Raw genomic sequence first — 57671 nt, forward strand, 5'->3', positions numbered from 1 at the left:
CATGGATGCCGTCACCCAGTCGCCGACGGCGCTGGGGCCGCCCAGATTGGGCGAATTGAAGACACCGGTCAGCAGGGCGCCGACGATACCGCCCACGCCGTGCACACCAAACACATCCAGCGAGTCGTCCGCACCCAGCAGCTTCTTCAGGCCCGACACGCCCCACAGGCAGACGAAGCCGGCGATGAAACCGATGATCAGCGCACCGCCCACACCGACGTTGCCGGCGGCCGGGGTGATGGCGACCAGGCCCGCGACGGCGCCCGAAGCGGCACCCAGCATCGAGGCCTTGCCCTTGAACATGGCTTCACCCAGGCTCCAGGCCAGCACGGCGGCGGCGGTGGCCACCAGCGTGTTGATGAAGGCCAGGGCAGCAAAACCGTTGGCTTCCAGGGCGGAGCCGGCATTGAAACCGAACCAGCCCACCCACAGCAGCGAGGCGCCCACCATCGTCAGCGTCAGGCTGTGCGGGGTGAAGGCTTCCTTGCCGTAGCCGATGCGCTTGCCCACCATGTAGGCACCCACCAGGCCGGCGACAGCGGCATTGATGTGCACGACGGTACCGCCGGCGAAGTCCAGCGCGCCCCACTGCCAGAGCAGGCCGGCCTTGCTGGTCATCTCATCCGCGACGGCGGCCGAGGTGTAGGCATCCGGGCCCATCCAGAACCAGACCATGTGGGCCATCGGCGCGTAGCTGAAGGTGAACCACAGGACCATGAAGGCCAGCACCGCGCTGAACTTGATGCGTTCGGCGAAGGCGCCCACGATCAGGCAGCAGGTAATGCCGGCGAAGGTGGCCTGGAAGGCGGCGAACACGATCTCCGGAATCACCACACCCTTGCTGAAGGTCGCGGCGTTGGCAAAGGTGCCGGCGGCGTTGTCCCAGATGCCCTTCATGAAGAGCCGGTCGAAGCCGCCGATGAACTTGTTGCCCTCGGTGAACGCCAGGCTGTAGCCATACAGGGTCCACAGCACCACGATCAGCGAGAAGGTCACCATGACCTGCATCAGCACCGACAACATGTTTTTGCTGCGCACCAGGCCGCCGTAGAACAGGGCCAGGCCCGGCACCGTCATCAGGATCACCAGCAGGGTGGAGACCATCATCCAGGTGGTGTCACCCTTGTTGGGCACCGGGGCGGGGGCGGCTGCCGCGGAAGCGGCGTCTGCCGGGGCCGAAGCCGCGGGGGCCATCGGGGCTGCGGCCGGCGTGGCCACAGGGGCGGAAGCGTCCGCCGAGGCGGCAGCCACCGGCGCGGAGGCGGCATCCTGCGCCATGGCCGCGGGGGCCAGGCTGGTGAAGGCTGCCGTGGCCAGGGCCAGGCAGGCAAGCAGTTTCTTCATGTCGGACTCTCTCAATGTGGAGGTTCTCTGGACGGCGCTTTCAGCGTCGTCGTGGGACGTGACAGGGTCGTGAGGAAATCGTGGGGAAGACGAGCCGGGACAGATCAGGCCCGGATCACAGCGCGTCCTGACCGGTCTCGCCGGTGCGGATGCGGATGACCTGGTCCAGCGGCGACACAAAAATCTTCCCATCGCCGATCTTGCCGGTGCGGGCGGCGTTTTCAATCGCCTCGATCACCTGCTCGACCACACCTTCGGCGACGGCGGCTTCAATCTTCACCTTGGGCAGGAAATCCACGACATATTCGGCACCGCGATACAGCTCGGTGTGGCCCTTCTGGCGGCCAAAGCCCTTCACTTCAGTCACGGTCAGCCCCTGCACGCCGATGGCACTCAGGGCTTCGCGCACTTCATCCAGCTTGAAGGGCTTGATGACGGCAGTAATCAGTTTCATGACTCTCTCTCCTCGAAATCAGCGCGGCCGGCGGCGGCTCAGAAGACCTTCTTGACCGAGACGACCAGGCCGTTCTTGCCCAGGTCCTTGCCCTTGCCGCCGATGTAGGCGTCGGTGCTGGTGGCCACGAAGGCGGCGCCCCAGGTGAAGCCTTGCCAGTCCTTGTTCACCGTCAGCGAATAGTCCGTATAGGAGAAATCGCCGTTGTTCTTGACCTTCTGGTGACCGATATGCGGCGTCATGGTGAAACCGCTGCCGACGTCGAAGGTGGCGCTCAGGTCGAGGTAGCCGCTCTGCTTGGAGTCGGCAAAGCCGAAGAGATTGGAGACCGAGTGCGAATACTTGAGAGTGGCCGGGCCCACGGTCACGGCGCCATAGAGCTCGTTGGTGTTGGCGCTGGTGGCCAGCTTGTTGCTGGGATAGTTGTAGCGCAGGAAACCGACGTCCACGGTCACGTCCTTGGCGACTTCCGTCTTGTAGCCGAGGTAGGTGTCGATTTCGACGTCGGCGTCGCCGCCGGAGTCCTTGATCCACTTGATGGTGGAGGCCCACGCGCCAATATAGAAGCCGCTGGGATGGGCGTAATCGATGCCGCCTTGCAGAGCGGGCTTCAGGCGGGTCTGCGAAATGCCACGGTAGCGGTAGTCGGACGTGACACTCAGGTTGTAGGAGAGGTCATCGGCCCACACCGGGGCGGCGGTGGCGGCCAGGGTGGCAACTGCGATGACGGCGAGAATGGGCTTCATGCGGGCTCCTGATACTTGTGGGGGACGATCTCCGAATCCACCTCAGGCTTTGCAGCTTTTGTGCCAGCCCCATTCCGGCTCATGACGCCACGAGGCGTTTCAAAACCTGCCCCGAGATGCGTCGGAACGCACCAGGGATGTGCGTTTACGGGCTTGTGGTTAACCCTTGCGGCGCCCCAAGGGGGTGCTGAATGTGTCCAATGTCTTTGTCGATCAGATGTGAAAAAGCCGCCCATGCGAGCGGCTTTTCAGAAGTGAAAACGCCCGCACAAGGCGGGCGTTGATCAAGCCAGGCTTGATTACTTGTTCACGGCGTCCTTCAGGGCCTTGCCCGGCGTGAACTTGGCCACCTTGGCGGCCGGGATCTCCAGCGCTTCGCCAGTGGCGGGGTTCTTGCCGGTGCGCGCCGCACGGTCGCCCACCTTGAAAGTGCCGAAGCCGACCAGCGCGATGGTGTCGCCCTTGGCGAGCGCTTCCGTGATGGTCTCCAGAGTGGCGTCCAGCAGGGACGTGGCCACGACGCGGGTGACACCAGCCTTGGTGGCGATGCCTTCGATCAGTTCGCTTTTGTTCATCAGACTCTCAAAACAGACCCGGATCCGGGTGATCCGGGGGTCGCGATTATCGGGCCTGCGGCCCGGGCGGGGAAAAAGCGACTGTGTAGCACTTTCACCCCCCTATCGGCGCAGCTTCGTCCCCCCAACTGAAACAAAACGTCCCACAAAGCGGCGGCACCACCGCGCAATGTCGCCCGGACACCGGTTTTCCGGCGTTTTCGCCCACCCGGGCCGTTGACTTTGGACGCTGATCGCACGATGGACCGCATTCGACAACTGCTCCAGAAAGCCAGTGTTGAGATGCGCCACGCGGCGTCGGACAAGCTCAACGAACCGTCAGGCTTCGCCCTTCCCCGCGGTCACGATCCCCTGCCCGGCCGCCCAGCCGTTCACATCGTCCCGGCGGATGGCCGCGGCCATCAGGCCCGGAAACTGATCCGGCGTGCACGCGAACGACGGCACCCCGAGCGCCGCCAGCTTGGCCGCCAGCCCGCGGTCATACGACGGCGCGCCTTCATCGCTGAGTGCCAGCAAGGTCACGAACTGCACCCCGCTCTCCACCAACTCCGACGCCCGCTGCAGCAGTTGCTGCTCCACGCCCCCTTCGTAGAGATCAGAGATCAGCACAAAGATGGTGTTTCGCGGTTCCCGGATCTGCGACTGGCAATAGGCCACCGCCCCATTGATGTCGGTGCCGCCGCCCAGCTGCACGCCGAACAGCAGATCCACCGGATCGTCCAGCTGCTCGGTCATGTCCACCACCGCGGTGTCGAACACCACCAGCCGTGTGCTGACCGATGGCAGCGACGCCATCACCGCGCCAAAGATACTGGCATACACCACCGAGTTGGCCATCGAGCCGCTCTGGTCGATGCACAGCACCACCTCCCGCTGCGGGCGACGTGCCTTGCGGCCGTATCCATGCAGGGTCTCCGGAATCACCGTCCGGTGGCTCGGCTGCCAGTGACGCAGATTGGCGCGGATGGTGCGGTGCCAGTCGATTTCCGCCAGCCGCGGCCGCCGGTTACGCTGGCTGCGGTCCAACGCACCACTGACGGCGCTGCGCATCGGCTCTTCCAGCCGCTTCATCAGCTCGTCCACCACCTGACGCACCACCTGCCGAGCGGTGTCCTTGGTGCCCGCCGGAATCACACCCGACAGCGCCAGCAGGCTGGCCACCAGATGCACATTGGGCTGAACCGTCTGCAGCATCTCCGGCTGTAGCAGCATGTCCCGCAGATTCAGCCGCTCCAGCGCGTCCTTCTGCATGACCTGCACCACGCTGCTGGGGAAGTACTTGCGGATGTCCCCCAGCCAGCGCGCCACCCGCGGTGCCGAGCCGCCGCGACCGCCCCGGCGTTCGGTGGTGAGGCCCTGGCCGTGCTCGTCATACAGCGCGCTCAGCACCTGGTCCATCTCCTGCGCCTCGCCACTCAGGGCGCCGCAGCTGTCTTCGGCTTCGCCCCCCAGGACCAGACGCCAGCGGCGCAGGCGCTCGCGGTCGTCGGCTGGAGGGGACGACTGGAAGGTGTCCATCGCGCTCATGGGAGCCTTCTTGTTCAACGGGTCCATCACGTCTGCCGTTTCCGCGGCGGCCATCGCGCCCGATTCATCCGCCGAGTCCATGGCGGCGTTCGAGGGGATCGGGGTCGTCATGCCGTCAGCCCCAGCAACTGGCGCAGCAACGGCAGCGGCTGCGCTGCACGGACCTCATCCCACACCGGTGCCGCCGGCTGGCCGGTGCTGCCGGTCTTGCGACGCGCGCGCGCGCCCAGATCCCTGCGCTCGCCCGCCTCGAAGGCGGCAAAGGTCCGCCGCACCAGTGGCAGCACACGCACGAAATGCTCCTCGCTGAGCCCGGCCAGCCACCGATCCACCAGCGGCCAGACTTCGTCATGGTGCAACAGCACCACTGCATTGCGATTCAAAAAGCCGTCCAGCCAGGCCGCAGCCTTCAAGGGCTCTGCGCCGCTGCTCAGATGCAGCGACAACGCATTTCCGGCCTCCTCTGCAGTGAGCGCGCCATCATCCAGCAGCAGCCGCGTCGCGAGGCCCTGCAGCAGTTCATGCGCGCTGCCCGACCCGGCCAGGTGACGAATCGCCCGCTGCCACTGCTGCGCCGGCGCCTCCTGGCGACCGGGATCCCGCAGCCTCAAGGCGGCATGGGCGGCCAGCAGGTCCTGGCGCAACTGATCCGCGGCGGCATCGTCGATCGAGCGGCCCACCAGCGGCAGCCCGATGGCGGCCCGCACCACCAGCCCGTCAAACACCTGCCCCACCAGCGAGGCATCGGTCTGCCGGACATTGCCGTAGCGGAAGACGTTGGCCAGCGGCGGCAATGCCGCCATCAGCTGGCTCGCATCGCCGGTGTGCGCGGCATGGTCCTGCAGCGCCTTGGACGCCAGCACCACCGCCTGCGGCAGATCCGCCAGCAGCACCTGGTCCACCAGCTCCGCCAGGGAGGCCAGATCCTTGGCCGCTTCACAGCGTTCCGCGACGCGGGCGGTGGCGGCCGCGGCCACCGTCTGTCCGTAGCGGCTGGCCTCGATGAGCCGGACCGCAAACCGCGGCTCCCACTGCAACGTCCAGACCTCATGGAAGGTGCCTCGCGACGAGCGCCCGACGCGCGCCAGCGATCCCCATCCCACCCCGAGCAAGCCGAGCCGGTGCAGCAGGTGACTGCGTGCCAGGTCGTTGGCTTGGCGCAGGTCCAGGTCGAGTGTCTTCTGCGCAGCCTCCGGCTTGAGCCGCAATGACTTCTGCGCCTGCTCCAGATCCCTCTGCAGCGGCACCTTGGGCACACTGGCTGGCACCTGCCCCAACCGGTCGCCGATGATCAGTTCCTCGCGGATGAACTTCAGCACCGTGTCGTCGCCCAGCGTCATCACGGTACGGGTGGCTTCATTCAATTCGTCCAGCCCTGGGGCCGGACGCTGACGCAAGGCCGCGAGGGTGTCGGCCAGCCGCGCCGCCTCGATGAGATGGGCGCTGGAGCAATCCAGGTCCCGCGCGCGCATCAGACGGGCGACACGCGCCAGCCAGCCGACGGCGCGCGACTCTGGCTGCGCCGCGCCGCTGCTGCGCCACAAATGTTCATACCAGCCGGGCGACTGGATGCCGGCACCATAGCCGCTCTGCCAGGCGAGATGACGATACGTCCACGGGACCCAGGTGCTGGAGACCTTGAGCTTGGGCAGGCCCTTGAGCAGGGCCTGATCGGCCTTGGCGGTGACACTGGCCTGCAGGCCGCCCAGGTGCCAGGCGCCGCAGATGACGGCGATACGCTGGAACCCCTCCTTGCTGGCGGCGCGGATGCACTGCCGCATGTGGGCTTCGCGAAGCGCTTCGCGCTGAAGTTGCGCGGCGGGAAGTCGATCAACATCCGGCAGCTCGGCGCGAACGGCGAGCATGGCCTCCTCGATGGCGGCGAACAGCTCTTCGCCGTCGCCGCGTTCCTCGACCATGTGATTCCACCAGCTCTCACCATCGGCATATCCGGCGGCACGGGCGAGCCAGTCGAGCGGGTCGGCGCGCGCGGCCGAAGCATCGCTCCCGGGAGCGACGTCAACGGGCGAAGCGCCCAAGGCGATGTCTCCCTCCGCCGTGGCAACGCCCTGCCCCTCCGGTCCTTCCTGCCCTGTGGGGCCGGGAGGCCCTGCCTGCGGGGCCGCCGAGACGGTCGATGCTTCGCGTTGCTCCGCCTGTTCTTCTTCGCGCTGATCCAGCGCGAGGCTGATCGCGACCGGCAGGTCGATGAACCGCACCGTCGCCCCGGCCGATGCCGACCAGCGCAGCGCCTGCCATTCCGGCGAGAACTCGGCAAACGGGTGGTACACCGCCCGCCCCGCGTCCTCGACCCCGTGGGTGAGCAGCGCCACCGGCGGCTCCATGTCCGGGGCCAGCACGTCTGCCATCAGCCCATCAGCCTCCGGCGGCCCTTCGATCAGCACGCAGTCCGGGCGGAGTGTCTCCAGCGCGCGCAGCAGGCTGCGGGCGCATCCAGGCCCGTGATGCCGCACGCCAAAGTAATGCACCTGGCTCACCGCATTCACACCTGCTCGCGGCAGGCCCGATACAGATCCTTCCAGTCGGCCCGTTCCTTGACCACGGTCTCCAGGTATTCGGTCCACACCACCTGGTCCTGCACCGGATCCTTCACCACCGCCCCCAGCAGACCCGCCGCCATGTCGCGCGGACTCAGCACCCCGTCACCGAAGTGGCCCGCCAGCGCCATGCCGCTGTTGATCACCGAAATCGCCTCGGCCGTTGACAGCGTGCCGCTGGGCGACTTCACCTGCGTCTTGCCGTCTTCCGTCTTGCCGTTGCGCAGCTCCCGGAAGATCTGCACCACCCGCCGCACTTCCTTCAGCGCGGGCGGCTCGGCCGGCAGTTGCAGCGCTTCGCCCATCTCGGTCACCCGCTTCATCACGATGGCGACCTCTTCCGCTTCGGAGGCCGGTACCGGCAGCACCACCGTGTTGAAGCGACGCTTGAGCGCGGCGGACAGCTCATTCACGCCCTTGTCCCGATTGTTGGCCGTCGCGATGACGCTGAAGCCGCGCACCGCCTGCACCTCACTGCCCAGTTCGGGCACCGGCAGGGTCTTCTCGGACAGCACGGTGATCAGGGAGTCCTGCACGTCCGCCGGGATGCGGGTGAGTTCTTCCACGCGGGCGATCTTGCCGGCGCGCATGGCCTTCATCAGCGGACTGGCCACCAGCGCCTGCTCCGAGGGACCATTGGCCAGTAGCTGCGCATAGTTCCATCCGTAGCGGAGCTGCTCCTCCCCGGTGCCTGCCGTGCCTTGAATCAGCAGGGTCGAATCCCCGCTCACTGCAGCGGCCAGGTGTTCCGACACCCATGACTTGGCCGTGCCCGGCACGCCATACAGCAGCAGGGCCCGGTCGGTGGCCAGTGTCGCGACAGCAATCTCCATCAGCCGTTCATTGCCGATGTACTTGGGGCTGATCTCAAAGCCGTTCTCCAGCGTGCCGCCCATCAGGTAGCGCAGCACCGCCCACGGCGACAGACGCCAGTTCTCCAGCCGGGGGCGGCGGTCCTGACGTTGCAGCTCGTCCAGTTCATGCGCGAACTGCTGCTCGGCATGCCGGCGCAGCACAGGGGCTTGGGAAGTCGTCATGGGGTCCTCGAAGTCAACCGGGGCAGATGAAGAAGGGCCTGGCGCAAGGCCGCCACCTGGGCGACGGCGGTCATGGCCTCGGCATGGGAGGCGGTTTCGCCGTCGCGCTGGAACTGCGTGACGGTTGCGAATTCGGCCAGGCAGTCCGGATGGATCACGGCGCAGAACTCCGCCAGCAGCGGCCGGGCGCCGTAGTCGTCCTTGAGCTTGCCGCTCTGGGCGTGGGACAACACCAGACGCGTCATCGCCCGCGAGAGCGGCAAGCCCAGCGTATGGCCTTCCAGGCAGGCGGACAGCAGCACGACCAGCGGCAGCTGCGCCGCCTCGACGTGATGCAGCCAGTGGCGTTCCCGCCGTTCGGCCGGCAGCCAGTGCAGCAGCTGGGCCGACAGCGGGGTGAGCATCGACATCGGCGCCATCTTCGGCCCGGTGGCCAGGGCGCCCTGCTGACGCAGACGGCCCAGCAGGGCTTCGCACCAGTCCGGCTCGCGGGAGACGGACAAGGCGTCGATCCAGCCGCGAGTCAGGGATTCGGTCCAGTCGCCCGCGGCGGCCCAGTCAAGCAGCTCGCTCACGCTCAGGCCGGTGTGGCGTGTCCACCAGCTGACGGGCACCTGACGCACCAGCTGGTACAGCCACCAGCCGCGCTCGCCCAGGCTGTCGTTCTGCGGGCGTGTGGGCGTGATCTGGTCAGCCTCCCAGGCGGGATCGGCAGCACGGGGCGCTTCCAGTTGCCAGCCGCCCGTCGCCTGACCGGGACTGCGGGTCAGCAAGCCCGCGACGCGGGCCTGCGCACGGTCGCTGAACGCCGATCCGTCCACCTGCGCCAGCAGACGCACGGCCAGTTCGCGGACCTCCCGGCTGCGGTCGCTGCGGCAACGCTCCAGCAGGGTTTCGTCCTCGGGGCCGAGGTGGGTCTCCAACACCGCCAGCAGGTCCGCGCGCTCTTTGGCGGGCAGCTCCGGCAAGGCCTGCGCCAGACGATCGCGGGCGGCGTCCGGGGCGCTCTGGCGCTCCTGTCGCAGGAAGGCGCGGCGCTGGTCGAGCGTGCCGTCGGTCCAGTGATGCGGCTGGGGCTCATCGCCGGATGCCCCTGCGGCGAAGCGCCAGTCGTCCCGCCGTGCGGCCAGCCAGCGGCCCCGTTCATCCAGCACGCGCAGGAGCGACGGACGCAGGGCGATGGACCGACGCCCCTGATCGAGCGCCTGCGGCAGCAGAGCCGTCGGCAGGCGATAACCGGCGTCGGCCAGCGTCTGGAACAGATGCTGATGCAACTTCGCGAAGTTTTCGTGCAGGGCCCACCGCATCAGCTCGTGCAGCGCGGCGGGCGCCGGCGGGCGGACGTCGTCAGCGGCAGGCCGTGCGGCGAGGTCGGCCGGCGTCAGGGCGATGGAGGGGCGGGCGCCTGCCAGCGCACAGGGCGCCAGGACGGCAGCGGTCCTGAGCACGCGCAGCGCGGCGTCGTTCAGGCCTTGCGCGGCCTCGGTGGCACAGCGGCCCACATCGCCTGGCCAGGCGGGCAGGTCGCCGCTGTGCTTGTCCGTGCCGACCATCACCGCCGGCAACAAAGGGGTCCAGACACTCATGCAGCGCTCCGGGTCCAGAGGGGGACCGGCGAGTCACCGGACCAGGCAGTGAGGGGGCGGAAGCGCTCGCCATCCCATTCCCCGGCGAGGGTCATCGGATGGCCGCCCGAGGCGGCGAGCAGCAGCCAGCGGTCGTCGGCGCTGAGGACTGCAGGAAGGGCGTAGGGGGGCGTGGGGGCGTTGCTGGCCGTCCGGGGGGCGGGTGCGATCAGCGGCCCGGCTTCGTCGGACAGCAGGACCAGCGCGTCGCTCAGCACCATGGGATGCAGCAGGACAAAAGGGTTGGACGCCACGCGCTCCGAAACACGGTGCCATTCCGAGGCCCAGGGGTCACCCATCGGGGCATCGGAAGACGACGGCCGATGCGGGACCGTCGTGACGACCCTCGCGGCCACGGTCGCCTCAAGTGACACCGCAGATCCCGCCGCGGGCCTCGACGCAGATCCCACCACAGAGCCCGCCGCCAGTTGCGACGACGTCAGGGACATGGGCTTCAGGCTCAGCACATCCGCACTGTCGAGTCGCTCGACGACCAGCGCGCGCAAGGGAGCCGCGCCGGGAAAGTCGGCCAGCGAGGCGGTCACTGCCGTCCCTGGCGCCCACAGGCCGTTGAAGCCACGTCCGCCATGCGCATGCTCCAGCAGCCACACGCGGCGTCCGCTCGTTTCGCCCTGCAGCCAGACGCGCCGCTCCATCAGGCGGCCGTCGCGCTCTTCGGTGATGACGCCGAGCACGATCAGGCGGTCCTGCCAGGGCGTGGCCGTCGCCAGCACCTCCGCCTGATCCACCGGCCAGCCACACACGGTGCGCAGATCCGCCTGGACGGCTTCCGGCAACGAAGTCCGTCGCCCGATGGCCTCGACCGCCAACTGAAGCAACCCGAGGCGGCTGAGCATGCGCTCCGGCCAGTCCGGGCCTTGACGCCAGGTTTCCGCCGCGGCCGTGAGCCGCTGACCGAGTCCGGGCGCCTGCGCATCAACCATGCGGGCCGCCATCGTGTGCCAGCCTTTGATGGCGGCGGCATCCAGGGTGGCAAAGCCGCGGGCCACCTGGTCATTCAGCCACCGCTGCAACTCCTGGGCTGCGGCTTCAATCCGCTGCCAGCGTTGGACCTGGCGCTGCCGGGACGGTGCGCCCGCGTCGGCGGCCGTGTCGGCAGCGCCTTCGGTCCCTTCGGTGCCCGCCGCGCCGTCGGCGGTCTCGCCATCCTCCTGCCGCGCCGCCCGTTCCTCGGCGCGTTTCACAGCCTCGCGGTCCCGTTCTTCCTTCTTCTCCGCCCGCTCATGGCGCGAGGCCAGCCACTCTGCCACCCAGGCAGGCGCTTCGGTGGCGGTGAAGCTGGGGGCCGTCTGCACTCGCATCAGCAGCAGCGCCAGGCCATGCTTGCAGGGGAACTTGCGGCTGGGGCAGGAGCACTTGAAGGCCGGACCACTCAGGTCCACCTGCGTTTGATACGGCTTGGACCCGCTGCCCTGGCACTCCCCCCACACGGCCGCCTCATCGGCACCCAGCAGCGGCCATTTGGCCGGCGAGGTCAGCCCGCGGGCCGCCTTGGCCGATGACTCGTCCGGCGCCAGGGCCAGCACTCCCTCCATGGTCAGCGACATGCTGGCCCGCTCCCGATTGATTTTCGAATGACGGGCAGTCTAGCCAAGTTCGAGCGGGGGCCAATGTGTCCAAAGTCGCGGGGTCGGACGAACCGCTCATGGGGCCCGGCGTGTCGGCTCCCGGCGCGGTCGCGGCAAGGGAATGTGTCCATACGTGACTGCGGGACGTCTTGCCGGGCCTTGGTTAGGCTAGTCTTCATTACGCTTCCTCACACACCCGCTGATACCGGTATCAATGCCGTGGGCGAACATGCTCACCGCCTTCAGGACCCGTGAGCGTCCTGGGCCAACAGCGGAGGATCCATGTACAACATCAAGACCCTGGCGGCCTGCCTGGGGCTGGCGGGCCTGTGCGCCAGCGCAGCCCATGCCGCCCTGCCTGCCACGTTCAGCTATACCGTCAACAACCGGTGGAGTGGCGGCTATTGCGCGACCGTGAAGGTGACCAATCCCAACCCCACCGCCCTCACCTGGAGCGGGACGCTGCCGATCGAGGGCAGCGTCAGCAATGTCTGGAACGCCGAATGGAGCGCGAAAGGCTCGCTGCTGACCCTGCAGGGCATTGGATGGAACCGGACCCTGGCGCCGCTGGGCAAGAATGAATCGGTCGGCTTCTGCGCGACGACCACCGCCGCTGCGCCGGCGCCTGCTCCCGCACCGACGCCCGCCCCGTCCCCTGCACCCAGCCCGGCCCCTTCGCCCGCTCCGGCACCGGCACCGGCCCCCACACCAGCGCCTGCCCCGGCACCAACGCCTGCTGCACCGGCACCTGCGCCAACCCCAGCACCTGCGCCTGCACCGACTCCAGCGCCTGCTCCAGCCCCTGCCCCCGCTGCGGTGGACGCGGGCACTACCCTGACCAACTGGTACACCGGCACGCCCACCGCCCCCGCGGTCACGCCGGGCACCTGGCGCGCCGGCGGTCCCAATCCGGAGCAGGCGGCTTTCAAGCTGGTGAAGGAAAGTGCCCACTTCGCCTTTTACTCAGACGAGACGCTCTCCGAGGCCGACCTGACCCTGGCGGCCAACACGCTCGAGAACACGGTGTGGAAGTCGCTGTTCGGCGCCGGGCTCTACATGCCAGAGCCGTTCTTCAACAAGGCGGACAAGATCAAGCCCGCCATCCACATCCACTCCGGATGGGGGCTGACCGGCGGCGCCTGGGTCGATAGCGCTCGCAACCTGCACATGGGCATGTGGATCGCACCGGCTGCGCTGAAGGACCACTGGGGCCTGACCCATGAATTCACCCACGGCTGGCAGTCCTGGGCTGGCAACAACGGCGGCATGGCCTGCAACACTGCCAACACCTGCGGCTGGATCTTCGAGAGCCACGCCAATTTCACGCCGCACCAGCTGCCCGAGTACAAGAGCGATGTGCACTGCTCCGAGATGCTGCCCAATGCACCGCATCTCTACCTCGGTTCCACCCGTGACCGCTACTGCAACTGGCAGTTCATGGAATACCTGAAGGACCGCTATGGTCCCGAAGCCGTGACCCAGATCTGGACCACTGCCGGGGCGGATCCGTTCACCAACATCCAGAAGGCCCGCGGCTGGAGCGTCTCGCAGCTCAACGACTTCTTCGGTGAATGGGCCCTGCACAACGTGACCTGGGACTACAAGGCCACGCCGGATGCCTTCCGCAACAGCTACGGCAACATCACGCTGACCGACAAGGCCGAGCGCATGCGGCGCCTGATGCCGCTGGAGGCACTGGACAGCAGCTGGGCCACCAACCGTCGATTCGTCTCGCCCTACTACGGCTCGCCGCAGCGCTTCGGCTACAACGTGGTGCGCCTCTATCCGGAAGCGGGCGCGACCACGGTGACGGTGAAGTTCCGCGGCATTGACCAGACTGGCGCCAACGCCGACTTTCGCTGGGGCCTGGTGGCCACCAACTCGCAGTTCACCTCCTCGCGCTACAGCGCCCTGCAAAAGGGTCTGGACGGCGAGCTGACCTTCAAGGTCAGCACCGGTGAGCCGCTGTTCCTGGTGGTGACGGCCACGCCGACGGTGTTCAAGAGCATCACCTGGGATCAAGCCTACGGCTCCATCCCCCGCTACCGCTACATGGTGGAGATGGCCGGCGCCTGGCCGCAGGGCTTCCAGGGTGGCAAGCGCGACCTGTGCCCGACCGGCACGGCCCGCCACAGCAACGGCGGCGGCTGCGCGCCGACCTCCACCCCGACGACCGTCTACGTGGGCCCTTACGCCACCATCCTGCCGGGCGGCCGCGCCACCGGGAACGCCCGCATCGAGGACCAGGCCATCGTGGTCAACGGCGCGGTGTCCGACAACGCGATCGTTGGCGGCCTGAGTGTCATCGGCATGAGCGGCAGCCCGTGGGGCAACAACACCTTCACCGTCAGCGGCTCGGCCCAGGTGCGCACCACCTTCTATCCGCTGGGCTTCTTCGAGGCCAACCAGGGCGCGTCCGGGACGCTGAACCTGCATGGGGATGTGGAATACCGCGGTGTGGGACTGAACCTGGGTAGCGGGTACCGCTCGGGCTTTGTGGACCCCACCTCCAACGTGGGCCTGTCCACCGATGTGAATCCCAAGACGACGCCGGTCTGGCGGCCTTGATCGGCGCCTGAGGCCGAAAGCCTCGGCCCACGGGGTCTGCGCGTCACAGCAGGGGGAGCGGGAGCTCCCCCTTTTTCATGGGCGCAGCAGGGGCGCTGCAGGGGCGCGCATCCTGGCCCATCCGCAGGTGACGCCTCAGGTCGCCAGGCTGGGATCCGGCGTCTGCGTGCAACCGCCGGGTTTCAGCACCCGCTGGGTGGACGCCGGATGTTTGCGCAAACCGCCGGCGGGGCCGCCCGCGGGACGGATCGGCCGCAGCACCAGATTGCCCAGGCAGTTGGGACAGTGGCCCTGCAGCACGCCGTGGGTGCAATCCGGGCAGAAGGTGCATTCGTAGCTGCAGATATAGGCCGGGGCAGTCGGGCCCAGATCGGTATTGCAGCATTCGCAGTTGGGGCGCAGGTCGAGGATGGCCATCGAAAGTCCTGAAAGCGTGCGGGTGCGGGAACGTGCCCGGCAGGTGCAGGGCGATGCAGGGGAAGTCGTGAAGTGTGCCTCACCCGTCCCCCGAAGCCGCGACAGCAGGCATCGCCAGGCTGTGTCCGGTTCGATGCAGGCCGAAACGAAGAAGAAACATGGCGTTAACGGCGTGACGCGCCCGGACCGCCCCGCCGCGCAGATCCCGCGGGGCGATCGGCGCGCCGTCTCCACCGGCAATCGCCCCAGTGACCGCGCCCCGAACACCCGCCGGGCCCTGCCATCCGCATCACCGCAGGTCCTGAAACCGCTTTCCGCCGCTTACGAATCGGCAACACCGGTTGCACCGCTGCGGGGCGCCCGCTCCGAATAATGCGCCTCGCCCGGGGATGCACCCGCCAGCCCTCTGCGCTTGCGCACCTGGCACGCCATGCAATCCACCCGGACCCGGCCTGATCGCGACCGTCGCGCGGCCCCCAGTTACGTCCCTGCCCCAAGGAGTCTCCATGACCGTGTCCACCCTGCGCCCGTCTGGCGCGCCCAGCACCCTGCGGCTGCATCCTCTGTCCCTGTCGCTGGCCCTGGCCGGCCTGCTGGTGGGTTGCGGCGGCGGCAGTACCGGCGATACCAGCGCTGAAGAGGCCCGTCGCGCCGGCGCCGGCGGCTCGGCCGCCACGACGGCCCAGGTCTGCCTGTTCGAACACGTCAATTACAGCGGCGCCAGCCTCTGCCTGACCAGCAGCACCACCTGGATCGGCCGCTCGTGGAACGACCGGGTGTCCTCGCTGAAGGTGCCGGCCGGCTACAAGGTGGAGCTGTTCTCCGACATCAACTACGGCGGCCGCGTGCTGACCGTGACCGGCGACACCAGCAGCCTGGTGCCAGTGCGTTTCAACGACGTCGTCTCGTCGGTGCGCATCACCCCGGTGAAGGTGACCCCGCCGCCCGCACCGGCCCCCTCGCCGTCGCCGGCACCGTCGCCTTCGCCCGCACCTTCTCCGGCACCTGCGCCTGCACCGTCGCCCGCCCCCGCGCCGGCCCCGACCCCGCCGACCAGCAATGCCGTGCTGTCGTCGGTGCAATTCGCCCAGTCGATGCTCTACGGCAGCAGCGACGACCAGCTGGTGCTCGTCTCCGGCAAGCCTGCGCTGCTCAAGGCCAACGTGACCGCGCCGGCCTCGCCCTCCACGATGCCGGTGGTCACTGCAAAGGTCGAAAACACGGTGGACGGCACCAGCCGCGACCTGACGCTCACCGCCCCGCGCCGCGGCATCCCGACCGCCGTGTCGGCCGTGCCGTCGTTCGACGATTCCTACACCGTCACCGTGCCGGCCGAGCTGGTCAAGACCGGCCTGAAGGTCACGGTCACCGTGGCCGGTGTGGGCAGCCAGACCTTCACGCCGCGCATCGGTGGTGGCACGGCCATGCGCTTCATCCCCATCTCGGTGAAGATCGCCGGGACCAGCGGCCAGCTGCCGGTGGACCAGACGGCTCACCTGAAGGCGCTGTTCCCGGTCGCCACCGTGACGGCGCAGTCGCACCCGGCTTACGTGTCCACCCGCGTCACGACCCTGCCGACCACGGACGACCAGTGGAGCGATGCGTTCGGCAAGATCCTGGGCGAGCTGTCGGACCTGCATGCGCTCGAACGTGCCGCCCGCCAAGACTACTACTTCGGCTTCATTCCGAAGCGCACCTGGGGTCTGGCCGGCCTGGGCTACATGCCCGGCAACTCGGCGGTCGGCTTCGACATGCCCAGCGCGCCGGACACCGTGCGCGACGTGGTGGCCCACGAGCTGGGTCACAACTTCTCGCTGCCGCATGCGGCCTGCGGCGGCGCGGGTTCGCCCGATCCGAAGTATCCGTATCCGGACGCCAACCTGGGCAAGCCGGGTCGCTACATCTGGAGCTTCCTGTCCGACACCAACAGCTTCTACGATCCGCGCCCGACCGACCGGCACGACATCATGAGCTACTGCGGTGGCGTGGTCTTCTCCGACTACAACTACCGCCTGATGCAGACCTTCCTGACCCCGGCCGACGGCCCGACGACCAAGGCCGCCTCGGTGACCAATGCGCCGGACCAGGACGTGCTGCTGATCAGCGGCAGCATCCGCGGCAAGCAGATCGAGATCAATCCGGTGAAGACGCTGGTGTCCAAGCCGGAGACGTCGACGGGTCCGTATGTGCTGCGTCTGCAGACGGTGGGCGGTCAGATCATCGACTACCCCTTCACGCCGATGGCGCTGGACCACGAAGGCGAGATGCTGCACTTCCGCGTGCTGGTGCCGAAGGTGGACAACATCGGCAGCATCAGCGTGCTGCGTGATGGCAGCGTCCTGACGCAAGTGGCGGCCCGCGCTGCCAACGTCCGTCAGCGTGCACTGGCCGCGGGCACGACCCGCTCGGTGGTGCAGGTCCAGGAAACGCGCGGCCAGGCCGTGCTGCGCTGGGATGCGGAAGCCACGCCGTTCCTGAGCGTCACCTGGACGGACGGCAGCCGCCGCCTGAACCTGGCCCAGGACCTGAAGGGCGGTCAGGCCACGCTGGACACCAGCGCCCTGCCGGCCGGTGGCCGCTTCGAGCTGATCGTGTCGGACGGCCTGAACGCACAGCGCGTCGAACAGGCTCGCTGAGCGGACCCAGGCGCCTGAGCCCGCTGGGGCGTCAGGCGTCGGGCGTCTGCGCTCACGCGTCTCCGCTCAGGCGGAAAGCAAAGGCCCTTCCGGGCGCCTCCTAGACGGAGGCAGGCCGGGAGGGCCTTTGTCATGGGCGCTTCAGCCGCGCGGTTTCAGCGCGGGGTCAGCGAGGAGTCAGCGCGGGGTCAGCGCGGACGTCCCGAAGATCAGCTGCTGGGCCATCGGGCGCCCGATGAAACGCTCTGGAAAGATCGGCGCAATCGCACTGGCCTGCGCCAGCCGCTGGAGCTGATCGTCGGTGAAGCGAAGATCCAGCGCGCCGAGGTTGTCCAGGGCCTGCGCCGCCGTACGGGCGCCGATGATCGGCGACACGACCGCCGGGTGACGCAGCGTCCATGCGATCGCCACCTGCGAGGCGGACGCCTCCACCTCACGCGCCACCTCCCCCACCACCGCTGCGATGTCCAGCGCGCGCTGGTTCAGATGGCCGGTCGAGGCGATCACGCCCTTGCGGCTGCTGGAGACCTCCGCGCCGTTCTCATCGGAGAGGTCGGCCGCGCTGTACTTGCCGGTCAGGATGCCGCCGCCCAGCGGCGACCAGGGCAGCACCCCCAGCCCCATGGCCTGCGCCATCGGCATCAGCTCATGCTCCACCGTGCGCTCCACCAGGCTGTATTCGATCTGCAGGGCCACCAGTGGCGACCATCCGCGCAGGTCCGCCAGCGTCTGCAGTTCGGCCACTCGCCAGGCCGGCGTGTTGCAGATGCCAAGATAGAGCACCTTGCCGGCGCGCACCAGATCGTCCAGGGCGCGCATCACCTCGTCGGGCCGCGCCGTGAAGTCCCAGGCATGCACGTACAGCAGGTCGATGCGATCGGTGTCCAGCTGACGCAAGCTGGTCTCCACGGACCGGACCAGGTTGAAGCGGTGATTGCCACCCGAGTTGATGTTGGCCGGGTCCCGGGCCATTGTGTACTTCGTGGCGAGGATCAGCCGGTCACGGATCGGCTTGGCAAATCGTCCGAGGATCTGCTCGGAAGCGCCGTTGGTGTAGTTCACCGACGTGTCGATGAAATTGCCGCCCCGCTCGACATAGGCATCAAAGATGCGACGGGCTTCTGCATCGTCGGCGCCCCAGCCCCAGTCGGAGCCGAAGGTCATCGTGCCGAGGGACAGCGGGGACACGCGCAGGCCGGATCTGCCGAGGAGGCGATAGTGGTTCAGGGACATGGTGAGGTCTCCGGAAAGCGCCATGCGGGCGCGAGTGGAAGGGAAGAAGTTCAAAGCCGTAGCGATGTCTGGATCGCCTGACTGAATTCTTCGTTCCGCACCGTCGGGACGGTTGACCCGCTGGCCGGAATCCTTGCACGATCGTCCGCCCTGATGGATGATGCCGGCCATGAGCACGCTGGAAGCTTTCAAGGACGCCATTGGCCGTCACACGCCGTCCGATGGCACGTTTTCCACGGCCCTTGCGGGGGTGCGGCTGATCCGCTGTTCCGCGCCAACGCTGCCGATGCCGGTGATCTACGAGCCGACGATCTGCTTCGTGGCGCAGGGCCGCAAGCGGGCGGTGCTGGGCGACACCGTGCTGCACTATGACCCCGCCAGCTTCCTGGTGGCCACCGTCGGCCTGCCGGTGACCGGCACCGTCATCGAGGCCACCCTGCCCCAGCCCTATCTGAGCGTGCAACTGGACCTGGACCGGCCGGAGCTGGGTGAGCTGGCGCTGCGGCACGGACGTGCTTCGGCTTCCGCGGAAGTGACGCAGGGACTGCGGCTGGGAGAGATGTCCGACCCGCTCCTGACTGCCGTGACCCGGCTCATCCAATTGCTGGATACGCCGGAGGATGTCGAGGCATTGGGACCGCTGGCGATCCGGGAGCTGCTCTACCGGCTGCTGACCGGGCCGATGGGGCCGACCATCCTGGCGATCACGCAGGCCGACAGCCGGCAGAGCCAGATTGCGCGGGCCATCGTCTGGATCCGCGAGCATTACCGGCAGCCGTTCCGCATCGACGATGTGGCGGACATTGCTGGCATGAGCCGCTCGACCTTTCACGACCACTTCAAGGCCGTCACCGCGATGAGCCCGCTGGCGTTCCGCAATCAGCTGCGGATGCAGGAAGCGCGGCGGCTGATGGTCAGCGACGGACTGGATGCAGCCCGCGCCGGCTTCAGCGTGGGGTATGAAAGCCCATCGCAATTCAGCCGCGACTATTCGCGCCTGTTCGGGCGGGCGCCTGCGCAGGATGCGCGGCGACTGCGGGTCAGTGGATTGGGTTGATGGCCCGCGCCCGCGCCGCTATCCGGTGGTGCGAGGGGTCATCTGCTCCGCCAGGAAGTCCAGGAAGCACTGGATGCGCGCGGACAGCGGTGTATTGCGGTAGTACACCGCGTGCACCGGTTGCAGCACTTCCACCGTGTCCTTGGCCAGCACCTGTACCAGGGCGCCGCTGTGGCGGTCCTCCTGCGTCATGAAATCCGCGAGGCAGGCGAGACCCTGACCCGCCAGCGCCAGCTGCCGCACCGTCTCGCCGCTGGAGGCCTTCACTGTGGGGACGATCTCGAAGCTGGTGTCCTGGCCATGCCGCAGGGGCCACTGGTTGAGCGTCTCCGGCTGGGTGAAGCCGATCAGCGAATGCCGCGCCAGATCGGCCACCTTGCGCGGGCGGCCATGCGCCTCCAGATAGCTGGGTGCCGCCAGCACCCGCAGCCGGTAGCAGCCTAGCGGGCGTGCATGCAGCGTTGAATCCCGCAACTGACCGATGCGCAGAGCGACATCGGTGCGCTGCTCGATAAGGTCGATGATGTTGTCGCTGCTGTGCAGCTCCAGCTCGATCTCCGGAAACTGCTCCCGGAATGCGCCCACCATCGGCACCACCACATGGAGCATGAAAGGCGAGGCGGCGTTCACCCGCAGGCGGCCCGCGGGCCGCTGATGGCGAATGGTCATCTGATATTCGGCGGACTCCACGGCGGCGAGAATGTCCCGCGCATGGGTCAGGAACACCGTGCCTTCTTCGGTGAGCTCCAGCCGGCGGGTGGTGCGCCGCATCAGCGTCGTGCCGAGCTTCGTCTCCAGGCGGCCGAGCGCACGGCTGATGCCGGAGACGGTCTGGTCCAGATGCTCCGCGGCGGCGGTGATGGAGCCGCTGTCGATCACCGTGGTGAAGGCCAGCAGTTCTTCAAGGCTGATTTTCATGGCCGACCCATCGCTTGATTCGCCGCTTGATCCATCGCTTGATCCATCGGTTGATCCACCTTTGACTCTGAGTCAAAGGTATTGTGCCTGCTCACGGCTTTTTCGGAATCAATCGGTTCATCACACTCCAGCCTGACATCTTCCCTGGAGTGATTTCATGCCCCTGGCTCTTCTCGCGCTGACGCTCAGCGCCTTTGCCATCGGAACGACCGAGTTCGTGATCGTTGGACTGATTCCCACGGTGGCGGCCGACCTGGGTGTCGGCCTGCCTTCGGCCGGCCTGCTCGTCAGCCTCTATGCGCTGGGTGTGGCCGTGGGCGCGCCGGTGCTGACCGCGCTCACCGGCAAGGTGCCGCGCAAGACCCTGCTGCTGTCGCTGATGGCGCTGTTCACCGTTGGCAACCTGATGGCGTGGCGCTCGCCCGGGTACGAATCGTTGGTGCTGGCGCGGGTGCTGACCGGCCTGGCGCACGGCGTATTCTTCTCGATCGGCTCGACGATTGCCACCAGCCTCGTGCCCAAGGAGAAGGCGGCAAGCGCCATCGCCATCATGTTCACCGGGCTGACGGTGGCGCTGGTGACCGGCGTGCCGATGGGCACCTTCATCGGCCAGCACTTCGGCTGGCGCGCGACTTTTCTGGCTGTCTCGGCATTGGGGGTCGTTGCCATGATCGGCAGCGCCGTATTCGTGCCCAACCGGCTGCGCCATACGCCGCCGGCCTCGCTGGCGCAACAAGCCCGGGTGCTGGCAGAGCCTCGCCTGCTGCTGGTGTATGCAAAGACGGCCATTGGTTATGGCGGCACCTTCATTCCCTTCACCTTTCTGGCGCCGATCCTGCAGGACATCAGCGGCTTTGCGCCGAGTTCGGTGGCCTGGGTGATGCTGGTCTACGGCATCTCGGTCGCGGTGGGCAATCTGTGGGGCGGCAAGCTGGCGGACCGGATGGGACCGATCCGTGCGCTGCAGATCATCTTCGCGCTGCTGGCAGCGGTGCTGATGCTGCTGAACTTCACCGCCCCGCATCCGTGGCTGGCGGTGGGCACGGTGCTGCTGTGGGGCGCGGTCGCCTTCGGCAATGTGCCGGGGCTGCAGGTGTATGTGGTGCAGCAGGCGGAGCGGGTGGCACCGCAGGCGGTGGACGTGGCGTCCGGGCTGAACATCGCCGCCTTCAATCTGGGCATCGCCGGGGCCGCGTGGGCCGGTGGGCTGATCGTGACACATCTGGGCTTGATGCACACACCGTGGATCGGCTCGCTGGTGGTGCTGGTGGCGCTGGCACTGACGACCTGGAGTGGGGCGCTGGATCGGCGCAGTGGCGTGGCGATTCGGCTCAGTGGGCCGCGGCCGGTGGGGCACTGAGCGGGTGAAGGGGAGCGGCGATGGGATTGCCGCGCTCACCGACCGGAAGGCCCCGTCAGCCGGGCCGCCGCCCATGGCATGCGCGGCAGTCTTGCGCGACTACTGAGCCAACGCGAGTACGGCAGGCCGCAGCGCGTCCGACAACGCCCCACGATCCCACCCCGCCAGTTGCTGAAGGGAGGCTTTCCGCCCCAGTTGCCGTGCGGCCAGGAGGCCAACGTAATAGCCGATCCGCGAGGGCCAGTCGCCATGGTGGCCCATGTCGAAAAACGGTTGGGCCGCCGAAGCCTCGGTGCTGTCCCAAACGTCCAGCAGCGCGGCCGCCGCCCGGCGCAAGGTGGCCGGATCCGCGGCGGCCAGTTTTTCATCGTCGAGCAGGAGCTGGACCAGGGATGCACCGGGATTCAACTGCTCGCTTGCATAGGTCGCCAGGCCTTCGACCCAGAGCGACTCATGCACCCGGGAATGGACCTCCAGACTGATACGAGGAGCGCGCTGCGCGTGGTAGCAATGGAAGAACTCATGGGCGAACAGCACCGCGGGGTCCGCTCCGGAACCGTGCCACCGCTGGATGCCATCGGCCCCGAAGAACAGGGGCAAGGGTGCATTGGGGCCTTGCGATTCCAGGTGGGCATCAAAGCTGAACAGCGATGGCAGAAGCCAGATGGGCGATGCATCCACCTTGAAGTCCGGGAGCGCGCGTTGGAAACGGGCGCATTGGGCTGCATACAGCGCGGGAAAGCGGCGATGCAGTTGCCGGACCTCCTCCGCCATCAGGTCGAACTTGGGGAGCCACCGCAGGACCCGTTCCGGCGTGACACTCAGGCCGGCCAGGCGATAAGCGGCCGAATGCGGCTCGAAGAAGTCCGTCATCAGCCTGCGAACGCGCGGGTCCGTGTCCAGGGACACGCTGCCATCGTAGACCTTCCAGAAGGCAGGCATCAGGTCGGTGAAGCCGCCAGCCGCAGGGGCGGGCTGGGGTTCTGCGCCAGCGATGGACAGCGACAGGCTGAGGGGAATTGCCGTCCAGGCCGCAGCCATTCGAAGCCAATGGCGGCGCGGCGGGTCAAACGGTTGCATGGACCATCCAGTCAGGGGCGCGAAGACCCATGGTGTGCTCCCTCGAATGGTTTCATCTGGAGATTGCCATGGACATGTCTCCCAGCTTGGGATCTACCGAGAACGAGACCTGCCCCCATGGAAATCGGGCCACTGCACGGGCCCGGTGCATGGACGTCGGCCACACTCCGGACTTCTTTGCGAAGCGCTTCACCATCCGGCTGGTGAGAATGGAATCGGGAAACTCTTCTTCGGTGAAGAGCATGGCGGCGGACGACGCTTGCCGCTCCTCCTGCACGATCACCAGGGTCGCGGGGAGATCCAGGTAGCGAACCTGCCTGCGCGCGTGACTGGCGGCCATGTGCTCGCCCAAGGTCCAGAGCCGTTGACCATTCAACAGCACGCTTCCTTGGGCAAGATCGATTTCAATTTGCACGGGTGCAGTCCACTCAGCTTTCCGGCAAAGCGCACGCTGGCTGTGCGAGGCCTCAGCCCCGCACGAACCACACCTTGGAGATCCCTCGCTCGGTGACCTCATAAATCGCGGCGACGTCCAGCGGTGCACCGGGGACGCCGGTCACCCATTCGTGGTCGATGACCTTGTTGCCAAACACCATTCGATTCACCAGCTTGGCGTGCAGGTCCGGCAGGTTGAATCGGTTGTCCCTGTAGTGGCCACGGAGCGCCTCTCGGCCCACCAGCGTGGGTTCGGGATTGGAGAGGGTGTAGACCACGACATCGTCGGTGTACTCCGCCACGAAACGATCCAGGTCCCGATCGTTGTAGGCGTCCAGTTGGCGTTGGGCGAATGCTGCGGGATCGAATGACGATGACATGGCCGGTCCACGGAGGTAATGAGGGCAGAGGCGGATGCTAACCGCGTTGGGTCGCGCGCTCGTGGTCCCCCTGTCCACCGTCTGGAATGACGTTGTGACTTCAACTTCAATGGCCTGCCAGAGGGTGACGTCCGTTCAATCCCCGGGTCACCCCTTTCGAGCGCCTCCCTCATCGGGATAGCCCTGGCTCGGCCAAGCTCACAGACTGAGCACCTCGCCCCTCCGGCGCAACGGTGCTCCCCATGTCCTTGTCCGTCACCCATAGTCGCTCCCTCACCGGCCTGACCGCCGCAGCCGTGGACGTTGAAGTCCACCTGGCCAATGGCCTGCCCAGCTTCACCCTCGTCGGACTCGCCGACACCGAGGTGAAGGAATCCCGCGAACGTGTCCGCGCCGCGCTTCACAGCAGCGGTCTCGAGTTCCCTTCCAACAAGCGCATCACGGTCAACCTCTCCCCTGCGGACCTCCCGAAGGAAGGCGCCCGCTTCGATCTTCCGATTGCGCTGGGTCTGCTCGCCGCCAGTGGTCAGGTCGATGCCCAGCGCCTGCCCGGCATGGAATGCGCCGGTGAACTCGCCCTTTCCGGTGAGTTGCGCCCGGTGCGCGGCGCCCTCGCCATGGCGCTGGCATTGCGCGCCAGCGGACTGGCTCGCGAATTGCTGCTCCCTCGCGGCAGCGCCGCCGAAGCCGCATTGATGCAGGGCCTCATCGTGCGCGAAGCCGTGCATTTGCTGGAAATCGTCCAGGCCTTGCAGCCGCACAGCGACACGACACTCACACGTGTGCTCGTCACGCCGCCGCTGCCCTCGATGGAAGCGCGCGATCTGCGCGACGTCAAAGGCCAGGCTGGCCCGAAGCGTGCGCTTGAAGTGGCAGCCGCTGGCGGACTCGGCCTGCTGCTCGTCGGCCCGCCCGGCACCGGCAAGTCCATGCTGGCCCAGCGCCTTCCCGGCCTGCTACCTCCGATGGAAGAAGCCGAAGCCCTTGAGTCTGCGGCCGTCCTCAGCATCAATGGGCAATTCAGGCCGGAGCTCTGGGCGCAGCGGCCTTACCGATCTCCCCATCACAGCGCATCGGCAGCCGCCTTGATCGGAGGAGGCTCGCCGCCCCGCCCTGGCGAGATCACGCTCGCCCATCATGGCGTGCTGTTCCTCGATGAGTTGCCCGAATTCCAGCGCCACGCGCTTGAGGCACTCCGCGAGCCGTTGGAGACCGGCCGCATCCACATCGCCAGGTCGTGCCACCAGGCGGAATTTCCCGCGCAGTTCCAGCTGATCGCTGCAATGAATCCCTGCCCGTGCGGCCACCTCGGTCATCCGACCAAGGAATGCCGCTGTACCGCCGAGCAGATCGACCGCTACCAGGGCCGGATCTCAGGTCCCCTGCTGGACCGCATCGATCTGATGGTGGAGGTGCCGATGCTCGCGCCGCAGGTGCTGGCGGGTGCCGCTGAAGGTGAAGCCAGCCGCGAGGTCGCAGCACGGGTGGCTGCCGCGCGCGCGGTGGCCCTGCTTCGACAAGGCTGCATCAACGCCCAGCTGCCTTCCGGTCAGCTGGACCAGCATCTGCACCTGACGCCGGAAGCGGAAGCGCTCCTGCACAAAGCGGCGGCGAGACTCGCCTGGTCGGGTCGCAGCTATCACCGGGTACTGCGGATGGCCAGAACCGTCGCCGATCTGGCAGGCTCAGCGGAGATCCAGCCGGCGCATGTGTCTGAGGCGATTCAATGGCGGCGGGCATTGCCCGGGCGGGAGTGAGGCTCGCGGACGCCAGCCCTCCGTGCCAGTTAAAACTGACATCGCACCCGTTTCGGAGCGTCCATGCCGGTTTTAACTGACACGCGACTCAGAACAGCGCATTCAGCATCGCTTTCCCAGGCGACGTCGACTGCACTCTCACCGGCGGCATCCGCCTCGGCGCTTCTGTACCTGGCTCACCGGACTCCCACCCCGCCCCGCCGTCTCCCGGTGCTTCCGCCTGCCCGAGATCAAGCGCCATCTCCAGCCCGCGCCCGGTATTGCGCGCCGTCAGCCGCCATCGGTGCGCCAAGGCAATCTCCCGGCAGATGGACAGGCCCAGCCCGGCCCCCTCTTCTCGCCGCTCCGGCCCGCGCCAGAACCGCTCGAACATGCGCTGCAGGTGCTCCTGCGGCACCCCGGGCCCGTCATCCCGCACCGCGAACCGGTCGGCCTGCACCGCCAGCACCACCACGCCGCCCGTCGGACTGTGCTGGATGGCGTTCTCCAGCAGGTTCTTCACCAGGGTGAACAGCGCACCTCGGTCCGCCTGCCAGGGCCGCAGGTCGTCGGCCAGGCGAAGTCCCAACAGCACCCCGCGACGCTCCGCCACACGGCCCATGTAGTCAAAGACCTCCTGCAGCGTGCCACGCGGATCGATCGCTTCCATCCGGTAGTTCTGCGGCTCGCTCACCTCCGCCAGCATGAGCAGTTGCTGCACCTGACGCGCCATGCGGTCCACATCCTCCAGCAGATACCGCCGGCGCTCATCGTCCGGCCCCAGCTCCACCTGAGCGCGTATCAGCGCCAGCGGCGTCTTGAGTTCATGCGCCGCGCTGGACAGAAACTCCTGCTGTGTGCGAAAGCCATGCTGCAAACGATCCAGCGTCTGGTTGAAGGCCTGCACCAGCGGCCGGATCTCACGCGGATGCACCTCCGCCGACAAGCGCTGATCCAGCGTCCGCGGCGTGATGCGACGTGCTTCGGCCGACGCATCGCGAAGCGGCTGCAAGGCCTTGCGCAGCGTCAGATGCACCGTCAGGAAAAATATCAGCATGAACACCACGCAGGTGCCCGCCACACCCTTCATCAAGGCCGGCGTACCAAAGGTGGAACGCATGCGCATCACGATGCGATCACTGATGGCCATCTGCAGCCACCAGCGACCCTGCGACTGCTTCACCGGCATCGTGGCCGCATGCATCGCCACGCCGTCGCGCGTCAGCGTAAAGACCTGACGCTTGATGTCGAACGCGGCACCATCCGCCTTCAGCGGTGTCAGGTCGGCCCGCTCGGAGCTGTAAGCCACCCGCCCCTCGGCATCCACCACCCGCAGGGTCGCTTCTTCAGACAGGCTGCTGAACAACCAGGGCTCAATGTGCTGATCATCAATTCCCACAGGTCGCCCCTGCGCATCAAGGCGCACAAAGGCGGACACCTCGGACGTCCAGTGCTGAACGCCCACGTCCAGCAGATGCCGATTGAACGGCGTGGCCAGCACGGCCAGCACCAGCGCCAGCAGGCCCATGCTCAGCAGCAGGCCGCCGATGAACATCAGCATCAGCCGGGCCCGCAGGCTAGAGGGGCGGATCATCTTCCCGAAGCGCATAACCCTGAGTTCTGATGTTGACGATCTGCAGACGCGACCCGATGCCCAGCAGCTTGCGACGCAGCCGGTGCAGCGCCACATCCAAGGCATTGGGTGTGACGGCTTCGGACAGGCCCCACGCCGCGGCCTCCAGCGTGCCGCGGCGAACGGTCCGGCCCTCCTGTCGCACCAGCGAAAGCAGGATCTGCTGCTCACTCGGCGAGAGGCTGATCGACTCGTCCCCGCACCCCAGTCGTCCTTCCTCCATCTGCAGGTGGATGTCCCCGAAGGCGGGGCGGTCCGGTTGCAGCGCGGCCGGGCGTCGCAGCAGCGCTCGTACGCGGGCCACCAGTTCCTCCATCGGGAAGGGTTTGGTGAGGTAGTCGTCCGCGCCGGAGTCCAGGCCCTCCAGCCGGTCATGCAACGCATCCCGGGCGGTGAGCATGAGGCAGGGCGTGCCGGTCCCCGCCGCTCGCAGACGTCGCACCAGATTCAGCCCATCGCCGTCCGGCAGGCCCCGGTCCACCACCAGCGCCGCATAGTCGATGGCCTGCAGCCCCTGCCATGCCGCTTCGAGCGTCGGGAACACATCCGTCGGAATGCCGGCGGCCTGCAGGCTCTGGCGGACCAACGCCGCCAGGCGGGCATGGTCCTCAACCAGGGCGATGCGGTTCATGCGCTCCGCGTCAGAAGCGGTAGAGGTAACCCACCGCCGCGCGTGGCAGGTTGCTGCGCTCGACGATCGGGCTGTTGGTCGCTTCCTTTGGCAGATGGGTCACACCCAGGTCCAGGAAGATCACGTGCTGACGCTGGATGGCATAGTCCATGCGCAGCCCGGCCTCCAGCGCCACGCCGGCATCGCCCTGATAGGCGGGACGGCCCGGCAGCGCTTCGCTGGCCCGCACGCCGTAGTAGTAGTCCACCCACTTGCGGTCCATCCAGGCCGCGCCCAGTCGGGGCGTGAAGCTCACGGCACCCATCTGGAAGCGCCGGTCCACCTGCAGTTGCAGGCGCTGGCCCTTGCTGTGGCTGGAGAGGTCGGTGGTCCACTCCAGGCCCAGATTGGCCACCGGCGTCTGCCAGCCCAGACCCGCGCCGCCCATGACCCCGCCCTTGCGCTCGGCCATGCCGGCCAGCGCCGGAGAATCGCTGCCCTTGTAGCCTTCGGGCACCCACTTGAGCAGCAGGCCGCCGGTGAGGCGCTGGTGAGGCGCCAGGCTGTAGTTCAGCAACTTGCCCTCGACGGTGGTGCCGGCGAAGCGGACATAGCGGTTTTCGTAGAAGAGCAGCGGGAGGGCGTTGACCTTGCGATCCGCATCCAGATAGGCGCGTTCACGCACGCCAATGCCGACGCCCACCGCCCATTGAGAGCTGCCACCGGCCAGCCCTTCCGAGGCCGACGGCGAAGCCACCTGGGACTGCGCGCAGACGGCAGGAGCGGCGATGGACAGCACACCCGCCGTCACAGCACCCACCAGAGTGCCGAGCGTGGTCCGCATCGGGCTGCGGGCGGCGGCGGCGCCGCGAGTCGGAGAAGAGGTGTCAGGATTCATGGGGTGGAGGGGTTGGGGATGAAAGTGACGGTGAGGGAGACGGGGGAATCATCCAATCGCGGCGAATGTTCGACTGGCGCGACTTACCACCGACTTACCGCCGGCTTCGCGCCGACTTTCGGTCGGCAGAGCGCCTGCTGAGGCCAGCTCAGTGCTGGCAAAGTGATGCTTCAGTGCTGCCTCAGTGATGCCCGAGTGCCGACCGACCATCGCGAACTGTTTCAGCACACGGGACACAGTGTCGCTTCACCCGGCAAACACGCCGTCCATCGCCGTGAATCCCTTCACCTCGATCGGATTGCCCGATGGATCCAGGAAAAACATCGTTGCCTGCTCTCCGGGCTGGCCGGCAAACCGGATCTGGGGCTTCAGGACCAAGTCCAGGCCCTGCGATTCCAGCCGGTCGGCCAGTGCGCGCCACGCGGGCATCGGCAGCACCAGGCCCAGATGCGGCATGGGCACCAGATGGTCACCCACACGCCCGGTGTTGGTGGTCTTGAAAGGCTCTCCCAGATGCAGCGAGATCTGATGGCCGAAGAAGTCGAAGTCCACCCAGGTGTCGGTGCTGCGGCCCTCTTCGCAGCCCAGCACGCCGGTGTAGAAGGCGCGGGCAGCGTCCAGGTCACGCACGTGGTAGGCCAGATGGAACAGGGCAGGAACTTGCATGGAGCCTCCAGAAGACAGACTGGCATCCTAGCGAATGCCGGGGCGCCCCGCCGTCCGTAGGGTCCACAGCGGATGCCGCGAGTGCCATTGGCGACGTTCACATCGTTGGCATCTCTTGCATCTCTGGCATCGTTACTATGGGGCATCGCATTGCGACTCCTCATCATGGCCCTGCCCCGTACCAGCCGCGCCCAGGCGGCGCTCAAACAGGCGTCCGCCGCCTTTCAGCGCCAACAGTGGCCCGCTGCGGCCCGTGCCTTTCGGGAGGTGCTCGGCGCCGATCCCGCTTATGCCGAGGCCTACCCCCTGCTGGCCGCGGCGCTGGAGCGCTCCGGCGCGCTGCAGGAAGCGGTGGAGGTGCTGGTCACCGCCACCGAGCACTTCCCGAAGGATGGGGGGCTGTTCCTGCGCCTGGGGAATCTGCTGGCAGGCGTCGGCCATTGGCAGGATGCGGCGTCATGTTTCCAGCGGGCCAGCGAGCTGTCGCCCGGCGACGCAAGGGCGGCTTTCAACTGGGGCGTCGCGCTGCAGGAACTGGGCCAACCCGTGGACGCCATCCCCGCGTTTGAACGGGCCCTGAACGCGGACGCCCAGTACACCGCCGCCTATCTCGCACTGGCGCAGTCTTACCAGGCCACCGGCGTGCCGGAGGCGGCCCTGATGGCGCTGGACTGCGCCCGTCAGAGCGCCCCCACGCAGGCCCGGCCCGCGGTGGAGCGGGTCCGGCTGCTGTTGTCGCTGGGCCGTTTGCCGCAGGTGCTGGCCGACACCCAGGAGTTGCTGACACGCTTTCCCAAGGACGTGGAGCTCTACAACCTGCGCGGCATTGCCCTGAAACAGTCCGGACAGAGCGAGGAAGCGCTGCACACCTTCACCCAGGCGCTGGCGCTGCAACCCGATGCTGTGGAGCCTCTGCACAACCGGGCCAATCTGGAACTGCTGCAGCGGCATTTTTCAACCGCACTGGCGGACTTTGACCATCTGCAGACGCTGCGGCCCGACCTCGACTGGCTGCGCGGCCTGCACCTCTACACCGCCATGCATCTGTATGACTGGCAGGACTTCGACGACCGCCTCGCCGCCTTGCTGGACGGTCTGGCGAAGCAGCACAAGGTCGTGCAACCGCTGATCCTGCAGAACCTGGTGGATGACCCGGCGGCGCATCAGCAGGCGGCCCGCTTGTGGATGCAAAGTTCGGTGACCGCCCCTTCGGAGCCCTTGCCCATCACCGTCCACGCGGCCGGGCACGCCGCCGCGCCCATGGTCATGTCCGCCCGCCACGCGGGCACCGGCGCGACCAAGCTGCGGGTCGCCTACATCTCGCGCGACTTCCGCATGCACCCGGTCGCATTCCTCATGGCCGAGGTGCTGGAGCTGCACGATCGCCAGCGCTTCGAAGTGCTGGCCGTCAACTACGGTCCGGCTCGACCGGACGATCCGATGCAGCAGCGCATCCGCGCGGGCGTGGATGGATTCCTGGATGTTGCCCATCACACGGACCGCGAGATCGCGCAGGCCTGCCGCGAGCTGCGGGTGGATGTGGCGGTGGACCTGACCGGTTTCACCGAAGGCGCGCGCAGCGGCATCTTCGCCGAGCGCCCGGCCCCGGTGCAGGTGCTCTATCTCGGCTACCTGGGCACGTCGGGGACTGCGCACTATGACTATCTCGTCAGCGACCCGGTGCTGGTCTCCCCGGAGACCCGCGCCTTTTATGACGAACACCTGATGGTGTTGCCGAGCTACCAGGCCAATGACCGGCAGCGCCCCCATCCCGCGCTGCACACCAGCCGCTCGGAACTGGGCCTGCCCGACGACGCCTTCGTGCTGTGCTGCTTCAACAATCCCAGCAAGATCACCCCGGCCATGTTCCAGCTCTGGGTCGACGTCCTCCGGCAGGTGCCTGGATCGGTGCTGTGGCTGCTGGAAGAAGATCCCGCGGCGGCAGTGAACCTGCGCCGCCATGCGGACGCCAGCGGCGTCGGCGCCCACCGTCTGGTGTTTGCCTCGCGTGCACCGCGCGAGCTCTATCTGGAGCGGCTGCAGCAGGCCGACCTGTTCCTGGACACCCTGCCCTACAACGCCGGCACCACCGCCAGCGACGCGCTGTGGATGGGGCTGCCGGTGGTCACGCTGCAGGGCCGGTCTTTCTGCGGGCGCATGGCCGCGAGCCTGCTGACCGCTGCGGGCCTCCCGCAGCTCATCGCTCGGGATGCCAAGACCTACGTCGACACCGCTGTACGTCTCGCACTCACCCCTTCGGAGCTCGCCGCGCTGCGGCAGCAGTTGCACGACCGGCGCATGTCGATGCCGCTCTTCGATTCGCCGCGCTTCATCCGCCATCTGGAACGGGCCTACGGCGAAGCGCATCGCCTGCGCAGCGCGGGCGAACCGCTGCGCGATATCCACATCACCGCCAGCCCATGAAAAAACCCCGCGTGCGGATGCATCGCGGGGTTTTGTAGCGTCCGGGGGAACCGGAGCTTCGCAAGCGGACCGTTGCACGGCCCGGCGGGCGCGCTTGACGCAGCGTCAGGCGGCTCCGCAGTCCAGTCGCACCTTACTGGCGAATCAGCTGACCGTTGCTGGCCTTCACCACGTCACCGCTGCGAACGTCCGGCTGCTGGCTGAATTCCATCGTGCGGATCGTCTGATCGGCGTTGCGCATCTTCACCACCCAGACGGTGGACGAGCGGGTGCGCTTCTCGATTTCATTACCGGCGAAACCACCGGCCACGGCGCCACCGACGGTGGCGACCTTGCGGCCGGTGCCACCACCCAGCTGGTTACCCAGCAGGCCGCCCACCACTGCACCACCTACGGCGCCGATGCCGGAGCCCTTGCCCTGACGGTTCTCCGAATGCACCGACAGCACGGTGGCGCATTCCGAGCACAGGCGGCTCTGTTCCTGGGCCACGGCGTTGTTGTTGCCATTACCGGCATAACCGCCGTTGTCACCCGAGTTGGAGCGTTGCTGCTGCTGATTGCTCTTCGGAGCCACGGATTCATTGGCGGCCAACTTCGCGGCCTTGGCTTCGTCGGCGGCATTCGCGCCGGTGCTCACGGCCGGTGTCTCCGGTTGCTGCGGCGCGGCGGCACGATGGCTGCCGGCCATGTAGGCGGCGGCCACCAGCACTGCGGCGCCGGCAGCGCCGGCGATCATCTTCATGTTGCTACTCATCGCCATGATTACCTCTTATGGTTGTTCCCCAAGAAGCTTGCGCTCCCGTTTTCTGGGTATGAGCGAAGGATGCCACGCTGTTACAGAAGGGCCGGATTCCAAACGGTCGGCTTTGTAATGGCCTGAAACCGGTCCGGAAACCTCCGCCCCATCCCTCGGCAACTCCTGTGCCTGCTGAGCGTCTGACATCTTTCACAAACAGGAAACGCAGCGACCTTCCTCTCGGAGGACCGCCGTCACGCCCTGAAACAAAGCTTGCAGTTCCGTGCGATTCGGGGGGGGGCGACCGATCAACCGAGCAGCGGCGCCAGCGCGCGCTGGGCGTCGGCGGCATCCAGCGCCATGCGGGCAGCCCAGTCGGCCAACTGGTCGTCGCCGATGCGGCCCACATTGAAGTAGCTCGCCTGCGGATGCGAGAAATAGAAGCCGCTGACGCTGGCCGCCGGCGTCATGGCCATGGAGTCCGTCAGGCCCATGCCGATGTCTTCGGGTTGCAGCACGCGGAACAGGTCGCGCTTGACCAGATGATCCGGACAGGCCGGATACCCCGGCGCGGGACGAATGCCCTGGTAGGACTCCTGGATCATCTGCTCGTTGCTCAGTGCTTCATCCGGCGCGTAGGCCCAGAACTCCTGACGCACGCGCTGATGCAGACGCTCAGCAAAAGCTTCCGCCAGTCGGTCGGCCAGCGCCTTGAGCATGATGGCGGAATAGTCGTCCAGGTCCGCCAGGAAATGCGCTTCCTTCTTGTCCACGCCGAGCCCGGCGGTGACGGCGAACAGGCCGATGTAGTCCGGCACCGTGCCCTTGGCGGCGATGTAGTCCGCCAGCGCGCGGTTGGGACGACGCACACCGTCCACCACCGGCCGCTCGGACTGCATGCGCAGGCCGCGCCAGGTCATCAGCACCTCGCTGCGGGATTCGTCGGTGTAGATCTCGATGTCGTCGTCGTTGACTTGCGCAGCGGGATACAGACCCATCACGCCACTGGCGGTGAGCCAACGACCTTCGATGATCCGCTGCAGCATGCGCTTGCCGTCGCTGAACACACGCTGCGCCTCGCTGCCAACGATCTCGTCCTTGAGGATCGCCGGGAACGGACCGGCCAGGTCCCAGGTCTGGAAGAACGGCGCCCAGTCGATGCATTGGGCCAGGTCCGCCAGATCGTAGTTGCGGAAGTGGCGCTTGCCCAGGAAGCGCGGCACCGGCGGCGTGTAGCTGCTGAAGTCCAGCTTCAGCTTGTTGGCGCGAGCCTGCGCCAGCGTCACCAGCGGGGCCTGCTTCTTGTTGGCATGCAGGTCGCGCACCTTCTCGTAGTCGGCCTTGAGCTCGTCGATGAAGCGGCTGGCGCGTTCGTCGGACAGCAGGTCCGAACACACCCCCACCGAGCGCGAGGCATCCGGCACATAGACCACCGGCCCCTCATAGTGCGGCGAGATCTTCACCGCGGTGTGGACCCGGCTGGTCGTGGCGCCGCCGATCAGCAGCGGAATCTTCTTCATGCGGAAGTAGTCGTCCCGCTGCATCTCCGCGGCGACGTGCTGCATCTCTTCCAGGCTGGGAGTGATCAGGCCGGACAGGCCGATGATGTCCGCGCCCTCCACCTTGGCCTTGGCCAGGATGTCCTGGCAGGGGACCATCACCCCCATGTTGACCACTTCAAAGTTGTTGCACTGCAGGACCACCGTCACGATGTTCTTGCCGATGTCGTGCACGTCGCCCTTCACCGTGGCGATGACGATCTTGCCGCGCGGCTTCACATCGCCGCCTGCCGCAGCGAGCTGGCGCTTCTCTTCTTCGATGTAGGGCACGAGGTGGGCCACGGCCTGCTTCATCACGCGGGCGCTCTTGACCACCTGGGGCAGGAACATCTTGCCGGCGCCGAACAGGTCGCCCACCACATTCATGCCGGCCATCAGCGGCCCTTCGATCACATGCAGCGGCCGACCGCCGCGGGCACGGATGGCCTGCCAGGCTTCCTCGGTGTCTTCGGTGATGAAGTCGGTGATGCCGTGGATGAGCGCATGCGACAGCCGCGCATCCACATCTCCCGCTCGCCAGGCCAGCTTGGCGCTGTCGTCCTTGGCAGCGCCCCTGACGGTTTCAGCCACCTCCAGCAGCCGTTCGGTGGCGTCGTCACGGCGGTTCAGCACCACATCCTCGACCCGTTCCCGCAGGTCGGCAGGAATTTCGTCATACACACCGACCATGCCGGCGTTGACGATGCCCATGTCCATGCCCGCCTGGATGGCGTGATAGAGGAACACGGTATGGATGGCTTCGCGCACCGGCTCGTTGCCGCGGAAGCTGAAGGAGACGTTGGACACGCCGCCGCTGACCTTGGCACCGGGCAGATGCTGCTTGATCCAGCGGGTGGCGTTGATGAAATCGACCGCGTAGTTGTTGTGCTCTTCGATGCCGGTGGCAATGGCGAAGATGTTGGGGTCGAAGATGATGTCTTCGGGCGGGAAGCCGATCTCATCCACCAGGATGCGGTAGGCGCGTTCGCAAATTTCGGTTTTGCGGGCGAAGGTGTCGGCCTGGCCGGTTTCGTCGAAGGCCATGACGACGGTGGCGGCGCCATAACGGCGGATCAGCCGGGCCTGGCGGCGGAATTCCGCCTCACCCTCCTTCAGCGAGATGGAGTTGACGATGCCCTTGCCCTGGATGCACTTCAGACCGGCCTCGATCACCTCCCACTTGGAGGAGTCGATCATGATCGGCACCCGGGCGATTTCCGGCTCGGAGGCGATCAGCTGGAGGAAGCGCACCATGGCGGCCTTGCTGTCCAGCATGGCCTCGTCCATGTTGATGTCGATGATCTGGGCCCCGTTCTCGACCTGCTGCCGGGCCACGCTCAGCGCTTCTTCGAACTGGCCGTTGAGGATGAGGCGGGCGAAGGCCTTGGAGCCGGTGACGTTGGTGCGCTCGCCGATGTTGACGAAGAGCGTGCCGGCGCCGATGAGCACCGGCTCGAGCCCGGACAGCTTCATCGGCTGGACCGTCCGGACGGTCTGGACCGACGAAGCCGGATTGGCGGTGGCGGGCGAACCTGCGGACGCGGAAGAAGCGGAAGAAGCGGGAGTAGGGGCAGACATGACAGCCTCGATACAGTCAGAGCACTCTGTGCAGTCAGACAACACCTGGGGCCGCGCAACTCACCGCCACCCCTGGAAAGACATGGGTCGGTGAGCGTCGTTGATGCGCGGCCGTCACGGGTGGGGGCCGCCCGTCCGAGCCTGGCGGGCGCCGTTGGTCTGGCCCCATCGCAACGCTCCTCGGATCGCCGTGCATTCTACCGGTCCAGGGCCGGTTTCCGGGGGGTGCGGGGCTTCCCTGACTTCAGTGAACGCGTATGCTGGCCGACAACCTCACCATAACGACAACTTTGGCACGAAGGGGACGCATCCGGGCAGAGGGAGCCCAGCGGAGCGGCCCTGGCACGTGCCCGCACCGCCGTGGAACTCGTCCAACTTCCCCCTCACAGCCTGCGGGTGGGGCAGATGCTGTCCTTCTCCTTGCGGGATGCGGCAGGGCATCTGCTGTTCGCCGCCGGCCACCCGCTGCCCGACACCCCGCAGGTGCGGGACCTGATCGCGCGCGGTCCGTTTGTGCAGGTGCATGAGACGCGGGAATACCAGCGGGCCCTGGCCCACAAGCTGGACACCATGGTGATGCAGGGCGCGCCGATCGCCGCCCTGGCCCGTGCCCAGACCGATTTCCATGCCGACCTGCGGCCGGAACGTCCCGCCCGGGCGGCGCCGCAAAGCGAGATCGAAGCCTGGAGTGATCTGCAATCGCAGACCCAGCAGTTGCTGCGGGATCCCGAGCGGCCCGACTTCCTGGTGCGGCTGTCCCAGTTGCTGGACCGGGTGCTGGCGCGGCTGCATCCGCAGCCCGACCCGTCACTGGCGCTGCTGATCCACGACGCGGGCCAGGAGCCGATGGACTACAGCGCCCGCCATGCGCTGCTGACGCTGGTGATGGCCGAGATGACCGCCCGCCAGCTCGGCTGGGGCGAAGCGCGGCGCCGGGTGCTGTCGCTGGCGGCGCTGACGATGAACCTGAGCATCAGCCGCGACCAGGACCAGTGGGCCCTGCGCCCCGGCGCCCTGGCCGCCAGTGAACGGCAGGCGCTCGACGGTCACGGCGACCGTGCCGCCGATCTGTTGCGGGGCATGGGTGTGGATGACGACGCCTGGCTGACCGCCGTGCGCCTGCATCACGACGCCGGCCCCGGCCCGCTGTCGGGTCGCTCCGATGGTGAGCTGATGGCGCGACTGCTGCGCCGTATCGACGTCTATGGCGCCCGCATCAGCCCACGGCGCGGACGGCGGGCGCTGTCGGCGGCGCAGGCGGCCCGTTCGGTCTATCTGGACGAGCAACAGGCCCCGGACGAAGCCGGCGCCGCTCTGATCAAGGCCATCGGGCTGTTCCCACCCGGGTCACTCGTGCGGCTGGCCAGCGGCGAAGAAGCGATGGTGCTCAAGCGCGGCCATGCCGCCAACGAGCCGACGGTGGCGGCACTGGTGGGGCGCAGCGGCACGCCGCTGACCTCCCCCGTCATCCGCGACACGCGGGTGCCGACCAACGCCATCAGCGCCAGCCTCGCACCGCACGAAGTGCGGCTGCGAGTGCAGATGGACGCGCTGATGAAGCTTTACTGATCTTCCGTCACCAGCCCGGAGAACATCTTGCTGCCCCAGCGGCGCGGCTGGTAGCTGGACACCTTCTGCGCGATGGCGCGGATGTGATCCGGCGTCGTGCCGCAGCAGCCTCCGGCGATGTTCAGGAAACCCGCGCTGGCAAATTCCCCCACCAGACGGCCGGTGACGTCCGGCGTCTCATCGAAGCCGGTGTCGCTCATCGGATTGGGCAGGCCGGCATTGGGATAGCAGGAGATGGCGGTGTCATCGGCGGCCTTGGACAGCTCTTCGATGTAGGGCCGCATCAGCGCGGCACCCAGGGCGCAGTTCAGGCCGATGGCCAGCGGACGCGCGTGACGCACCGAATGCCAGAAGGCGGTGACCGTCTGGCCGGACAGGATGCGGCCGGAGGCATCGGTGACCGTGCCGGAGATGATCACCGGCAGGCGCTCACCGGTGTCTTCCATCAGCTCATCCAGCGCGAAGATGGCGGCCTTGGCATTGAGCGTGTCGAAGATGGTCTCAACCAGGAACAGGTCCACCCCGCCTTCCAGCAGGCCCTTGGCCTGCTCGTAATAGGCGGCGCGCAGGGTGTCGAAGTCGATGTTGCGAGCGCCCGGGTCGTTGACGTCCGGGCTGATGGACGCGGTGCGCGGCGTCGGGCCGAGGGCGCCGGCGGCAAACCGGGGTTTGTCGGGCGTGCTGAAGGCGTCGCAGGCTTCGCGGGCGAGGCGCGCGGCGGCAACGTTCATTTCGTAGGCGAGATGCGCGAGGCCATAGTCCTCCTGCGCCACCGAGGTGGTGCCGAAGGTATTGGTCTCGATGATGTCCGCCCCGGCATCCAGGTACTGGCGGTGGATCTCGGAGATCACCTCCGGCTTGGTCAGCACCAGCAAATCGTTGTTGCCCTTGAGATCCTTGGGATGGTCCACCAGCCGGGCGCCGCGGAAGTCCGCTTCGGTCAGCTTGTAGCGCTGGATCATCGTGCCCATGGCGCCGTCCAGCACCGCAATGCGCTGTTGCAGGATGGCGGGCAGGGCCGCGCCGCGGGTGTAGCGCACGGTCGAGGGGACAGTGGGGCGGACAGGGGAGGCAGTCATGCCGGTATTGTAGGAAGCCTGTCCAGTCCCCGGTGGCCGCAGGGGTGGCTGCTGCCGGCCCGCAGCCTTCGCCAGGGCCGGCGGCAGCCTTCGCGGCGCGCTGAAACGTCAGCCAAAGACCTTGCGCAGGATGGCGCTGCCGGTGCCGATCGGGTCCTGGCGGATCTTCTTTTCTTCTTCGCCGATCATGTAATAGAGGCCATCCAGCGCCTTGTCGGTGACATAGGACTGGAGATTGGCATCTTCACGGCGCACCAGGCCGAAGGCCGCCGCCTTGCCGGCCACGGCGTTGTATTTGTCCGCCAGCGACTGACGCTCGGTGGCCTTGGTGACGATGGGCAGGAAACGACCCATCAGCGGCTCACGGGTCTTGTCCTCGAAGAAGCGGGTGACCGCGTTGTCGCCGCCGCGCACGATGCGCAGCGCGTCTTCCACCGAAATGTTGCGCACGGTGCTGACGAGCAATTGGCGCGCTTCCGGCACCGCCTGCTCGGCGGCCCGGTTCATCGCGGTGACCAGATCGTCCAGGCGCTTGCCCTGGCCGGTGGTGCGCAGCAGCCGGGCGGCATCCCGCAGGCTGCCGGGCAGCTCGATGCGCACCTGGGGATTGCCCAGGAAACCGTCCGTGCGGCCCAGGTTGGTGAGGGCCGCCTGCGCGCCCCGCTCCAGGGCCGCCCGCACGCCGGTGGCGGCATCGCCCTCGGTGAGGTTGAAGGCGGCCAACGCACCAGGCGGGGCGAAGGCGCCCAGGGCGGTGAGGGAAGTCAGGCTGGCGCCCAGCCAGCCGCAGAGGTCACGTCGTTGCATCTCATGTCTCCAAATTCTGCGCGGGCTCCGAGTCAGCGGGGTCGCCCTCATTCTGCTCGTCTACATCCTGCGCCTCACGCAATTCGCGCAATTCACGCGCTTCACGCGCTTCACGCGCGTCGTCCAGGGCGTCGGTCGTCTCTTCGACTTCCGCATCGTCTTCTTCAGCGACTGCGGAGGTCGGCTCGGCCAGGTCCATATCGATTGCACCGAACGGGCTGCCGCCGTCAGCCAGCTTGAAGTCGATGCGCAGGCTGTCGCCGTCCTTGAGCGTCACCACCGCACCACCGCCCGGCATGCCCGCACCCACCAGCGTGCCGGCCCGCAGCGGACGACGGCGCGCCGCCTCGGCGATCAGATCGCCAAAGCTCCACTCCATGCCGTCCCGCGCCTCCAGCAGCGGCTGCTTGCGCCCGTTGCGGTGCATCTGGATCTGCAGGGCCGCCCGGCCGAGGTACCAGGCCCCCGGCAATTCGTCCGGCGTGATCGCCACCGGCGCAAACTGCAGCGCGGGGCGGCTGTGCAGCGCCGGCCAGCCCTGCGCCAGCTCTTCCTGCTGCACCGGCCGCAGCACCCAGGCATTTACCACCATCAGCAGCCGCACCGCGTCCAGCGCCTGCGAGGGCACCGCATCGGCGGGCAAATCGCCCAGGCACGCCACCAGTTGCGGCTCGGGCTCCAGGCCCGGCAGGCCGCGCAGCAGCGGCGTGTCGTTCGGCCCCAGCAGGGCTTCCCCGCCGCCCATGCGCATCAGCGGGCTGCTCAGTCGCTCCGGCATGGGCACCTCACGCGCGCGCAGCTCGGCGCCATGAGCCGGATATCCCTCGCCGGCCATCCATGCCGCGGGCCGGGCCAGCGGCGGCAGGCATTGCCGGGTGTCGAAACTGAAGGCATGCCGCGCCCGATTCTGGTTCAACGCCTGCGACAACGCCTCCAGTTGGGGCGCCATGAAATTCCAGTCGTCCAGCACCTGCTGCAGCCGGGTGGCAATACCGGTGGCGAAGCAGGCCTGGCTCAGGTCACGCGAGACGACCACCAACTGGCCGTCACGCGACCCATCGCGGTAGGTGGCGAGTTTCATCGGGGAGGAGCGTGGGGTGGAAACCACCATTGTCACCCGGGACCACCCCGATCCCCGGGGCCGGGCGCCCGGATTGCTGGGAACTGGTGCAGGGCAAGGCCTCACTGCCTTGCCTGAATCGTGAACTTTCCCGCTGCCTTGTGCGCTTGGCGCCACACGGGGCTGAAACGGGCAGCGGAAGTTCTGCGACCATGGGTCATGGCCGGGTTGCGGGTGCCGGGGGCTTGAAACCGGCGTATCGGGCCATAACTCCTACAACGAAGGAGTACTTATGCACATGCTCTACGACTCACCCAGTTACATCGTCGTTCAGTTCGATGTACCGGTCTCGTTGTCGCTGAGTGACCAGCCCCACCCGGATCATCCGCCGCTGCAACGCGATGGGTTCGAGATCGTGGACAAGTTCAGCCGCAAGGAAATCTTCATCGAAGGCGCCCTGGCGCAGCAGTTCCAGGAAGGCGTCGAAGCCCTGATCGAACAAGGCCCCGACGTGGACGATCTGGACGCTTTCATCGCTCAATATGCCAACCTCGGCCAGCAACCGGTCGTGATGCATTGAGGGTGCATTGAGGGTGCACGGAGGGGCTCGGACGCCCCTCCTCCACGGGGCTTGCCGTGCCGCATCGCCTGGGCCAATATCCGAGCGAGTGTTGCACTCACTGCCGGGGTTCTGCCGATGGCGAAGCGCGCGTCCACACCGCTGTTCTCTCCCGGCTATCACAGCAGCCCGGTCCTGGACCGCATGTGCTCGCACTTCGTGCTGACCCTGACGGTCCGCCACGCCAGCCGGTTCAATCCCCGCCGCGACCTCTCCGGCCTGCTCTCCCTCACCGCGCGTCATCTCGTCTGGCCGCCGCCGGTGCTGGGGCGGCTGCGGGCCTATCTGACCCGACGCTGCGAGGGTCACGCACTGTGGGCCGCCCACGACGCCCTCTCCGACGCCGCCTTTCTTGCGCGACACGCGGTCTGGCGTGGACCGTTTGCCGAAGGCACGGTGTTTTTCTACCTCGATGAATTCATCAAGGACGCTCCCAAGGACCTGCTGACCCTGCTCGCCTGCACCTGCGACACGCTGGAGCAGCAATTGCGAACCGAATCGACGCTGGTGCAGCAGAACATCGCGGCGCTCGGGCACTTGCTGCAGCTCAATGCGGCGGAGCGGGCGCTGCTGCTGTATGGGACGCTGGCGCGTTATCAGCGGGAACTGCGCGGGGCCCTGGTGGAATTCAAGGTCAATACTGCCCAGGAAGCCTTCGCCACGCTGGCCGATGTGGCCGGTGTCGACGCCCGCGAGGTGGCCGAAGCGCTGCGCACCGGCTCCCGGCTGGAGCGGGTGGGCATGGTGGAGAACCTGATCGCCGAGCACAACATCACCGACCTGTCCGACCTGATGAAGGTCAGCGACCAGCTGCCGCCGGTGCTGATGCGTGAATACCGCAATCCGCAGGACCTGATGGCCGTCTTCACGCGGCCGGTAACGGACAGCGCCTTGCACCGGCAGGATTTCGAATTCATTGCCGACGAACTTGACGTGCTCGCCACGCTGCTTCGACAGGCGGTGCAGCAGCGGCAGCCCGGGGTGAACATCCTCCTCTACGGCCCTCCGGGGACGGGCAAGACCGAGCTGGCCAAGGTGGCCGCCCGCGAAGCGGGGTTGACGCTCTATGAAGTTGAATACGCCGACCGCGATGGCAATGCCCTCGGCGGCCGGGACCGCTATCGATCACTGCAGATCAGCCAGGTGTTCCTCAAGTCCAGCGGCGACGTGGCCCTGCTGTTCGATGAAGTCGAAGACGTCTTCCCGCATCTGAGCGGCGACACCGCTCACCTGATGGCCCGGCTCGATGCCGCGCTGGAGCTGCCGCCGCCCATGGCGGTGAATGGCAAGGCCTGGGTCAACCAGATCCTGGAACACAACCCGGTGCCGGTGCTGTGGATCACCAATCGCATCGAGCACATCGACCCGGCCTTCCGGCGACGCTTTCAGTACCACCTGGAGCTGAAGAGCCCGCCGCCCGGCGCACGGCTGGGACTGGTGCGCAAGGCGCTGGCGGAGCTGACCGTGCCGGAAGGCTTTGCCCAGCGGCTCGCCGAGCGTCCTGGCCTGACGCCCGCGCAGGTCCGCACGGCAGTGCGCTTCGCGCGGCTGGCGGGTCGGGGCGATTCGGCGTCGGACAATGAAGCCCTGATCCAGCGCCAGCTCGCGCATGCCGACAAGGCGCTGGGCCATGGCGACGCGCAGCCCCTGGAGCGCCCTCGCCCGGCGCATTACGGGCTGGACCTCATCCACTACGAAGCCCGCTTCGAACTGCCACAGCTGGTGGAGGCGCTGCGCAGGCGCGGGATGGGCAGCCTCTGTTTCTTCGGTCCGCCCGGCAGCGGGAAGACCGCCCTGGCGGAGCACATCGCCGATGCGCTGCAGCGACCTCTCATGGTGCGCCTGGCCAGCGACCTGATGAGCAAATACGTCGGTGAGACGGAGCAGAACATGGCCCGCATGTTCGACGCCGCCCAGCAGGATCAGGCGGTGCTGCTCCTGGACGAAGCCGACAGCTTCCTGCGCAGCCGCCGGCGGGCCGAGCGCCATTACGAAGTCAGCGAAGTCAATGAGATGCTGGCCGGCATGGAGCGGTTTGCCGGCATCTTCATCTGCACCACCAATGCCTTTGATGACCTGGACGAAGCGGCCTTGCGTCGCTTCAGCTTCAAGGTGCGCTTCCTGCCGATGCGGCCGGAGCAGCGGCTGCGGCTGTTGGAGCTGGAGACCGGACAGCCGGTGCAGGCCCCGGCGGCGGAGCGGCTGGCGGCGCTGGATCAGCTGACGCTGGGCGACTTCGCGGCGGTCCGTCAGCAGGCCGAGATCCTGGGCACGCCGCTGCAGCCGGACGAGTTCCTGCAGTTGCTGGAGGCAGAGCACCGGGTGAAACCGGAGGTGCGGCAACGGCGGGCGATGGGGTTCCGGCCTGGAGGCGTCAGCGGTCACTGACACCTGCACGCACCGCCGGGATCCGGCATGTGGCCCGGAACTGTGGCATCGTGCCGCCCATGTTGCCGTCCTCCCTGTCCACTGCCCTGCACCGCCGTGTGCTTCCCTGGCTGGTCACTGCCACCGCCGCGCTGATGACCTGGGCCGCGCCTGCCGTGGCGGCACCGACGGCCACGGCGCCACCGCCGGCTTCCCCCCGCTGCCCGGCCGATCCCACGCCGGCGTCCGCCGAGCAGGTCCAGGCGCAGACGCGCGACCGGGGCATCCTCTGGACCCTGACCCGCGACGGCCACACCTCCTATCTGCACGCCAGCCTGCACCTTGGACGCCCGTCCTGGGCGGCGCCGGGTCCGCAGCTCAAGGCCGCCCTGGGCCGGGTGGATGCGGTCGCCCTGGAACTGGACCCGCTGGACAGCACCGCCTGGACCCTGCCGCCCATCCCGACACTGCCCATCGACGCCCAGCTGCAGAAGCGGCTGGCGGCGCAGGTCCGCAGTGCCTGCCTGCCCGCCCAGGCGCTGGCTTCGATGCATCCGCTGCTGCAGCTCAGCACCCTCACCCTGTCGCAGGCGCGCGGCCTGGGGCTGGACGTCCAATATGGTCAGGAGGTGCTGCTGAGCCGCTGGGCGCGGGAGCGGCAGCTGCCGGTCATCGCCCTGGAAACCCTGCAGGGCCAGCTCTCCGCGCTGCTGCCGGAAGATCCGGACGAGGCCCGCCATGAACTGCGCGCCGGCCTGCGCCAGCTGGAACGGCCCGCCGCGCTGCAGCGCATGCTCAAGGACCTGGTGGATACCTGGGAGCGCGGCGACCTGCGCCGCCTCGCCCGTTATGAAGACTGGTGCCAGTGCATCCAGGACGCCCGCGACCGCGCCGCCCTGGCCCGCGAGAACGACGGCCGCAATCCCAACCTCGCCGCCCGCATCTCGGAACTGCATCAGCAGGGCCAGTCCTTGCTGGTGGCGGTGGGTGCGCTGCACATGACCGGGCCCCAGGCCCTGCCAACTTTGTTGCGCCAGCAGGGATTCGAGGTGACCCAGGTGCATCCCGCCCCCGCGAAGTGACCGGTTTGCGGCACACTGCCCGGCTGTCTGCCCTCTGATCCCAACCGATTCCGGAGCTCCGCTTGGCTTCCCTTGCCTCCATCCTTCAGGCCCTGTTCCTGGTGCCGCTGACCCTGCTGCCCATCATCAACCCGGTGGGGGTGGCGCCCATCGTGATCGACGCCGCCGGCAACGACGACCGGGTGCTCAAGCGCCTGTCCCGTCAGGTGGCCATCAACGGCTGGGTGGTGATCGTGGTCTCGATGCTGGTGGGCACCTACGTGCTGGACCTGTTCGGCATTTCGCTGCCGGTGGTGCGGGTGGCCGGCGGCCTGCTGGTCGCCTTCAGCGCCTGGACCATGCTGACCCGTCATGAAGAGACCGACGAGGTGCAGACGGCCATTGCGGAAGACGCCAGCGCCGACCTGACCGAGGCGGAGATCGTGCGCCGCAGCTTCTTCCCCATCACCTTCCCGCTGACCACCGGGCCGGGCTGCATCGCCGCCGCCATCGCGCTCGGGGCGCAGTTCCCGCGCCAGCCGCTGCCCTATGTGATGGGCGCCGGCGTGGCGGCCATCGGGGCTGCGATCACCGCGGCGGTCATCTACCTGATCTTCCGCAACGGCGGCCGGCTGCTGATGCGCCTGGGCGAGGTCGGCACCACGGTGATGATGCGGCTGATGGCCTTTGTGCTGCTGTGCATCGGCATCCAGATTCTGTGGACCGGCTGGACCGACCTGAACAAACTGGCCGGATGAGCCGGCGCGGGTGAGACCGCTCGAGACAGCGCCGGCGTGACCGCATGACGGCACGCCGAACACCGCGCCGACCACCACGAGAAACCATCGCCGTCGATCGGCGCCGGAAGACGTAGGATGGGCCTCGCACCCAGCAACGCGAGGTCAAGCATGTCCGACAAAAGCTTCGGGGCCTTTGTGCCCGGTTTCGACTTTCTCCAGGGTCTGGTCAAGAACGCCGGGGCGGCGATGCCGGGCTTCAGCCAGTGGGTCGCACCGACGCTGAATCCGCAGGAGCTGGACAAGCGCATCCAGGAGCTGCGGGCGGTGCAGTTCTGGCTGGAACAGAACGCCCGCATGCTGGCCACCACGGTGCAGGCGCTGGAAGTGCAGAAGATGACGCTCTCCACCCTGCACGCCATGAACGTGCCGATGAAGGATCTGCAGCAGGCGCTCAAGATGCCGCCGATGCCGGACCTGGGCGCGGCGATGGGGGCGATGCGGTCCGCCGCGGAAGCGGCCGGCGCGAGCTGGAATGCGGCCACGGGCATGGCAGGCGCAGGCGGGGCTTCCGGTGCCACCGCGGATGGCAAGGGCCGTGGCGGGGCGGGTTCGACGGGTGCCGGCATGGGCGCGGATGCGGCCGGCGGCGGCAGTGCGGCAGCTGGCAACACGGGATCTGGATCGGGAGCAGGGGCCGAATCGGCCTCGGCCCGTCCTGGGACGCCGCCCAAAACGGCGTCCGGTTGGCCGGGCATGCCTGCGTTCACCTCGTCTGCTTCGCGGTCCAGCACGCCAGCCCCTGCGGAGGGGCCAGCCGTTGCCGGACGGCGTGCAACCACGGGGCTGGGCTCGGACGACGACGATCCTGCCGTGGGCGATGACGACCGTCAGGGCGATCAGGACGCCGATGAAGACCTGGACAACCCGGATCACAACGACGCTGACGACGCCAGCGACGACGACAGCGCCAGCCCGAGCGAAGCGGGCGCTGGCGAAGGCACGGGCACACGGGGAGGCGCAGGCGCCGCAGCGGACGCCGCCGGCGCAAAGGCCGCGCCGCTGGGCGTGGACCCGATGCAATGGTGGAACGCGCTGACGCAGCAATTCACCCAGATCGCCAGCCAGGCGATGAAGGACACCCACCTGATGAAGCAGGGGCTGGACGCGGCGGGCGAAAGCCTTCGCAAGGCCGCCACCGTGCCCGCAGACATGATGAACCAGGCTGCCAAGGTGGCCCAGGCGGCCAGGGACGCCACCCTGGACGTGGCGCGGGCGGCGGGCGCTGCTGCTTCGCCATCGGGCGCGGCCGCAGCGGCCTCTGACCGTGGCGCGCCCGCCCGACCCAGACAGCGGTCGGCATCCGCCTCGACGGCAGCTCCCGCTGCCAAGCCTTCTGGCACGCCGGCGGCGAAGCGCAAGGCTTCCTCCGGCGCTGGAAGCACGGCGACCCCGCGCGCCAAACCTGGGTCCGGCGGACAGTCGGCATCCCGGTCCTCGCCGATGGCGCGCGCCGCAGCCGGCGCAAAGGCTGGGGAAGCGAAAGATGCCGCGGCCCCCGCATCCCGCAAGGCGGCTGTGCACGGCAAGGCAGCTTCGGCCGGCAAGACAGCTTCCGCCGGCAAGGCCGCCCCTTCCACACGCTCACGCACAGCCGCGCGACCCGAGTCGTCGGACGGGCCCGGCGCCCAGCCTCAACGGGGCGCTGCCAGGAAATCCGCCGCCGGGAGGGGCGCCAAAGCGCCGGCCGGTGGCAGCGCCAAAACCGGGCGCGCTGCACCCGCCACCGCCGCGTCCGGCGCCGGTGCCAAATCCGGCACCACCACGCCGCGCCGGCGCGGCGGCTGATCCCGCTTGTCCCCCACGCCTCCTGCAACCGTGCCCTGACCGCCACCCCGCCATCAGCGTACAGTTGCAGACTGCCTATCCCGAGTATTCCGAGGGCCGTACATGCCTCGTTTTTTCCAGGCCCATGCCACCCATCCCGATGCGCACATGGCCATGGCGCTCGCCGCCGCCCAGATTGACGGGCAGCGCGGCGACCATCCGCTGACGCTCGGTTTTCTCTACATCTCCGAGGACTACCTCCCGCAAGCCGAGGCCCTGCTGGCCGAGGCCCGTGAACGCTGGCCCGGCTGCGGCTTCGTCGGCGCATCGGCGCTGGCGGTCTGCGCGGCCGGTGCCGAGTACTTTGGCGACCCGGCCCTGGCCCTGCTGATGTGCGACCTGCCCGCCGACCAGTGGCGCATCTTCTCCGGCCGCTCGCCGCTGCCGCCCGACTGGGATGCCCGCAGCCTGCTGCTGCATGCCGATGGCAGCACCCCCGACCTGCAGGAGCTGATCGGCGAGCTGGCCGAACGCAGCTCCAGCGGCTACCTGTTCGGCGGGCTCGTCAGCGGACGCCATCAGGCCATTCAGATTGCCGACGGGGTGGTGGAAGGCGGCCTTTCCGGGCTGGCCCTGGGGGCCGGCGTGCGGTGGATCTCGCGGGTCAGCCAGGGCTGCCAGCCCCTGGGCCGAGAGCGCCGCGTGACCGGCAGCGACGGCGCGCTGGCCACCGAGCTGGATGGCCGCCCGGCGCTGGACGCGCTGCTCGAAGACCTGAAGCTACCCGCCTTCACCGGCGAGACGACGACGCTGCGCCAGGCGATGCCGCTGTTCCGCCGCACGCTGGTGGGCCTGAGCGACGAGCCCGCCGCCCGCAAGGACTACGGGCCGGAGGTACGGGTGCGCCATCTGGTGGGTCTCGACCCCGCCCGTCGCGGCGTGGCGGTGGCCGAGCACTTGCGGGAGGGAGAGCTGCTGAGCTTTTGCGAACGCAATCCGGAGGCCGCCCGCCGCGATCTGGTCCGCATCTGCACCGAAATCCGCGCCGATGCGGAGGAGTTGGGGGCCACCATGGCCGGCGCCCTCTACATCAGCTGCACCGGCCGCGGCGGCCCGCATTTCGGGGCGCCCTCGGCGGAGCTGCAGTGGGTGCAGCATGCGCTGGGGGAGGTGCCGCTGGTGGGCTTCTTCGCCAACGGGGAAATCGCGCATGCGCGGCTGCATGGCTACACCGGGGTGCTGACGGTCTTCCTGGACGGCTGATCCACCGTGCTCGTGCATCGGACGGTTCGGTGACTCCCGCCATGGGTCTGGCGCTCCTTCGACCACGTTTCCTGCCCGCTCCCGGCGTTTTCCCAACATACAGCCCGCAGTCCGCCCGCTACAGTTCCACTCATGAATGCGCCCCTGCCCGTCAGCCTTGCCGAACGGACCCAACGCCAGGCCGAGGTGGTGCGGGCCTTGTCCGCCGTGCTGCCCGCCCATGCCCTGCTCTGGAGCGACGAGCAGACCCGGCCCTATGAATGCGACGGGCTGACCGCCTACCGTGAACGGCCGCTGGTGGTGGCCCTGCCGGAAGACGAAGCGCAAGTGGCCGCCGTGCTGCGCACCTGCCATGCGCTGAAGGTGCCGGTGGTGGCGCGCGGCGCGGGCACCGGCCTGTCCGGCGGCGCCATGCCCCATGCGATGGGGGTGACGCTGGGTCTGGCCCGCTTCAACCGCATCCTGTCGGTCGACCCGCTCTCGCGGACCGCCCGCGTGCAGTGCGGCGTGCGCAACCTGGCCATCTCCGAAGCCGCTGCGCCCCACGGCCTCTATTACGCCCCTGACCCCAGCAGCCAGATCGCCTGCACCATCGGCGGCAATGTGGCGGAGAACTCCGGCGGTGTGCATTGCCTCAAATACGGTCTGACCCTGCACAACGTGCTGCATGTGAAGGGCTTCACCGTCGAAGGCGAGCCGGTGGAATTCGGCGGCCAGTCGCTGGATGTGCCTGGCCTGGACTTGCTGACCGTGCTGGTGGGCAGCGAGGGCATGCTGGCGGTGGTGACGGAAGTGACGGTCCGCCTCACCCCCAAACCGCAACTGGCGCGCTGCATCATGGCCAGCTTCGACGACCTGCGCCGCGCCGGGGACGCCGTTGCCGCGCTGATCGCCGACGGCATCATCCCCGCCGGCCTGGAGATGATGGACCGGCCGATGACCGCCGCCGTCGAAGACTTCGTGCATGCCGGCTACGACCTGCAGGCCGAAGCCATCCTGCTCTGCGAAAGCGATGGCACGCCGGAGGAAGTGGCGGAAGAAATCGACCGGATGATCGCCGTGCTCAAGGGCAGCGGCGCCACCGGCATCGAAGTCAGCGAGACGGAAGCCCAGCGCCTGCGATTCTGGAGCGGCCGCAAGAATGCCTTCCCCGCCTCCGGCCGCATCAGCCCCGACTACATGTGCATGGACTCGACCATCCCGCGCAAGCGGCTGGCCGATGTGCTGCTGGCCATCCAGGCGATGGAGAAGAAGTACGGCCTGCGCTGCGCCAACGTCTTTCATGCCGGTGACGGGAACCTGCATCCGCTGATCCTGTTCGATGCGAATGATCCCGACCAGCTGGCCCGCTGCGAGCAGTTCGGCGCCGACATCCTCGAAACCAGCGTGGCCATGGGCGGCACGGTGACCGGCGAGCACGGCGTCGGCGTGGAAAAGCTCAACAGCATGTGCGTGCAGTTCTCTCCCGAGGAGCGGGAGCAGATGCTGGCGCTCAAACGCGCCTTTGATCCGCAGGGCCTGCTCAATCCCGGCAAGGTCATTCCCACGCTGCAGCGCTGCGCCGAATACGGCCGCATGCATGTCAAACGCGGCCTGTTGGCCTTCCCTGAGCTGGAGCGATTCTGATGAGCGCATCCGTGGAGCTGGACGCTCACACCGCAGGCGGGCCGCCGTCCGATCCCGGGGCCACGACAGCCGCCCCGGCGTTGTCGCACGCGGCCCTGATGGACGCGGTGCAGTCGCTGCAGGCCCGGGTGCGGGAGGGGCGGCCGCTGTGCATCCAGGGGCATGGCAGCAAACGCTTCTATGGCGGTGCGCCGCAGGGCGAGGTCCTGTCCACCCGTTCGTTGCATGGCGTGCTGGCGTATGAACCCAGCGAGCTGTATGTGACGGCGGCAGCCGGCACGCCGCTGACCGAGCTGGAAGCGCTGCTGGCCACCTGCGGACAGCATCTGGCCTTCGAGCCGCCGCGGTTTGCCGAGGCGGGTGGCGCGTCGACATCGGCAACGCCGTCCGCCGCTGCCACATCGGCGGCACCGGCAACCACCTTGAACGGCACGGGCGCAGCCGCAGGCACCGGCACCGTCGGCGGGATGGTCGCCGCCGGGCTGTCCGGTCCGGCCCGCGGTTTTGCCGGCGCGGTGCGTGACCACGTGCTGGGCCTGACCCTGATCAATGGCCGCGGCGAACTGCTGCACTTCGGCGGCACGGTGATGAAGAACGTCGCGGGCTATGACGTGTCCCGCCTGATGGCCGGCGCCATGGGGGTACTGGGCCTGATGACGCAGATCACGCTGAAGGTGCTGCCCCGCCCGGTGGCGTCGCTCACGCTGCGCTTTGAAGGCCGGCAGGACGAAGCCCTGCTGCAGATGAACCGCTGGGGCGGACAGCCCCTGCCCATCACCGCCACGGCCTGGTGGGACGGCGCGCTGGTGGTGCGACTCTCCGGCGCCGATGCTGCCGTGCGGGCCGCCCGGCAGCGCCTGGGCGGCGACCTCATCCCGGCAGAGATGGCCGAACCGTTCTGGCGCGGCCTGCGCGATCACAGCGACGAGTTCTTCGTCGGCGCCCGGCGCGCGGTGCAGGGCGGTGCCAGCCTGTGGCGGCTGAGTGTGCCCACCACGGCGCCGGCGATGGCCCTGCATGGGGAACAGCTGATCGAGTGGGGCGGTGCCCAGCGCTGGGTGGTGACGCCGATGGCGCCGGCCCAGTTGCGGGACACCGTTGCCGCCGTCGGTGGCCATGCGGTGCTGTTCCGCGCGCAGGACAAGTCCGCCGGTGTGTTCGCGCCGCTGTCACCGCCGCTGGCCCGCATCCATCGCCAGCTGAAGGCGGAATTCGATCCCAAGGGCTGCTTCAATCCTGGACGCCTGTACCCTGACTTCTGACGTCGCTCCGCTCGACCGAACCCGGACCCCTTTCGATGCAGACCCATCTCGCCCCGGAATTCCAGGACACCCCCGAAGGGCAGACCGCCGAGGCCATCCTGCGGCGCTGCGTCCACTGCGGCTTTTGCACCGCCACCTGCCCCACCTACCAGCTGCTGGGGGATGAGCTGGACGGTCCGCGGGGCCGCATCTACCTGATCAAGCAGGTGCTGGAAGGCGCGCAGCCCACCCGTGCGACGCAGCAGCATCTGGACCGCTGCCTGACCTGCCGCAACTGCGAGAGCACCTGCCCGTCCGGCGTGCAATACGGGCAGCTGGTGGAGATCGGCCGACAGGTGGTGGACGCCAAGGTCGAGCGTCCGCGCCAGGAACGGCTGCGGCGCTGGTTGCTCAGGGAAGGGCTCACCTCGTCGCTGTTCAAACCCGCCTTGCGGCTGGGCCAGGCCTTCCGGCCCTTTGTGCCGGCCGCGCTGCGCGACAAGGTGCCTGCCCTGCCGCCTGCCCGGGCGCATCAATGGCCGCAGCGCAGTCATTCGCGCAAGGTGCTGATGCTGCTGGGCTGCGTGCAACCGGCGATGCATCCCAACATCAATGCCGCAACGGCCCGGGTGCTGGACGCTGCCGGCATCCAGACGCTGGTGGCCGATGAGGCCGGGTGCTGCGGCGCCCTGCGGGCGCACCTGGGCGACCATCACGGCGGCCTGGACGACGCCCGCCGCAACATCGACGCCTGGTGGCCGATGGTGGAAGGGCACAACCAGCCGGTGGAGGCCATCGTCATGAACGCCTCGGGCTGCGGCGTGCAGGTCAAAGATTACGGACGCCTGCTGGCGCATGACCCGGCCTATGCCGAGCGGGCCGCCAAAGTGTCCGCCATGACCCGCGACCTGTGCGAGCTGCTGCCATCGATGGCGCCCACGCTGGCCCGGCGGCTGCGGCAAGGAGCCAGGCGCCCGCGCCTGGCCTATCACCCCCCTTGCACCCTGCAGCATGGGCAGCAAATCCGTGGCGGCGTCGAGGGGCTGCTGCGGGAGTTGGGGTTCGAAGTGTCGGTCGCGCCGGTGGACAGCCACCTGTGCTGCGGCTCGGCGGGCACGTATTCCGTGCTTCAACCGGTGCTGTCCAAGCAATTGCGAGAGCGCAAACTGCAAGCTCTTGCCCCGCTGCAGGCGGATGCCATCGTCTCGAGCAACGTCGGATGCATCCAGCATCTGCAGGCGGGCTGCGAGGTGCCCGTGCGGCACTGGATCGAGGTGCTGGACGAAGCGTTAACCCCGGACTGAACGCGGGAGCGCCGGCGGACGCCCGGAGCAACAGGGCCCAAACGTCGCTTTCTTGCGTCATTTTTGCTGGAAGCTCCCCGAAAACGACAAATATGTCTCAGGAGGCCCCCACCTCCCCGGGCAAACCCCGGCACGAACCTTGCCTCGCGCCCGCACAATCCCCTTCAATAACAGGAGGGGAGCGCGCAAGCGATCCAATCAGAAAACGGAACGGGCCGGTCACCATGTGGGGACCGGCCCTTTTCCTTTGGTGCAACCAGCGCCCGACGCGCCGCCGGCCCCCTGCCGCTCCTGATCCGATCGGGCCATACTGCGCCGGTCAACGCTTCACTCCCCCCGTCATGACCCAGACCCGCCGCATCTGGCTGGTGCTGCCCCTGCTCGCGGCTTTGGCCGCCTGCGGCAGCCCGGCACCGTCCAAGCTTTCCGCCACGTCCGGCTTGACCTCGACCGGTTCGTCCGGCACCGAGCCGACCGCCGCTGGCGCAGCCCGTACCGCCGCCGGCCCCACCCAGGCGCTGACAGCGGCCCCGCCCAAGCTGATCGTCTTCATGGCGGTGGACGGCCTGCCGCTGCGCCAGGTGCTGGGCTACCGCGACCAGCTCCAGCCGGACGGCTTTCGCCGCTTCCTGGACCGCGGCACCTGGTTCTCCAATGCCTATTACGGTCACGGCTATACGGTGACCGCCGCCGGCCACTCGATCATGCTCAGCGGCGCCTATCCGCAGCGCAGCGGCATCATCGGCAATGAGTGGCGAAATCCGAAGACCGGCGCGGTGGTCTACAACACCGAAGACACGCGCTACCGCTACATCAACCACGAGACCGATCCGCACGCCGGCACCAGCCCCGCCAACTTCAAGGCCGAAACCGTGGGCGATGTGCTGCGCACGGTGCAGCCGGGCTCCAAGGTCATCGGCATCTCGGGCAAGGATCGCGGCGCCATCCTGCCGGCTGGCCACAAGGGCACGGCCTACATGTACATGAGCAGCGACGGCCAGTTCGCCTCCACCACCTACTACATGGACCGTCATCCGGCCTGGGTGGATGCGTTCAACCAGTCGCACGTGGCCGACCAGTTCTTCCACAAGTCCTGGACGCTGCTGCTGCCGGAAGCGGCCTATGCCCGCAGCGCGCCGGACGGTCAGCCGTGGCAGAGCGACGCCGGCAATGGCAACCGCCTGCCCGCGCTGATGGGTGCAGGTCTGGACAAGCCGGGGCCGAAGTTCTACGCCGGCCTGCTGCCGTCGCCGTTCGGGGATGAGCTGACGCTGGCCTTTGCCCGCGCCGCGATCGAAGGTGAGCAGCTCGGGGCCGATGCGCAGACCGACATCCTGACGGTCAGCCTGTCCAGCCACGACTATGTGAACCATGCCTTCGGGCCGGAATCGCGGCTCTCGCACGACCATCTGCTGCGGCTGGACCAGTATCTGCAAGGTTTTTTCCAGTATCTGGATGCCCGTGTCGGCCGCGACAACTACCTGGTGACGCTGACCGCCGACCACGGCTTCATGGACACACCGGAATGGGCCCAGCGCCAGGGTCGCGATGCCGGACGGGTGAATCCGGCCCAGTTGATTGCAACGCTGAACAAGGGGCTGTCGGCCCGTTACGGCGAAGGCCGCTGGATCACCGCGTTCTCGGCCACCGGCCTGCTGTTTGATGAGTCGCTGATCCAGTCCAAGGGCCTGCGCAGCGACGATGTGTATGCCGCCGCCAAGACACTGGCCGAGCAGGTGCCGGGCATCCAGGCCGCCTTCACCCGGGCCCAGCTCGCCAGCGACGACACCGTGACGCCCTATCTGGCGCAGATGCGTCGTTCGTGGCATCCCGACGTGGCCGCACCGCTGCAACTGGTGCCGCGTCAGGGCTACATGTTCTCGAGCCGGCCGACCGGCACGACCCATGGCTCGCCGTATGAATACGACAGCCATGTGCCGCTGCTGACCTGGGGCCCGACCTGGGTGGGCCAGGGCGAGGTCAAGGACCGGGTGGAGATCGTGGACCTGGCACCGACGCTGTCACGCATCCTGGGCATTGCGGTGCCGGCACAGTCGCAGGGTCAGGTGCTGCCGCTGCCCAAAGCGGCCAACGGCGCGACGCGCTAACGATGCGCGGCGCTGTGCGCCCAGGGGCATCCATTCGCCCGACCCCTGCGGACGGGCGCTGATCTGGCTTGACGATAGCGGACGGGGGAGGACCGATGTCCACGGGCGCTTGCCCGGTCCGCCGCGCGTTCCGCTTTCAATCGGCCGTCGAGACTGTTTCCCGGCCTGCCGGCTTCATCCAGACGCCGCAGCCGGGAATGATCTCCAGACCCACCGTGACGGCACGGTGACTGGAGAATCCGCATGATCGGCAACAACCGCCGCTCCGTGCTCCTCGGAGCCGCCTCTGCCCTGCTGGGCAGCCGCGCCGCAGGTGCCCGACCTGACCGCGCCCCCCTCCGCCTCGGCGTGATCGACCTCAGCTTCCACCGGGCCACCGCTGCGGTGGTGACGGCTTTGCTGGAGCAGCTGGGTCACCCGGTCGAACGCCACTATGCCCTGCATGAAGCCTGCTTCGATCTGCTGCGCAGCGGCGCGGTGGACATGGTGGCGTCTGCCTGGCTGAACGCCAGCCATGGGGTCTACCGGGCACGCGTGGAAGAGGTGGTGGCCACCCGCGCCCTGGGCCTGCACTACCAGCCTTATGCGTTCTGGGGCGTGCCGGCGCATGTGCCGGCCTCGCAGGTCGGCAGCGTTCAGGACCTGCTCCTGCCCGAGGTGCGGGCGCGCATGCATCCGGTGATCCAAGGCATCGGGCCGGGGGCGGGCATCAGTCGCTTTTCGCGCAAGGCCATGGAGGTCTACCGACTGGAAGAAGCGGGTTACCGCTTTGAGACCGGGACGGAGGAGGACTGCTTCAAGGCCTTTGAGCAGGCCGTGGCCGAGCAGCAGTGGCGGGTGGTGCCGCTGTGGCATCCCCAGTTCCTGCATGCGCAGCATGTGATCCGTGAGCTCAAGGAGCCGCAGCAGCTGTTCGGCGGCGTGGACCGGGCGGTGCTGCTGGCGAGGGAGGACCGGCTGCGGGCCTTGCCGGATGGCACGGTCCAGGCCCTGGACCGGTTGCGACTGTCCAATGGCATCGTCTCCGGGCTGGACCACGCCATCAGCCGCGAGGGGCTTTCGCCGGATGAGGCCGCAGCCCGCTGGATGCGGGAACATCCGGAACGGTGGCGCTTGTGGGTGGATCGCACGACGTCCTGAACCGGACGGCCCACCCGATCCCTCTTACCCTCCGTCCAAACCTGCGCACCGCCATTCATCGCGAGGGATGGGCACCCGTCACCGGGCTCCTGTAGGCTTGCCGGTCTTTGCTGACCAATGCTTTCGGGAGACAGCCGTGCTGGGCTGGTTTGAAAAACTCGTCGATCCTTTCCCCACCGGTCCGGCGCCACAGCCGCCGCAGGGATTCTTCCCCTTCGTCTGGGCGGCCACCCGTGGCATCCGCGGGCTGCTGCTGACGCTGGTGGTGCTCACCGCCGCCATCGGCGCCTTCGAGGCGCTGCTGTTTTCCATGCTCGGCTCGGTGGTGGACTGGCTCAGCTCGGTCCCCGCGGCCCAGTGGTGGACCACCCAGCGCCAGCACCTGCTGCTGCTGGGCGGCATCCTGCTGGCCAGCCCGGTGCTGATCGCCCTGCAGGCGATGGTCAAGTACCAGGGCATGGCCAGCAACTTCCCGATGCGGCTGCGCTGGAACTTCCACCGTCACCTCCTGGCCCAGAGCATGAGCTTCTACCAGGACGAGTTCGCCGGCCGCGTCTCCGCCAAGCTGATGCAGACGGCGCTGTCGGTGCGCGAATGCGTGATGATCGTGACCGACATCCTGGTCTTCATCACCATCTATTTCGTCACCATGCTGGGCGTGGTGGGCAGCTTCGACCTGCTGCTGCTGGCGCCCTTCCTGGGCTGGCTGGCCTGCTATGTGGTGGCGCTGATCTACTTCGTGCCGCGGCTGGGCAAGGCCGCCGCCGCGCAAGCCGACGCCCGCAGCCTGATGACCGGCCGGGTGACCGATGCCTACACCAACATCAGCACGGTGAAGCTCTTTTCCCACAGCCACCGGGAAGCGGGTTTTGCGCGCGGTGCGATGCAGGACTTCCTCGGCACCGCCTACCGTCAGATGCGGCTGATCAGCGGTTTCGAGATCGTCAACCATGCGTTGTCCATGGGGCTGATCGCGGCCACCGCCGGCATGACGCTGTGGCTGTGGACGCAAGGCCAGGTGGGTGTCGGCGCGGTGGCGGCCGCCACCGCCATGGCGCTGCGGCTCAACGGCATTTCGCACTGGATCATGTGGGAGATGGCCAGTCTCTTCGAAAACATCGGCACGGTGCAGGACGGCATCACCACCCTCGCCCGCCCCATCGCCATCACCGATGCCGCCGAGGCCCGCACCCTCACCGTGCAGCGCGGCGAGGTCCGCTTTGAGGAGGTGGACTTCAGCTACGGCGGCAAGAAGCCGGTGCTGCAGGGATTGTCGCTGCACATCCGACCCGGCGAGAAGATCGGCGTGGTGGGACGTTCGGGCGCCGGCAAATCGACGCTGCTCAACCTGTTGCTGCGCTTTTACGACGTGGAACGGGGCCGGGTCCTGATCGACGGGCAGGACATTGCCACCGTGACCCAGGACAGCCTGCGCGCCCAGGTCGGCATGGTGACGCAGGACACCAGCCTGCTGCACCGCTCGGTGCGGGACAACCTGCTCTACGGCCGTCCGGACGCGACCGAGGACGCGATGCGCGCCGCCGCCGCCCGCGCCGAAGCGCAGGACTTCATCGACGGCCTGACCGACCCCAAAGGCCGCAAGGGTTACGACGCCCATGTGGGCGAGCGCGGCGTGAAGCTCTCCGGTGGCCAGCGCCAGCGGGTGGCCATTGCCCGGGTGATGCTCAAGGACGCGCCCATCCTGCTGCTGGACGAAGCCACCAGCGCGCTGGACTCGGAAGTGGAAGCGGCCATCCAGCGCAGCCTCTACCGGTTGATGGAAGGCAAGACGGTGGTGGCCATCGCCCACCGGCTCTCCACCATTGCCGCCATGGACCGGCTGATCGTCATGGACCAGGGCCGCATCGTCGAGCAGGGCGACCATGCGAGCCTGCTGGCGGCCGGCGGTCTGTATGCCAAGCTCTGGGCGCACCAGAGCGGCGGCTTCCTGGTCGAGGACGATCTGCCCGAGGCGGCCTCCCCCGACGCCGATCGCGATTGTGTGGAGGACGCCGCAGACTGAGCCGGGACGAACCCGGGGGGCCGGTTGCCCGCGGACCCGCCCCCCACCGAAGATGGCTGGCTGACCATCTTGGGGACATTTGCGTTGAAACTCGACATTCAAGCCTTCGTGCCGGGGCCGTTCCAGGCGCATGGGCAGATCGAGATGTGGCGCGAAGGGTCGATCATCCGGCTGCGCGCCCAAGGTCCGTTCAACCGGGAGGCGGTGCTGGGGCTGGCGCGTGCCATGGCCGACCTGCTGCGGGCCGATCCTCCTCCGGCCGATGCGTCCGGCACGCCCGGCCGCTTTGGGGACCTGCTCGAAGTCAGCGGCAGCATGATCACCTCGCCGGACTCCATGGCCGAAATGGAGCGTTTCCTGCGCCATATGGCCGCGCTCGGCCAAGCGCCGGTCGCCATCGCCTACGTGGTGACGCCGGACGTCGAAGGCCGGGACATCATGCTGCCCCTGATTGAAGCCATGTATCAGCGACAGGGTCGCCG

General features: G+C 67.9%; 45 protein-coding genes and 1 riboswitch (2 of these 46 running past the window's edge). Of the genes, 21 read left to right on the forward strand and 24 right to left on the reverse strand.

What is annotated here, in order from left to right; genetic code table 11:
• From amt to FHS28_RS10580, 9 genes are all read right to left on the reverse strand, one after another.
• Window positions 1-1344, reverse strand: partial view of an ammonium transporter gene (amt, locus tag FHS28_RS10540; RefSeq protein WP_088452877.1) — the 5' portion only. Its footprint begins 201 nt before the window's first position; 1344 of the gene's 1545 nt are visible here — the first part of the coding sequence; its start codon is at window positions 1342-1344; its stop codon lies off the left edge, out of view.
• Window positions 1345-1459: 115 nt separating this feature from the next.
• Entirely contained in the window at window positions 1460-1798 is a 339-nt protein-coding gene (gene glnK / locus FHS28_RS10545) for a P-II family nitrogen regulator (protein ID WP_088452875.1), read from the reverse strand.
• 38 nt (window positions 1799-1836) lie between these two features.
• Entirely contained in the window at window positions 1837-2544 is a 708-nt protein-coding gene (locus tag FHS28_RS10550) for a TorF family putative porin (protein WP_088452873.1), read from the reverse strand.
• A 299-nt stretch (window positions 2545-2843) separates the two neighbouring features.
• Window positions 2844-3152 (reverse strand): HU family DNA-binding protein, encoded by a 309-nt coding sequence (locus tag FHS28_RS10555; protein WP_257720738.1) that lies wholly within the window; start codon window positions 3150-3152, stop codon window positions 2844-2846.
• Between the two features lie 285 nt (window positions 3153-3437).
• Window positions 3438-4646 carry a VWA domain-containing protein gene (locus FHS28_RS10560; protein ID WP_088453149.1) on the reverse strand — a complete coding sequence of 403 codons (1209 nt, stop codon included), beginning with the start codon at window positions 4644-4646 and terminating at the stop codon, window positions 3438-3440.
• Between the two features lie 107 nt (window positions 4647-4753).
• Window positions 4754-7144, reverse strand: coding sequence for a DUF5682 family protein (locus FHS28_RS10565; RefSeq protein ID WP_184294536.1), 2391 nt, complete (start codon window positions 7142-7144; stop codon window positions 4754-4756).
• Between the two features lie 5 nt (window positions 7145-7149).
• A complete protein-coding gene (locus FHS28_RS10570) occupies window positions 7150-8241 on the reverse strand; it encodes an ATP-binding protein (protein WP_088452869.1) in 1092 nt (363 codons plus the stop codon).
• The gene (locus FHS28_RS10575; protein ID WP_184294538.1) at window positions 8238-9827 is read right to left on the reverse strand and encodes a DUF5691 domain-containing protein; all 1590 of its coding nucleotides are present in this window, start codon (window positions 9825-9827) and stop codon (window positions 8238-8240) included. Before FHS28_RS10575 ends, FHS28_RS10570 begins: the two co-directional genes overlap by 4 nt.
• Complete coding sequence (locus tag FHS28_RS10580; protein ID WP_088452865.1) at window positions 9824-11434, reverse strand: SWIM zinc finger family protein; 1611 nt, start codon at window positions 11432-11434, stop codon at window positions 9824-9826. The genes FHS28_RS10575 and FHS28_RS10580 overlap by 4 nt, the downstream gene beginning before the upstream one ends.
• A 303-nt stretch (window positions 11435-11737) precedes the next feature.
• Here FHS28_RS10580 and FHS28_RS10585 point away from each other — a divergent pair, with 303 nt between their 5' ends.
• Window positions 11738-14023 (forward strand): DUF6055 domain-containing protein, encoded by a 2286-nt coding sequence (locus FHS28_RS10585; protein ID WP_184294541.1) that lies wholly within the window; start codon window positions 11738-11740, stop codon window positions 14021-14023.
• A gap of 135 nt (window positions 14024-14158) precedes the next feature.
• Here the strand turns inward: FHS28_RS10585 and FHS28_RS10590 are convergent, their stop codons facing one another.
• Window positions 14159-14434 carry a DUF1272 domain-containing protein gene (locus FHS28_RS10590; RefSeq protein WP_088453147.1) on the reverse strand — a complete coding sequence of 92 codons (276 nt, stop codon included), beginning with the start codon at window positions 14432-14434 and terminating at the stop codon, window positions 14159-14161.
• Between FHS28_RS10590 and FHS28_RS10595 the strand changes: the two genes are divergently transcribed.
• Window positions 14433-14813, forward strand: a complete 381-nt coding sequence (locus tag FHS28_RS10595; protein WP_184294543.1) for a hypothetical protein — start codon at window positions 14433-14435, stop codon at window positions 14811-14813. The genes FHS28_RS10590 and FHS28_RS10595 overlap by 2 nt on opposite strands.
• Before the next feature lie 133 nt (window positions 14814-14946).
• The gene (locus FHS28_RS10600) at window positions 14947-17076 is read left to right on the forward strand and encodes a peptidase inhibitor family I36 protein (protein ID WP_184294545.1); all 2130 of its coding nucleotides are present in this window, start codon (window positions 14947-14949) and stop codon (window positions 17074-17076) included.
• Between the two features lie 177 nt (window positions 17077-17253).
• On the opposite strand, the gene FHS28_RS10605 is transcribed toward FHS28_RS10600, so the two are convergent.
• On the reverse strand, window positions 17254-18309 hold the full coding sequence (locus tag FHS28_RS10605) for an aldo/keto reductase (RefSeq protein ID WP_184294547.1): 1056 nt from the start codon (window positions 18307-18309) through the stop codon (window positions 17254-17256).
• Window positions 18310-18478: 169 nt separating this feature from the next.
• Between FHS28_RS10605 and FHS28_RS10610 the strand changes: the two genes are divergently transcribed.
• Window positions 18479-19366 carry an AraC family transcriptional regulator gene (locus tag FHS28_RS10610; protein ID WP_088453145.1) on the forward strand — a complete coding sequence of 296 codons (888 nt, stop codon included), beginning with the start codon at window positions 18479-18481 and terminating at the stop codon, window positions 19364-19366.
• Between the two features lie 18 nt (window positions 19367-19384).
• Here FHS28_RS10610 and FHS28_RS10615 read toward each other — a convergent pair whose 3' ends face one another.
• Window positions 19385-20284, reverse strand: coding sequence for a LysR family transcriptional regulator (locus tag FHS28_RS10615; RefSeq protein ID WP_088452859.1), 900 nt, complete (start codon window positions 20282-20284; stop codon window positions 19385-19387).
• A 157-nt stretch (window positions 20285-20441) separates the two neighbouring features.
• Here FHS28_RS10615 and FHS28_RS10620 point away from each other — a divergent pair, with 157 nt between their 5' ends.
• Window positions 20442-21644 carry an MFS transporter gene (locus FHS28_RS10620; RefSeq protein WP_088452857.1) on the forward strand — a complete coding sequence of 401 codons (1203 nt, stop codon included), beginning with the start codon at window positions 20442-20444 and terminating at the stop codon, window positions 21642-21644.
• 99 nt (window positions 21645-21743) lie between these two features.
• Here FHS28_RS10620 and FHS28_RS10625 read toward each other — a convergent pair whose 3' ends face one another.
• The 3 genes from FHS28_RS10625 to FHS28_RS10635 are packed head-to-tail and all read right to left on the reverse strand — an operon-like array spanning window position 21744 to window position 23539.
• A complete protein-coding gene (locus tag FHS28_RS10625; RefSeq protein WP_184294549.1) occupies window positions 21744-22724 on the reverse strand; it encodes a hypothetical protein in 981 nt (326 codons plus the stop codon).
• A 52-nt stretch (window positions 22725-22776) separates the two neighbouring features.
• Window positions 22777-23139, reverse strand: coding sequence for a hypothetical protein (locus FHS28_RS10630; protein WP_184294551.1), 363 nt, complete (start codon window positions 23137-23139; stop codon window positions 22777-22779).
• Window positions 23140-23191: 52 nt separating this feature from the next.
• A complete protein-coding gene (locus FHS28_RS10635; RefSeq protein ID WP_088452851.1) occupies window positions 23192-23539 on the reverse strand; it encodes a nuclear transport factor 2 family protein in 348 nt (115 codons plus the stop codon).
• 242 nt (window positions 23540-23781) lie between these two features.
• On the opposite strand from FHS28_RS10635, the gene FHS28_RS10640 reads away from it, so the two are divergent.
• The gene (locus tag FHS28_RS10640; protein ID WP_088452849.1) at window positions 23782-25296 is read left to right on the forward strand and encodes a YifB family Mg chelatase-like AAA ATPase; all 1515 of its coding nucleotides are present in this window, start codon (window positions 23782-23784) and stop codon (window positions 25294-25296) included.
• Between the two features lie 88 nt (window positions 25297-25384).
• Here the strand turns inward: FHS28_RS10640 and FHS28_RS10645 are convergent, their stop codons facing one another.
• The 4 genes from FHS28_RS10645 to FHS28_RS10660 form a co-directional block, all read right to left on the reverse strand.
• A complete protein-coding gene (locus tag FHS28_RS10645) occupies window positions 25385-26869 on the reverse strand; it encodes a sensor histidine kinase (protein WP_184294554.1) in 1485 nt (494 codons plus the stop codon).
• Window positions 26853-27539, reverse strand: coding sequence for a response regulator transcription factor (locus FHS28_RS10650; RefSeq protein ID WP_088452844.1), 687 nt, complete (start codon window positions 27537-27539; stop codon window positions 26853-26855). The genes FHS28_RS10645 and FHS28_RS10650 overlap by 17 nt, the downstream gene beginning before the upstream one ends.
• A gap of 10 nt (window positions 27540-27549) precedes the next feature.
• A complete protein-coding gene (locus tag FHS28_RS10655) occupies window positions 27550-28416 on the reverse strand; it encodes a MipA/OmpV family protein (RefSeq protein WP_088452842.1) in 867 nt (288 codons plus the stop codon).
• A gap of 246 nt (window positions 28417-28662) precedes the next feature.
• The gene (locus tag FHS28_RS10660; RefSeq protein ID WP_088452840.1) at window positions 28663-29082 is read right to left on the reverse strand and encodes a VOC family protein; all 420 of its coding nucleotides are present in this window, start codon (window positions 29080-29082) and stop codon (window positions 28663-28665) included.
• Window positions 29083-29247: 165 nt separating this feature from the next.
• On the opposite strand from FHS28_RS10660, the gene FHS28_RS10665 reads away from it, so the two are divergent.
• Window positions 29248-31506, forward strand: coding sequence for an O-linked N-acetylglucosamine transferase, SPINDLY family protein (locus tag FHS28_RS10665; protein WP_184294556.1), 2259 nt, complete (start codon window positions 29248-29250; stop codon window positions 31504-31506).
• A 133-nt stretch (window positions 31507-31639) separates the two neighbouring features.
• Here the strand turns inward: FHS28_RS10665 and FHS28_RS24605 are convergent, their stop codons facing one another.
• Window positions 31640-32248 carry a glycine zipper 2TM domain-containing protein gene (locus tag FHS28_RS24605; RefSeq protein ID WP_310736770.1) on the reverse strand — a complete coding sequence of 203 codons (609 nt, stop codon included), beginning with the start codon at window positions 32246-32248 and terminating at the stop codon, window positions 31640-31642.
• A gap of 302 nt (window positions 32249-32550) precedes the next feature.
• On the reverse strand, window positions 32551-35358 hold the full coding sequence (gene metH, locus FHS28_RS10675; RefSeq protein WP_088452834.1) for a methionine synthase: 2808 nt from the start codon (window positions 35356-35358) through the stop codon (window positions 32551-32553).
• 85 nt (window positions 35359-35443) lie between these two features.
• Window positions 35444-35546: riboswitch (S-adenosyl-L-homocysteine riboswitch) on the reverse strand.
• Window positions 35547-35763: 217 nt separating this feature from the next.
• Here metH and FHS28_RS10680 point away from each other — a divergent pair.
• Window positions 35764-36927 carry an HD-GYP domain-containing protein gene (locus FHS28_RS10680; RefSeq protein WP_221193881.1) on the forward strand — a complete coding sequence of 388 codons (1164 nt, stop codon included), beginning with the start codon at window positions 35764-35766 and terminating at the stop codon, window positions 36925-36927.
• On the opposite strand, the gene FHS28_RS10685 is transcribed toward FHS28_RS10680, so the two are convergent.
• The 3 genes from FHS28_RS10685 to FHS28_RS10695 all read right to left on the reverse strand — a co-directional run bounded on the left by FHS28_RS10685 (window position 36921) and on the right by FHS28_RS10695 (window position 39894).
• Window positions 36921-38006, reverse strand: coding sequence for a homocysteine S-methyltransferase family protein (locus tag FHS28_RS10685; RefSeq protein ID WP_088452830.1), 1086 nt, complete (start codon window positions 38004-38006; stop codon window positions 36921-36923). The two genes, FHS28_RS10680 and FHS28_RS10685, sit on opposite strands and share 7 nt — an antisense overlap.
• A gap of 108 nt (window positions 38007-38114) precedes the next feature.
• Complete coding sequence (locus FHS28_RS10690) at window positions 38115-38813, reverse strand: DUF4197 domain-containing protein (RefSeq protein WP_088452828.1); 699 nt, start codon at window positions 38811-38813, stop codon at window positions 38115-38117.
• Between the two features lies 1 nt (window position 38814).
• Entirely contained in the window at window positions 38815-39894 is a 1080-nt protein-coding gene (locus tag FHS28_RS10695) for a fumarylacetoacetate hydrolase family protein (RefSeq protein ID WP_088452826.1), read from the reverse strand.
• Between the two features lie 271 nt (window positions 39895-40165).
• Between FHS28_RS10695 and FHS28_RS10700 the strand changes: the two genes are divergently transcribed.
• The 13 genes from FHS28_RS10700 to FHS28_RS10760 all read left to right on the forward strand — a co-directional run.
• Window positions 40166-40453, forward strand: a complete 288-nt coding sequence (locus FHS28_RS10700; RefSeq protein ID WP_088452824.1) for a BTH_I0359 family protein — start codon at window positions 40166-40168, stop codon at window positions 40451-40453.
• A 117-nt stretch (window positions 40454-40570) separates the two neighbouring features.
• Window positions 40571-42880, forward strand: a complete 2310-nt coding sequence (locus tag FHS28_RS10705) for an ATP-binding protein (protein WP_088452822.1) — start codon at window positions 40571-40573, stop codon at window positions 42878-42880.
• 59 nt (window positions 42881-42939) lie between these two features.
• Complete coding sequence (locus tag FHS28_RS10710) at window positions 42940-43941, forward strand: TraB/GumN family protein (protein ID WP_088452820.1); 1002 nt, start codon at window positions 42940-42942, stop codon at window positions 43939-43941.
• A 62-nt stretch (window positions 43942-44003) separates the two neighbouring features.
• Window positions 44004-44678 (forward strand): MarC family protein, encoded by a 675-nt coding sequence (locus FHS28_RS10715; protein ID WP_221193883.1) that lies wholly within the window; start codon window positions 44004-44006, stop codon window positions 44676-44678.
• A gap of 150 nt (window positions 44679-44828) precedes the next feature.
• Window positions 44829-46505 carry a PhaM family polyhydroxyalkanoate granule multifunctional regulatory protein gene (locus tag FHS28_RS24150; protein WP_246409902.1) on the forward strand — a complete coding sequence of 559 codons (1677 nt, stop codon included), beginning with the start codon at window positions 44829-44831 and terminating at the stop codon, window positions 46503-46505.
• A 102-nt stretch (window positions 46506-46607) separates the two neighbouring features.
• Window positions 46608-47747, forward strand: coding sequence for an FIST signal transduction protein (locus FHS28_RS10725; protein ID WP_088452817.1), 1140 nt, complete (start codon window positions 46608-46610; stop codon window positions 47745-47747).
• A gap of 132 nt (window positions 47748-47879) precedes the next feature.
• A complete protein-coding gene (locus tag FHS28_RS10730) occupies window positions 47880-49373 on the forward strand; it encodes an FAD-linked oxidase C-terminal domain-containing protein (protein ID WP_088452815.1) in 1494 nt (497 codons plus the stop codon).
• Between the two features lie 98 nt (window positions 49374-49471).
• Complete coding sequence (gene glcE, locus FHS28_RS10735) at window positions 49472-50635, forward strand: glycolate oxidase subunit GlcE (RefSeq protein ID WP_088453141.1); 1164 nt, start codon at window positions 49472-49474, stop codon at window positions 50633-50635.
• Between the two features lie 35 nt (window positions 50636-50670).
• Window positions 50671-51918, forward strand: coding sequence for a glycolate oxidase subunit GlcF (gene glcF / locus FHS28_RS10740; protein WP_088452813.1), 1248 nt, complete (start codon window positions 50671-50673; stop codon window positions 51916-51918).
• A 341-nt stretch (window positions 51919-52259) separates the two neighbouring features.
• On the forward strand, window positions 52260-54026 hold the full coding sequence (locus tag FHS28_RS10745; protein WP_184294560.1) for an alkaline phosphatase family protein: 1767 nt from the start codon (window positions 52260-52262) through the stop codon (window positions 54024-54026).
• A 243-nt stretch (window positions 54027-54269) separates the two neighbouring features.
• On the forward strand, window positions 54270-55166 hold the full coding sequence (locus tag FHS28_RS10750; protein ID WP_088452808.1) for a glycine betaine ABC transporter substrate-binding protein: 897 nt from the start codon (window positions 54270-54272) through the stop codon (window positions 55164-55166).
• Window positions 55167-55302: 136 nt separating this feature from the next.
• Window positions 55303-57189: an ABC transporter ATP-binding protein gene (locus FHS28_RS10755; protein ID WP_088452806.1), complete on the forward strand. Its 1887-nt coding sequence runs from the start codon at window positions 55303-55305 to the stop codon at window positions 57187-57189.
• Window positions 57190-57273: 84 nt separating this feature from the next.
• On the forward strand, window positions 57274-57671 hold the 5' portion of the coding sequence (locus FHS28_RS10760; RefSeq protein ID WP_184294562.1) for a hypothetical protein. 85 nt of this gene lie beyond the right edge of the window; the window shows 398 of its 483 coding nt (coding positions 1-398); it begins with the start codon at window positions 57274-57276; its stop codon lies beyond the right edge, outside the window.

This window comes from Roseateles terrae (assembly GCF_014192155.1).
GTDB classification, from domain to species: Bacteria; Pseudomonadota; Gammaproteobacteria; order Burkholderiales; family Burkholderiaceae_C; genus Roseateles; species Roseateles terrae.

What these genes read in the sequence shown, in the direction of transcription:
- glnK (WP_088452875.1), bottom strand. Translation starts at nt 1,798, where the DNA reads ATGAAACTGATTACTGCCGTCATCAAGCCCTTCAAGCTGGATGAAGTG.
- FHS28_RS10550 (WP_088452873.1), bottom strand. Translation starts at nt 2,544, where the DNA reads ATGAAGCCCATTCTCGCCGTCATCGCAGTTGCCACCCTGGCCGCCACC.
- FHS28_RS10560 (WP_088453149.1), bottom strand. Translation starts at nt 4,646, where the DNA reads ATGAGCGCGATGGACACCTTCCAGTCGTCCCCTCCAGCCGACGACCGC.
- FHS28_RS10570 (WP_088452869.1), bottom strand. Translation starts at nt 8,241, where the DNA reads ATGACGACTTCCCAAGCCCCTGTGCTGCGCCGGCATGCCGAGCAGCAG.
- FHS28_RS10575 (WP_184294538.1), bottom strand. Translation starts at nt 9,827, where the DNA reads ATGAGTGTCTGGACCCCTTTGTTGCCGGCGGTGATGGTCGGCACGGAC.
- FHS28_RS10580 (WP_088452865.1), bottom strand. Translation starts at nt 11,434, where the DNA reads ATGTCGCTGACCATGGAGGGAGTGCTGGCCCTGGCGCCGGACGAGTCA.
- FHS28_RS10585 (WP_184294541.1), top strand. Translation starts at nt 11,738, where the DNA reads ATGTACAACATCAAGACCCTGGCGGCCTGCCTGGGGCTGGCGGGCCTG.
- FHS28_RS10595 (WP_184294543.1), top strand. Translation starts at nt 14,433, where the DNA reads ATGGCCATCGAAAGTCCTGAAAGCGTGCGGGTGCGGGAACGTGCCCGG.
- FHS28_RS10600 (WP_184294545.1), top strand. Translation starts at nt 14,947, where the DNA reads ATGACCGTGTCCACCCTGCGCCCGTCTGGCGCGCCCAGCACCCTGCGG.
- FHS28_RS10605 (WP_184294547.1), bottom strand. Translation starts at nt 18,309, where the DNA reads ATGTCCCTGAACCACTATCGCCTCCTCGGCAGATCCGGCCTGCGCGTG.
- FHS28_RS10610 (WP_088453145.1), top strand. Translation starts at nt 18,479, where the DNA reads ATGAGCACGCTGGAAGCTTTCAAGGACGCCATTGGCCGTCACACGCCG.
- FHS28_RS10615 (WP_088452859.1), bottom strand. Translation starts at nt 20,284, where the DNA reads ATGAAAATCAGCCTTGAAGAACTGCTGGCCTTCACCACGGTGATCGAC.
- FHS28_RS10620 (WP_088452857.1), top strand. Translation starts at nt 20,442, where the DNA reads ATGCCCCTGGCTCTTCTCGCGCTGACGCTCAGCGCCTTTGCCATCGGA.
- FHS28_RS10625 (WP_184294549.1), bottom strand. Translation starts at nt 22,724, where the DNA reads ATGCAACCGTTTGACCCGCCGCGCCGCCATTGGCTTCGAATGGCTGCG.
- FHS28_RS10635 (WP_088452851.1), bottom strand. Translation starts at nt 23,539, where the DNA reads ATGTCATCGTCATTCGATCCCGCAGCATTCGCCCAACGCCAACTGGAC.
- FHS28_RS10640 (WP_088452849.1), top strand. Translation starts at nt 23,782, where the DNA reads ATGTCCTTGTCCGTCACCCATAGTCGCTCCCTCACCGGCCTGACCGCC.
- FHS28_RS10645 (WP_184294554.1), bottom strand. Translation starts at nt 26,869, where the DNA reads ATGATCCGCCCCTCTAGCCTGCGGGCCCGGCTGATGCTGATGTTCATC.
- FHS28_RS10650 (WP_088452844.1), bottom strand. Translation starts at nt 27,539, where the DNA reads ATGAACCGCATCGCCCTGGTTGAGGACCATGCCCGCCTGGCGGCGTTG.
- FHS28_RS10655 (WP_088452842.1), bottom strand. Translation starts at nt 28,416, where the DNA reads ATGAATCCTGACACCTCTTCTCCGACTCGCGGCGCCGCCGCCGCCCGC.
- FHS28_RS10660 (WP_088452840.1), bottom strand. Translation starts at nt 29,082, where the DNA reads ATGCAAGTTCCTGCCCTGTTCCATCTGGCCTACCACGTGCGTGACCTG.
- FHS28_RS10665 (WP_184294556.1), top strand. Translation starts at nt 29,248, where the DNA reads ATGGCCCTGCCCCGTACCAGCCGCGCCCAGGCGGCGCTCAAACAGGCG.
- FHS28_RS24605 (WP_310736770.1), bottom strand. Translation starts at nt 32,248, where the DNA reads ATGAAGATGATCGCCGGCGCTGCCGGCGCCGCAGTGCTGGTGGCCGCC.
- metH (WP_088452834.1), bottom strand. Translation starts at nt 35,358, where the DNA reads ATGTCTGCCCCTACTCCCGCTTCTTCCGCTTCTTCCGCGTCCGCAGGT.
- FHS28_RS10680 (WP_221193881.1), top strand. Translation starts at nt 35,764, where the DNA reads ATGCTGTCCTTCTCCTTGCGGGATGCGGCAGGGCATCTGCTGTTCGCC.
- FHS28_RS10685 (WP_088452830.1), bottom strand. Translation starts at nt 38,006, where the DNA reads ATGACTGCCTCCCCTGTCCGCCCCACTGTCCCCTCGACCGTGCGCTAC.
- FHS28_RS10690 (WP_088452828.1), bottom strand. Translation starts at nt 38,813, where the DNA reads ATGCAACGACGTGACCTCTGCGGCTGGCTGGGCGCCAGCCTGACTTCC.
- FHS28_RS10695 (WP_088452826.1), bottom strand. Translation starts at nt 39,894, where the DNA reads ATGAAACTCGCCACCTACCGCGATGGGTCGCGTGACGGCCAGTTGGTG.
- FHS28_RS10700 (WP_088452824.1), top strand. Translation starts at nt 40,166, where the DNA reads ATGCACATGCTCTACGACTCACCCAGTTACATCGTCGTTCAGTTCGAT.
- FHS28_RS10705 (WP_088452822.1), top strand. Translation starts at nt 40,571, where the DNA reads ATGGCGAAGCGCGCGTCCACACCGCTGTTCTCTCCCGGCTATCACAGC.
- FHS28_RS10710 (WP_088452820.1), top strand. Translation starts at nt 42,940, where the DNA reads ATGTTGCCGTCCTCCCTGTCCACTGCCCTGCACCGCCGTGTGCTTCCC.
- FHS28_RS24150 (WP_246409902.1), top strand. Translation starts at nt 44,829, where the DNA reads ATGTCCGACAAAAGCTTCGGGGCCTTTGTGCCCGGTTTCGACTTTCTC.
- FHS28_RS10725 (WP_088452817.1), top strand. Translation starts at nt 46,608, where the DNA reads ATGCCTCGTTTTTTCCAGGCCCATGCCACCCATCCCGATGCGCACATG.
- FHS28_RS10730 (WP_088452815.1), top strand. Translation starts at nt 47,880, where the DNA reads ATGAATGCGCCCCTGCCCGTCAGCCTTGCCGAACGGACCCAACGCCAG.
- glcE (WP_088453141.1), top strand. Translation starts at nt 49,472, where the DNA reads ATGGACGCGGTGCAGTCGCTGCAGGCCCGGGTGCGGGAGGGGCGGCCG.
- glcF (WP_088452813.1), top strand. Translation starts at nt 50,671, where the DNA reads ATGCAGACCCATCTCGCCCCGGAATTCCAGGACACCCCCGAAGGGCAG.
- FHS28_RS10745 (WP_184294560.1), top strand. Translation starts at nt 52,260, where the DNA reads ATGACCCAGACCCGCCGCATCTGGCTGGTGCTGCCCCTGCTCGCGGCT.
- FHS28_RS10750 (WP_088452808.1), top strand. Translation starts at nt 54,270, where the DNA reads ATGATCGGCAACAACCGCCGCTCCGTGCTCCTCGGAGCCGCCTCTGCC.